The organism is Arthrobacter sp. NEB 688 (assembly GCF_013201035.1).
GTDB lineage: Bacteria > Actinomycetota > Actinomycetes > Actinomycetales > Dermatophilaceae > Phycicoccus.
This window is the reverse complement of the sequence record NZ_CP053707.1, coordinates 3461116-3518786: the sequence shown is the minus strand read 5'-3', so window position 1 is coordinate 3518786 and position 57671 is coordinate 3461116. Positions and strand designations below refer to the sequence as shown.

At 75.7% G+C, this 57671-nt stretch carries 47 protein-coding genes and 2 tRNA genes (2 of these 49 only partly in view); 25 read left to right on the top strand and 24 right to left on the bottom strand.

All coding sequences use genetic code 11. The features are described 5' to 3' along the window. The 6 genes in view from treY to HL663_RS16495 are tightly spaced (at most 56 nt apart) and all read left to right on the top strand, a layout consistent with a single transcriptional unit that may run on beyond the window. Nucleotides 1-2551: the 3' portion of a malto-oligosyltrehalose synthase gene (gene treY, locus HL663_RS16520; RefSeq protein ID WP_216842604.1), read on the top strand. It extends 2 nt beyond the left edge of the window; only the last 2551 of its 2553 coding nucleotides appear in the window; its start codon straddles the left edge of the window (only 1 of its three bases is visible, at nt 1); it ends in the stop codon at nt 2549-2551. After that, on the top strand, nt 2548-4473 hold the full coding sequence (treZ, locus tag HL663_RS16515; protein ID WP_286175736.1) for a malto-oligosyltrehalose trehalohydrolase: 1926 nt from the start codon (nt 2548-2550) through the stop codon (nt 4471-4473). The genes treY and treZ overlap by 4 nt, the downstream gene beginning before the upstream one ends. 56 nt (nt 4474-4529) lie before the next feature. Continuing rightward, on the top strand, nt 4530-7679 hold the full coding sequence (locus tag HL663_RS16510; RefSeq protein ID WP_173029379.1) for an FtsX-like permease family protein: 3150 nt from the start codon (nt 4530-4532) through the stop codon (nt 7677-7679). Next, nucleotides 7676-10525, top strand: a complete 2850-nt coding sequence (locus tag HL663_RS16505) for a hypothetical protein (protein WP_173029378.1) — start codon at nt 7676-7678, stop codon at nt 10523-10525. Before HL663_RS16510 ends, HL663_RS16505 begins: the two co-directional genes overlap by 4 nt. Continuing rightward, nucleotides 10522-11454 (top strand): ABC transporter ATP-binding protein, encoded by a 933-nt coding sequence (locus HL663_RS16500; protein ID WP_173029377.1) that lies wholly within the window; start codon nt 10522-10524, stop codon nt 11452-11454. The genes HL663_RS16505 and HL663_RS16500 overlap by 4 nt, the downstream gene beginning before the upstream one ends. Beyond that, nucleotides 11451-12134, top strand: coding sequence for an ABC transporter ATP-binding protein (locus tag HL663_RS16495; RefSeq protein ID WP_173029376.1), 684 nt, complete (start codon nt 11451-11453; stop codon nt 12132-12134). Before HL663_RS16500 ends, HL663_RS16495 begins: the two co-directional genes overlap by 4 nt. 148 nt (nt 12135-12282) lie before the next feature. Here the strand turns inward: HL663_RS16495 and HL663_RS16490 are convergent, their stop codons facing one another. Together HL663_RS16490 and yczR are read right to left on the bottom strand one after the other, a co-directional pair. Beyond that, entirely contained in the window at nt 12283-13233 is a 951-nt protein-coding gene (locus HL663_RS16490) for an acyl-CoA thioesterase (protein ID WP_286175735.1), read from the bottom strand. Between the two features lie 23 nt (nt 13234-13256). Then, nucleotides 13257-14702, bottom strand: a complete 1446-nt coding sequence (gene yczR, locus HL663_RS16485; RefSeq protein ID WP_286175734.1) for a MocR-like transcription factor YczR — start codon at nt 14700-14702, stop codon at nt 13257-13259. A gap of 62 nt (nt 14703-14764) precedes the next feature. Here yczR and yczE point away from each other — a divergent pair, with 62 nt between their 5' ends. Next, complete coding sequence (gene yczE, locus HL663_RS16480) at nt 14765-15457, top strand: membrane protein YczE (RefSeq protein ID WP_173029375.1); 693 nt, start codon at nt 14765-14767, stop codon at nt 15455-15457. Here the strand turns inward: yczE and HL663_RS16475 are convergent. Together HL663_RS16475 and HL663_RS16470 are read right to left on the bottom strand one after the other, a co-directional pair. Beyond that, entirely contained in the window at nt 15414-15887 is a 474-nt protein-coding gene (locus tag HL663_RS16475) for a hypothetical protein (protein ID WP_173029374.1), read from the bottom strand. The genes yczE and HL663_RS16475 overlap by 44 nt on opposite strands. 28 nt (nt 15888-15915) lie before the next feature. Then, the gene (locus tag HL663_RS16470; RefSeq protein ID WP_286175733.1) at nt 15916-17367 is read right to left on the bottom strand and encodes an MFS transporter; all 1452 of its coding nucleotides are present in this window, start codon (nt 17365-17367) and stop codon (nt 15916-15918) included. A 112-nt stretch (nt 17368-17479) separates the two neighbouring features. Here HL663_RS16470 and HL663_RS19240 point away from each other — a divergent pair, with 112 nt between their 5' ends. Further along, nucleotides 17480-18097: a DJ-1/PfpI family protein gene (locus HL663_RS19240; protein WP_216842603.1), complete on the top strand. Its 618-nt coding sequence runs from the start codon at nt 17480-17482 to the stop codon at nt 18095-18097. Further along, nucleotides 18094-18570 (top strand): MarR family winged helix-turn-helix transcriptional regulator, encoded by a 477-nt coding sequence (locus tag HL663_RS19235; protein WP_286175732.1) that lies wholly within the window; start codon nt 18094-18096, stop codon nt 18568-18570. Before HL663_RS19240 ends, HL663_RS19235 begins: the two co-directional genes overlap by 4 nt. 14 nt (nt 18571-18584) lie before the next feature. On the opposite strand, the gene HL663_RS16460 is transcribed toward HL663_RS19235, so the two are convergent. Continuing rightward, nucleotides 18585-20717, bottom strand: a complete 2133-nt coding sequence (locus tag HL663_RS16460; RefSeq protein WP_173029373.1) for a RecQ family ATP-dependent DNA helicase — start codon at nt 20715-20717, stop codon at nt 18585-18587. Nucleotides 20718-21096: 379 nt separating this feature from the next. Then, complete coding sequence (locus HL663_RS16455) at nt 21097-22452, bottom strand: serine hydrolase domain-containing protein (protein ID WP_173029372.1); 1356 nt, start codon at nt 22450-22452, stop codon at nt 21097-21099. 51 nt (nt 22453-22503) lie between these two features. Between HL663_RS16455 and HL663_RS16450 the strand changes: the two genes are divergently transcribed. After that, nucleotides 22504-22950: an acyl-CoA thioesterase gene (locus tag HL663_RS16450; protein ID WP_173029371.1), complete on the top strand. Its 447-nt coding sequence runs from the start codon at nt 22504-22506 to the stop codon at nt 22948-22950. Next, on the top strand, nt 22947-23561 hold the full coding sequence (locus HL663_RS16445) for a DUF8185 domain-containing protein (RefSeq protein WP_173029370.1): 615 nt from the start codon (nt 22947-22949) through the stop codon (nt 23559-23561). Before HL663_RS16450 ends, HL663_RS16445 begins: the two co-directional genes overlap by 4 nt. Here the strand turns inward: HL663_RS16445 and HL663_RS16440 are convergent. From HL663_RS16440 to pepN, 6 genes are all read right to left on the bottom strand, one after another. After that, a complete protein-coding gene (locus HL663_RS16440) occupies nt 23543-24931 on the bottom strand; it encodes an MFS transporter (protein ID WP_173029369.1) in 1389 nt (462 codons plus the stop codon). The genes HL663_RS16445 and HL663_RS16440 overlap by 19 nt on opposite strands. 5 nt (nt 24932-24936) lie before the next feature. Next, complete coding sequence (locus HL663_RS16435) at nt 24937-25761, bottom strand: glycerophosphodiester phosphodiesterase family protein (protein ID WP_173029368.1); 825 nt, start codon at nt 25759-25761, stop codon at nt 24937-24939. Nucleotides 25762-25763: 2 nt separating this feature from the next. After that, nucleotides 25764-27545, bottom strand: coding sequence for a glycoside hydrolase family 13 protein (locus HL663_RS16430; RefSeq protein ID WP_173029367.1), 1782 nt, complete (start codon nt 27543-27545; stop codon nt 25764-25766). 389 nt (nt 27546-27934) lie between these two features. Next, nucleotides 27935-28333: a globin gene (locus HL663_RS16425; RefSeq protein ID WP_173029366.1), complete on the bottom strand. Its 399-nt coding sequence runs from the start codon at nt 28331-28333 to the stop codon at nt 27935-27937. After that, nucleotides 28330-29283 carry a mechanosensitive ion channel family protein gene (locus HL663_RS16420; RefSeq protein WP_173029365.1) on the bottom strand — a complete coding sequence of 318 codons (954 nt, stop codon included), beginning with the start codon at nt 29281-29283 and terminating at the stop codon, nt 28330-28332. Before HL663_RS16420 ends, HL663_RS16425 begins: the two co-directional genes overlap by 4 nt. After that, entirely contained in the window at nt 29270-31822 is a 2553-nt protein-coding gene (gene pepN / locus HL663_RS16415) for an aminopeptidase N (protein WP_173029364.1), read from the bottom strand. The genes HL663_RS16420 and pepN overlap by 14 nt, the downstream gene beginning before the upstream one ends. Nucleotides 31823-31934: 112 nt before the next feature. Between pepN and HL663_RS16410 the strand changes: the two genes are divergently transcribed. The 4 genes from HL663_RS16410 (at nt 31935) to trmB (ending at nt 34983) form a co-directional block, all read left to right on the top strand. Further along, complete coding sequence (locus HL663_RS16410) at nt 31935-32579, top strand: mycothiol-dependent nitroreductase Rv2466c family protein (RefSeq protein WP_173029363.1); 645 nt, start codon at nt 31935-31937, stop codon at nt 32577-32579. 45 nt (nt 32580-32624) lie between these two features. Then, complete coding sequence (locus HL663_RS16405) at nt 32625-33053, top strand: RpiB/LacA/LacB family sugar-phosphate isomerase (RefSeq protein WP_173030235.1); 429 nt, start codon at nt 32625-32627, stop codon at nt 33051-33053. Nucleotides 33054-33137: 84 nt separating this feature from the next. Beyond that, complete coding sequence (locus tag HL663_RS16400; protein WP_173029362.1) at nt 33138-34250, top strand: PP2C family protein-serine/threonine phosphatase; 1113 nt, start codon at nt 33138-33140, stop codon at nt 34248-34250. 52 nt (nt 34251-34302) lie between these two features. Beyond that, nucleotides 34303-34983: a tRNA (guanine(46)-N(7))-methyltransferase TrmB gene (trmB, locus tag HL663_RS16395; protein ID WP_286175730.1), complete on the top strand. Its 681-nt coding sequence runs from the start codon at nt 34303-34305 to the stop codon at nt 34981-34983. A gap of 127 nt (nt 34984-35110) precedes the next feature. Here trmB and HL663_RS16390 read toward each other — a convergent pair. Then, nucleotides 35111-35184: transfer RNA gene (locus tag HL663_RS16390), tRNA-Pro, on the bottom strand. An 88-nt stretch (nt 35185-35272) separates the two neighbouring features. On the opposite strand from HL663_RS16390, the gene HL663_RS16385 reads away from it, so the two are divergent. Continuing rightward, nucleotides 35273-35346, top strand: a tRNA-Gly gene (locus tag HL663_RS16385). 37 nt (nt 35347-35383) lie between these two features. Here HL663_RS16385 and HL663_RS16380 read toward each other — a convergent pair. Beyond that, the gene (locus HL663_RS16380; RefSeq protein WP_173029360.1) at nt 35384-36358 is read right to left on the bottom strand and encodes a DUF389 domain-containing protein; all 975 of its coding nucleotides are present in this window, start codon (nt 36356-36358) and stop codon (nt 35384-35386) included. Nucleotides 36359-36553: 195 nt separating this feature from the next. On the opposite strand from HL663_RS16380, the gene tig reads away from it, so the two are divergent. Beyond that, the gene (gene tig, locus HL663_RS16375; RefSeq protein ID WP_173029359.1) at nt 36554-37930 is read left to right on the top strand and encodes a trigger factor; all 1377 of its coding nucleotides are present in this window, start codon (nt 36554-36556) and stop codon (nt 37928-37930) included. 86 nt (nt 37931-38016) lie between these two features. On the opposite strand, the gene HL663_RS16370 is transcribed toward tig, so the two are convergent. Then, on the bottom strand, nt 38017-39099 hold the full coding sequence (locus HL663_RS16370; RefSeq protein WP_173029358.1) for a LacI family DNA-binding transcriptional regulator: 1083 nt from the start codon (nt 39097-39099) through the stop codon (nt 38017-38019). A 150-nt stretch (nt 39100-39249) separates the two neighbouring features. On the opposite strand from HL663_RS16370, the gene HL663_RS16365 reads away from it, so the two are divergent. The 6 genes from HL663_RS16365 to clpX all read left to right on the top strand — a co-directional run bounded on the left by HL663_RS16365 (nt 39250) and on the right by clpX (nt 45643). Continuing rightward, nucleotides 39250-40461 carry an MFS transporter gene (locus HL663_RS16365; protein WP_286175728.1) on the top strand — a complete coding sequence of 404 codons (1212 nt, stop codon included), beginning with the start codon at nt 39250-39252 and terminating at the stop codon, nt 40459-40461. A gap of 170 nt (nt 40462-40631) precedes the next feature. Further along, nucleotides 40632-41258: an ATP-dependent Clp protease proteolytic subunit gene (locus HL663_RS16360; RefSeq protein ID WP_286175727.1), complete on the top strand. Its 627-nt coding sequence runs from the start codon at nt 40632-40634 to the stop codon at nt 41256-41258. 28 nt (nt 41259-41286) lie between these two features. Continuing rightward, the gene (locus tag HL663_RS16355; RefSeq protein WP_173029357.1) at nt 41287-41934 is read left to right on the top strand and encodes an ATP-dependent Clp protease proteolytic subunit; all 648 of its coding nucleotides are present in this window, start codon (nt 41287-41289) and stop codon (nt 41932-41934) included. 370 nt (nt 41935-42304) lie between these two features. After that, nucleotides 42305-43264 carry a hypothetical protein gene (locus HL663_RS16350; protein ID WP_173029356.1) on the top strand — a complete coding sequence of 320 codons (960 nt, stop codon included), beginning with the start codon at nt 42305-42307 and terminating at the stop codon, nt 43262-43264. A gap of 216 nt (nt 43265-43480) precedes the next feature. After that, nucleotides 43481-44251 carry a DUF4118 domain-containing protein gene (locus tag HL663_RS16345; RefSeq protein WP_173029355.1) on the top strand — a complete coding sequence of 257 codons (771 nt, stop codon included), beginning with the start codon at nt 43481-43483 and terminating at the stop codon, nt 44249-44251. A 108-nt stretch (nt 44252-44359) separates the two neighbouring features. Beyond that, nucleotides 44360-45643 carry an ATP-dependent Clp protease ATP-binding subunit ClpX gene (clpX, locus tag HL663_RS16340; RefSeq protein WP_173029354.1) on the top strand — a complete coding sequence of 428 codons (1284 nt, stop codon included), beginning with the start codon at nt 44360-44362 and terminating at the stop codon, nt 45641-45643. A 129-nt stretch (nt 45644-45772) separates the two neighbouring features. On the opposite strand, the gene HL663_RS16335 is transcribed toward clpX, so the two are convergent. From HL663_RS16335 to HL663_RS16315, 5 genes are read right to left on the bottom strand one after another with little or no spacing between them, the layout of a single operon-like run. Then, nucleotides 45773-46291, bottom strand: coding sequence for a hypothetical protein (locus HL663_RS16335; RefSeq protein ID WP_173029353.1), 519 nt, complete (start codon nt 46289-46291; stop codon nt 45773-45775). Further along, nucleotides 46288-47637: a DUF58 domain-containing protein gene (locus HL663_RS16330; RefSeq protein ID WP_173029352.1), complete on the bottom strand. Its 1350-nt coding sequence runs from the start codon at nt 47635-47637 to the stop codon at nt 46288-46290. The genes HL663_RS16335 and HL663_RS16330 overlap by 4 nt, the downstream gene beginning before the upstream one ends. After that, a complete protein-coding gene (locus tag HL663_RS16325; RefSeq protein ID WP_173029351.1) occupies nt 47634-48599 on the bottom strand; it encodes an AAA family ATPase in 966 nt (321 codons plus the stop codon). Before HL663_RS16325 ends, HL663_RS16330 begins: the two co-directional genes overlap by 4 nt. Beyond that, entirely contained in the window at nt 48596-49084 is a 489-nt protein-coding gene (locus HL663_RS16320) for a hypothetical protein (RefSeq protein ID WP_173029350.1), read from the bottom strand. Before HL663_RS16320 ends, HL663_RS16325 begins: the two co-directional genes overlap by 4 nt. Continuing rightward, nucleotides 49077-49814: a DUF4129 domain-containing protein gene (locus HL663_RS16315; protein ID WP_173029349.1), complete on the bottom strand. Its 738-nt coding sequence runs from the start codon at nt 49812-49814 to the stop codon at nt 49077-49079. The genes HL663_RS16320 and HL663_RS16315 overlap by 8 nt, the downstream gene beginning before the upstream one ends. 60 nt (nt 49815-49874) lie before the next feature. Here HL663_RS16315 and HL663_RS16310 point away from each other — a divergent pair, with 60 nt between their 5' ends. Together HL663_RS16310 and HL663_RS16305 are read left to right on the top strand one after the other, a co-directional pair. Next, a complete protein-coding gene (locus HL663_RS16310; protein ID WP_286175726.1) occupies nt 49875-50552 on the top strand; it encodes a hypothetical protein in 678 nt (225 codons plus the stop codon). A gap of 43 nt (nt 50553-50595) precedes the next feature. Then, nucleotides 50596-51075 (top strand): hypothetical protein, encoded by a 480-nt coding sequence (locus HL663_RS16305; protein WP_173029348.1) that lies wholly within the window; start codon nt 50596-50598, stop codon nt 51073-51075. An 89-nt stretch (nt 51076-51164) separates the two neighbouring features. Here the strand turns inward: HL663_RS16305 and valS are convergent, their stop codons facing one another. The 4 genes in view from valS to eccD are tightly spaced (at most 43 nt apart) and all read right to left on the bottom strand, a layout consistent with a single transcriptional unit that may run on beyond the window. After that, nucleotides 51165-53795: a valine--tRNA ligase gene (valS, locus tag HL663_RS16300; RefSeq protein WP_173029347.1), complete on the bottom strand. Its 2631-nt coding sequence runs from the start codon at nt 53793-53795 to the stop codon at nt 51165-51167. A 43-nt stretch (nt 53796-53838) separates the two neighbouring features. Further along, nucleotides 53839-55074, bottom strand: a complete 1236-nt coding sequence (locus HL663_RS16295; protein WP_173029346.1) for a S8 family serine peptidase — start codon at nt 55072-55074, stop codon at nt 53839-53841. Further along, the gene (gene eccB / locus HL663_RS16290; RefSeq protein WP_173029345.1) at nt 55071-56402 is read right to left on the bottom strand and encodes a type VII secretion protein EccB; all 1332 of its coding nucleotides are present in this window, start codon (nt 56400-56402) and stop codon (nt 55071-55073) included. Before eccB ends, HL663_RS16295 begins: the two co-directional genes overlap by 4 nt. Nucleotide 56403: 1 nt before the next feature. Next, nucleotides 56404-57671: the 3' portion of a type VII secretion integral membrane protein EccD gene (eccD, locus tag HL663_RS16285; RefSeq protein ID WP_173029344.1), read on the bottom strand. 67 nt of this gene lie beyond the right edge of the window; the window shows 1268 of its 1335 coding nt (coding positions 68-1335); the start codon falls outside the window, past its right edge — the gene reads right to left on this strand; the stop codon is at nt 56404-56406.

Here is a 57671-nt window from a genome sequence, read left to right as displayed (position 1 = left end):
GGTGGCCCACCGCCCCGACCCCTCCCGCGTCGTCCCGACGGCGACCTACCGGCTGCAGGTCCACGGCGGCTTCGGCTTCGACGACGCCGCGGCGCAGGTGCCCTACCTCGCCTCCCTCGGGGTCTCGCACGTCTACCTCTCGCCGGTCCTCCAGGCCGCGCCGGGGTCGATGCACGGCTACGACGTGCTCGACCACACGCGCATCAGCGAGGAGGCGGGCGGCCGCGAGGCGTTCGACCGGCTCGTCGCCGCCTGCCGTGAGGCCGGGCTCGGCGTCGTCGTCGACGTCGTGCCCAACCACATGGCCGTCCCCTCGCCGGAGCACCTCAACGCCCCGTTCTGGTCGCTGCTGCGCGAGGGCCGGCGCTCGCCGTACGCGGGCTGGTTCGACGTCGACTGGGTGGCCGAGGACGACCGCATCCTCATGCCGGTGCTCGGCGCCTCGCTCGAGCAGGTCCTCGAGCGCGGCGAGCTCGTCCTCGCCGCCGACGGCGGCCCGGGCGGGTCCGACCCGGTGCTGCGTTACTACGACCACGAGTTCCCGGTCGCGCCCGGCACCGAGGAGCTGCCCCTCGCGGAGCTCGTCGAGGCGCAGGCGTACCGGCTCTCCAGCTGGCGCGAGGGCGACGCCCTCAACTACCGGCGCTTCTTCGACGTGACGACCCTCGTGGCCGTCCGCGTCGAGGACCCGGTCGTCTTCACCGCCACGCACGCGCTGCTGCTCGCGCTGCACGGCCACGGCCAGGTCGACGGCTTCCGCATCGACCACCCGGACGGCCTCGCCGACCCCGGGGGATACCTCGAGCGGCTCGCCGACGCCACCGGCGACGCGTGGGTCGTCGTCGAGAAGATCCTCGAGGGCGAGGAGCGCCTGCCCGACGCGTGGCGCTGCGCCGGCACCACCGGCTACGACGCGCTGCTGCGGGTGCAGCAGGTGCTCACCGCCGAGGACGACACCGGCACGCTCGACCGCCTGTGGGCGCAGGTCGCGCCGGGGGAGGAGACCCTCGAGGGGGTCGTCCAGGAGAGCAAGCGGCTCGTCGTCGACGACGTGCAGGCCGCCGAGGTCGACCGCCTGATGCGCCTCGCGCGCCGGGTCGTGCCGGGCGCCGACGTCGCGGCCGTCCGCCGCGCGCTCGAGGCGCTGCTCGTCTCGATGGACCGCTACCGCGCCTACGTCGTGCCCGGCCGGGGCGTCGACCCCGAGCAGGCCGCGGTCGTCGACGACGCCGCCGCCCGCGCCCGCGGCATCCTCGCCCCGAGCGACGAGGACGCGCTCGACCTCGTCGTGCGGCTCGTGCTCGACCGCGAGGTCCCCGAGGCGGCGCCCGACACCGGCCGCGTGGCCGACGAGCTGCGCGTGCGCTTCCAGCAGACCTGCGGCCCGGTCATGGCCAAGGGCATCGAGGACACCGCGTTCTACCGCTGGTTCCGGCTCTCCGGCGCCAACGAGGTCGGCGGCCACCCCGAGGAGCTGTCGAGCGACGTCGACGCCTTCCACGCGTGGTGCGCGCGCCAGCAGGCCGAGTGGCCGACGTCGATGACGACGCTGACGACGCACGACACCAAGCGCTCCGAGGACACCCGGGCGCGGCTCATGGTGCTCGCCGAGGACGCCCGCGGCTGGGAGCAGTGGCTGGCCCGCGCCCGCGAGCTCGCGGCGCAGTACCGCACCGAGCGCGTCGACGCCCCGACCGAGTACCTCGTGTGGCAGACGCTCGTCGGCACGTGGCCGGTCAGCGGCGCGCGGCTCGAGGAGTACCTCCTCAAGGCCGTGCGCGAGGCCAAGGTCCACACCGCGTGGGTCGACGGCGACGAGGAGTACGAGTCCGAGGTCGTCGCGTTCGCGCGGGCCGTCGGGCGCGACCTCGCCGTGCACGAGCACGTGGACGCGTGGACCGGCCCGCACGAGGCCTCGGTGCGCGCGAACATCCTCGGGCAGAAGCTCGTCCAGCTGACGATGCCCGGCGTCCCCGACGTCTACCAGGGCTGCGAGATCGGGATGCTCTCGCTCGTCGACCCCGACAACCGCCGGCCCGTCGACTGGGCCGACCGGGCCGAGCGGCTCGCGCGCGTCGACGACGACGAGCCGTGCTTCGACCTCGACGACGACAAGATGCGCCTCACGGCGCTCGCGCTGCGGCTGCGGCGCGAGCACCCGGAGGCCTTCGTCGGGCCGGACGCCACGTACGAGCCGGTCGAGGTCGGCAGCGAGCACGCGCTGGCCTTCGCCCGCGGTGACGCCGACGGCGCCCGCGCGCTCGTCGTCGTCACCCGCACCGCGGGTCGCCTCGCCGACGCCGGAGGGTTCGGCGACGCCGCCCTCGAGGTGCCGGAGGGCGAGTGGGTCGAGGTGCTCTCGGGACGCGAGGTCGCCAGCGGCGCCGCCGCGCTGACCGACCTCCTGGCCGACCGCCCGGTCGCGCTGCTCGTCCGACGGGACCCGTCGAGCGACGACGCGGACGCGACCGACACCGGCGCGACCGACACCGACACCGGCGCCGAGGGTGCCGGGACCGACGACGACACCGTGGAGGGGCACCCGTCGTGACCGAGCACGTCATCGAGGTGTGGGCGCCGGCTGCGGCCCGCGTCGACATCGAGTGGTCCCCGGCCGACGCCGCCGGCGTGCAGGAATCGTCGACAGCGACGATTGATGCACACCCCGACGCCGCCGGCGTGCAGAAATCGTCGAAAGCGACGATTGATGCACACCCCGACGCCGAGCCCCGGCGCGAGCCGATGGAGGCCGCCGCCGACGGCTGGTGGCGCTGGACGCCGCCGACCGGCGCGGGCGAGGTCGACTACGCCTTCGTCCTCGACGGCGCGGAGCCGGCGCTCCCGGACCCGCGCAGCGCGTGGCAGCCGGGCACGGTGCACGGCCCGAGCCGCACGGTCGACCCGGCGTCCTTCCCGTGGACCGACGCCGGCTGGCGCGGCCCGCGCGAGGGCGCCGGCGTCCTCGGTGCGGTCTTCTACGAGCTGCACGTCGGCACCTTCACCCCGGAGGGGACGTTCGACGCAGCCCTGGCGCGCCTGGACCACCTCGTCGCCCTCGGCGTCGACGTCGTCGAGGTGATGCCGGTCGCCGCGTTCCCCACCGACCGCGGCTGGGGCTACGACGGCGTCGGCCTCTACGCCGTCCAGGACGCCTACGGCGGCCCGCACGCCTTCGCCCGCTTCGTCGACGCCTGCCACGCGCGCGGCCTCGGGGTCTGCCTCGACGTCGTGCACAACCACCTCGGCGCGAGCGGCAACTACCTCGCGCGCTTCGGACCGTACTTCACCGAGGCCCACCACACGCCGTGGGGCGCCGCGGTCAACCTCGACCACGAGGGGTCGGCGCAGGTGCGGGCCTTCCTCGTCGGCAACGCGCTGCGCTGGTTCCGCGACCACCACGTCGACGCCCTGCGCCTCGACGCCGTCCACGAGCTCAAGGACGACTCCCCGCGCCACTACCTCGCCGAGCTCTCCGACGCGGTCGCGGCGCTCTCCGAGGAGCTCGGCCGGCCGCTGCACCTCGTCGCCGAGTCCGACCTCAACGACACCTCGATGGTCGCCCCGACCGCCGAGGGCGGGCGCGGGATGACGGCGCAGTGGGACGACGACGTGCACCACGCCCTCCACGTCACCCTGACCGGCGAGACCCAGGGCTACTACGCCGACTTCGGCGGCACCCCGGGCAGCGGGGAGGAGGGCCCGCTCGCCGTCCTCGCCAAGGTCCTCACCCGCGGCTTCCTCCACGACGGCACCTTCTCGTCCTTCCGCGACCGCCCGTGGGGCGCCCCCGTCGACCGCGAGCACCTGGATGCCCGCCGCCTCCTCGGGTACCTCCAGACCCACGACCAGGTCGGCAACCGGGCTGCCGGAGAGCGCATCTCGGCCCTCGTGGCCGACCCGGCCCTGCAGGCGGCCGGCGCGGCGCTGTACCTCCTCGCGCCGACCACGCCGATGCTCTTCATGGGCGAGGAGTGGGCCGCGTCGACCCCGTGGCAGTTCTTCACGAGCTTCGCCGAGGACTGGCTCGCCGACGCGGTGCGCGAGGGCCGGCAGGCCGAGTTCGGCTCGCACGGCTGGGCGGCCGACGCCGTCCCCGACCCCCAGGACCCCGCGACCCGCGACCGCTCGGTGCTGCGCTGGGACGAGCTCGACGACGCCGACCACGCCCGGATGCTGCGCTGGTACACCGACCTCACGGCGCTGCGCCGTCGCCTCCTGCCCGCCGGCCCGACCCGGTTCGCCGACGTCGAGGTGACGGTCGACGAGGACGCGCGCCTGCTCGTCCTGCGGCACGCGCCGGCGCAGGGAGAGGCCTACGCGGTCGTCGTCACTCTCGGTGAGGACGGCGGCGAGGCGCCGCTGGCCGGCGCCGGCGAGGTCCTGCTCGCCTGGGACGGCGACGTCGAGGTCGGCGCCGACCGCGTCGGACATCGTTGCCGAAGCGTGTCCGTCGTGCGCGTGGCCTCCTCCTGACCCGCGGCTAGGGTGCCGCCGGGGCGGAGGGTCCGTCCGGGGGAGGAGCGCTCGGCGTGGGTGGTGCTCGGCTGCTCCGCCGCCGCCTGGGTGCCCACCCGGTGGCGGTCGCGGCCATCACCGTCTCGGTTCTCGCCTCGCTCGTCGTCGTCACCGCCCTCCAGCTGCTCTCGGCGCGGATCACCGACGCGGGCGTGCGCTCGGCGCTCGACGTCCCGCCGGCCGACCGGTCGGTCGTCGTCACCGGCTCACTGCGCCCGGGTGAGCTCGGGCCGACGGACGCCGCCGTCCGCGCCGCGCTGGCCCCCCTGCGCGGGGCCGCCGTCACCCGCGTCGCCACCACGACCTCCCGCGGCATCGCGGGCCGGGCCGCGAGCGACCGCGCGGCCCTCGCGGACGTCGACGGCCTGCGGGCGGCCTCCGAGCTGACCGCCGGGCGCTGGCCCGAGCCGCTCGCCACGTCCTCGGAGCGACGACCGCGCGTCGAGGTCGCCCTGCCGGAGGCCGCGGCACGCGCCCTGTCCGTCGCGCCCGGCGACGACCTCGCGCTGACCGACCTCGTCGACGCCGACGGCCCCCGGCTGAGCGCCGAGGTCGTCGGCACCTTCCGGCCGCGGAACGCCGAGGACGGCCTCTGGAGCGACCTGCCGCTGGCGCTCGACGGCGTGGTGCCGTCCGACTTCACGACCTACGGACCGCTCGTCGTCGCGCCCGGCACGTTCGACGGGCCGCTCGTCGGCACCTCGACGGTCACGTGGCGTGCCGTCCCCGACCTCGCGGCGGTGCGGGCGGGCGACCTCGCCGGCGCCCGGGCACGGGCCGACGACGTCCTGACCCGGCTGCGCACGGTGACCGGCCTCCCGACCGTCGAGGGCGTGCAGGCCAGCGCGAGGCCCGCGACGGTCCCGCTGCGCAGCCCCCGCGTCGCGAGCGACCTCCCCGCGCTCGTCGACTCCGCCGCCGTCGTCGGCGACCGCGTCCGCGTCTCGCTCCTGACCCCGGCCGTCCTCCTCGTCCTGCTCGGCAGCGTGGCGCTCGTCGGCGCCGCGGCCCTGCTCGCCACGCTGCGCGACGCCGAGACGCGCCTGCTGCGGGTCCGTGGTGCCTCGACCCGGCGGCTCGCCGGCCTGGCGGTCGGCGACGCGCTCGTCGTCGCCCTCGTCGGGGTGCTCGGGGCCGTCCTCGGGGCGCCGGTCGTCACCCGGCTCGTGGCGGGCAGCGGGCCGTGGTGGTCGCCGGCGGTCCTGCGCGACGCCACGCTGTGGGGGGCGCTCCTGCCGCTGGCGCTGCTCGCGGTCACCGTCACGGTGGCGACGACGCTGTGGGTCGGCCGCTCGCGCGAGGACGCCCGCAGCCGCCGGGCCGGCCTGCGCCTCGCGGCGGGCTCCGGCCTCGACGTCGTGCTCGTCGTCCTCGGCGCGCTCGCCGTCGTCCAGCTGCGCCGCTACGACGCCGTCGGCCAGCGCGCGGTCGACCCGGTGACGACGCTCGCCCCCGCGCTCGTCGTCGCCGGGCTGTCGGTGCTCGCCCTGCGGCTGCTCCCGCTCCTCGCCCGCCTCGTCGCCCGGTGGGGCGCGCGCCGGCCCGGGCTCGACGCGGCGTGGGGCGGGTGGCAGTTCGCCCGGCGCGCCGCGACCCAGGGCGGCACCCTGCTCCTCGTCCTCCTCGCGGTGGCGATGGGCACGATCGCGCTCGGGCACTCGGCGACGGTCGGGCGCGCCGTGGCCGACCAGTCGGCCTTCGACACCGGCGCGCCGCTGCGCGTCGTCCAGCAGGTCGGGGGCCCGACGTCGGGCTCGACCGGGGCGCTCGTCGACCGTGCGGCCGGGGGCGCCGACCGGGTCACCCCGGTCTGGCGCACCTCGGTCGACCTCGGCAGCGTCGAGGGCGTCACCGTGCTGGGGATGGACGCCCGCGCCGCGACCCGGGTGCTCGACCCGCGGCCCGACACCCTCGACGCTCCGTGGTCCGACGTCACCGGGCGCCTCCTCGCGGGGCGCGACCTCGGCGACGGCCTCGCCCTGCCGGGGTCCCCGCGCGAGGTCACGGTCACCGCGCAGGTCCTCGCCACCGGCAGCTCCAGCGCCCTCGGGCCCGAGGGCTTCGCCGCGTCGCTCGCGGTGCGCGACGCCCGCGGCCTCGTCACGTCGGTGCCGCTGGGGTCCGTGGGGAGCGACCGCCGCACGCTGACCGCCGACCTCTCGCGGCTCGGCCTCCTCGCGCCCCTGAGCGTCGTCGGGGTCTCGGTGCCGCTGCCGGACTTCGTCTCCTTCTTCGTCCCCGAGCCGACCTTCGACCTCGTCGTCACCGCCGTGGCCGCGGACGGCACCGACGTGCCGCTCGGGCGGGTGCTGGGCCCGCACTCCGACCGCAGCGGGCTCTGGCTCGCCGCCCGCGCCGGACGCACCGAGGTGGTCCCGGCGGTCGTGACGCGCGAGGTCGCCGACGCCCTGGGCGCCGGCCGCGGCGGTCGCGTCACGCTGCCGCTCGGCCTGCGCGAGCTGCCCGTCGAGGTCGTCGCCGTCGTCGACTCGCTGCCGACCGCGGAGCAGCCGGGACGCGGCATCCTCCTCGACCTGCCCACCGTCGAGGCCGCGCCGGACCGGGTGGGGGGCGGCTCCGACGTCCGCAGCCGGCTGGTCCTCGACCCCCAGGAGTGGTGGGCCGCCCCCGCCGACCCCGCGCGCGCGGCCGCGGCCGTCCGGGCCGGGCTGCCCTACGGCACGACCCTCGAGGTGGAGGACGAGGCCGTGGCGGAGCGGCTGCGCGACCCGGTCAACGCGGGGATGCGCTCGGCGATGCTCCTCGTGACCCTCGCGTCGGTCCTGCTGGCGGGCGTCGGCTTCGCCGCGAGCACGGCCGCCCTCGGCCGCGCGCGCCGGCACGAGAACGCGGTGCTCCTCGCGCTCGGCAGCCCGCCGGGGCGCATCCGGGCGGTCCTCGTCCTCGAGCGCGTCCTCGTCGTCGTCGTCACCGTGGCCGTCGGGCTGGTGCTCGGCGTCCTCGCGGCGGTCACCGTCGTGCCGCTGCTCGTCGGGGGCGACGGGCACCCGCAGGTGCCCCCGGTCCGGGTCGAGCTGCCCGCCGGGCTCCTCGCCGGGTACGTCCTGCTGCTGGTCCTCGCCCTCTCGGTCGTCGGCGCGTTCGTGCTGCGCAGCACGAGCCGTGACCTCGCGGGGGAGCTGCGTCGGGGGGAGTCGCCGTGAGCGGCCGGCCGGCGACCGCGCGGCACGGGTCCACGCGCGGCACCCGGACGGCGGACGCGTCCGGGCTGACCGCGCGGACCCTCGCGCTCCGGGCCCTCTCCTCGGCGCGCGCCCCGGCCGTCGTCCTCGCGCTGCTCGCCGCCGTCACGGCCGCATACCTCGTCGCGACCCCGCGGGCGGCGTTCGTCGCCACCGACGCCGCCGTCGGCGACACCGTCGCGGCCGCCCGGGCCCAGGCCCGCGAGGTCGGCGTGCGCGCCCCGGCGGCGCCGTCGTTCGACGTCCCCGCGCCGTCCGAGACGCCCGGCGACGGCCCGACGGCGCCGTTCGCCTCGGTCGACGAGGCGGTCCGGTCGGTGCTGGGCCCGGTCGTCGGACGGGTGCTCGCTACGCCCACGTGGGCGGCGCAGAGCGGCTCGACGACGCTGACCCGCACCGACGGGGCGACGCTGCGCCCCGACGGCTCGCGCGCCGTCGTGCGCGTCCAGAGCGCCCTCGGGGCGCACGTGCGCTGGACCTCCGGCGCGGCCCCGGGCGCCCCCACCGGCACGCGCTCGCTGGCCCCCGTCCTGCGCGGCCACGTGACCGCGGAGGTGCCGGTCGCCCTCGCCGACGCCACGGCCCGGTTCTGGGGCGTGCGGGCCGGGGACCGGCTCGTCGTGCAACCGGGGGACCGCCTGCTCCCGCTCGCCGTCGTCGTCACCGGCACCTTCGAGCCGCTCGACCCCACCGACGGCTTCTGGCAGGCCGAGCCGCGGATGACCGGTCTCGCGCGGATCGCGACCGCCCAGGGCGGCGTCGTCACCGAGGGCGCGGTCGTGGCCGACGCGGCGTCCTACGGTGCGGTGTCCGACGGGATGGCGCGCCCCGTCGAGGGGGTGGTCGTCGGCGGCGACTCGACCGTGCTCTCCGCGTCGTGGCGCTACCCCCTGGACGCCGCCCGGCTGCGCGCCGCGGACGTCCGCCCGCTGCGCGAGGCCCTCGTGCGGCTCGACACCGACTCGCGCCTGGACCGCCCTGGCCTCTCGGTCCTCGAGGTCTCGACGGGCCTGGCGTCCGTGCTCGACGACTACGAGGCGTCGGTCCGGGCCACGGGCGTCATGACGACCTTCGCGACCGCCGGCCTCACCGCCCTCACGGTGCTCGTCCTCTCCCTCACCGCCGTCGTGGCCGTCGCCCGCCGCCGCGCCGAGGTCGCCCTCGTCCGGGCCCGGGGTGGCAGCCTGCGCCAGGTGGTCGCCCAGGTCGTCGGCGGGAGCGCCCTGCCCGCGCTCGCGGCGGCGGCGCTCGGTGCGCTCGCCGCGCTGCTCCTCGTCCCCGGGCGCACGGGAGCGACGTCGTGGCTCGAGGTGGTCGTGGTCTCGCTCGTCCCGGCGCTCGCCGGCGCGACGGCCGTCCTCCTGCGCGTCCGCGCGGTCGAGCGCGACGACTCCTCGGAGGAGGCCGTGCGCCGTGGACGGGTCGTGCGGGCCGCCCGCCGCGTCGTCGCCGAGCTCGCGGTCGTCGCCCTCGCCGCGGCCGCGGTCGCCACGGTGCGCGGTCGGGGCCGTGAGATCGCGGCCGGCTCGACCGACTGGTGGGCGGCGCTGGCCCCGGCGCTCGTCGCCGCGGTCGCCGCCCTGCTCGTCCTGCGCCTGCTCCCCGTGCCGGTGCGGGTGCTGGCCCGGCTCGCCTCGCGGCGTCGGGGCCTCGTGGCCTTCGTCGGGCTCGCCCGCGCCGCGCGCACCGGCGCGAGCGCCGCGCTGCCGGTCCTCGCCGTCGTCGTCGGCGCCGCGCTGCTGGGGCTCCTGGCGTCGCTGACCCTCGCGGTCGGCGAGCAACGCGACGTCGCGGCCCACCGGCAGGTCGGAGCCGACGTGCGCGTCGACGCCGTGCGGATGGGCGACGACGACGTGCGGGCCCTCGCCACCCGCCCGGGGGTCCGGGCCGTCGTGCCGGCGTACGTCGCGGACGCGACGGTCTCGTCCGGCAGCCGGGCCGTCCCCGTCGTCCTCGTGGCCGCCGACCCGGCCGCGTACGCCGCCCTCGTCGCGGACACCCCGGTGGCCGTCCGGACGCCTCCGTCGGCGCCCGGGCAGGGTCTCGCCGCGGTCGTCGGCCCCGGCGTCCCCGTCGGTGGAGGGGCGGAGGTCGTGGTGCGGGGTGAGCGGATCAGGTTGGGAGACAGGGTTGTCGATCCGGGCCTGGAGCGGCTGGTCGCCGGCCGTCAGGTCCCGGCCGTCCTGGTCTCGCTCGACCGCCTCCGCGAGCTCGCGCCGGCGACGACCGCCCAGACCGCCTTCGTCGCCGCGGACGCGGGAGCGGCGCGGGCGCTTACCGGCCTGCGCGACCCGGGCGCCGCGACGCCCAGCGGCCGGGTCGGCGCCGTCGACTCCGTGGACGCCGCCCGGGACCGGGTGGGGGAGCGTGCGCTGTCGCGGCTCGTGACCCTCACCTACTCCGTGGGCGCACTGCTCGCCGCGCTGCTGACGCTCCTCGCCGTCGCGCTCCTGCTCGTCGCGACCCGCCCGGACCGTGCGGCGCTCGTCATCCGCCTGCGGACGATGGGGCTCCCGCACGGCCTGGAGCGCCACCTCGCGTGGACCGAGGTGCTCCCGGTCGTCGCCGTCGCCGCGGTCGCCGGGGCCGTGGCCGGTGCTCTCGCGCCGGCGCTCGTGGGGCCGGCCGTCGACCTCGCCCCCTTCACCGGCTCGGCGCCGTTCCCGCCGGTCGCCGCGAGCGTCCCGGCCGCCCTGGGCGCCGCGCTGCTCGTCCTCGTCCTCGGGGCGCTCGCCCTCGTCCTCGATGCCGCGGCGACCCGCCGCGGTCACCTCGCCGACCACCTGCGCACGGGAGACACGGCATGACCACGACCACGACGCCCCGACGCCGACGCGACGCCGGCACCCCCGACGGCCCGGACATCCTCTGCGACAACCTCGTCCGCATCTACCGGGCCGAGGGCATCGAGGTCGTCGCCCTCCAGGGGCTCGACCTGCGCGTGACGCGGGGCGAGCTCGTCGCCCTCGTCGGCGCGTCCGGCTCGGGCAAGTCGACGCTGCTCGGCATCCTCTCGGGGCTGGACCGCCCGAGCGCCGGCACGGCCCGGGTCGCCGGGCACGACCTCGCCGCGATGCAGCGCCGCGAGCGGCTGGAGTACCGCCGCCGGACGGTCGGGTTCCTCTTCCAGCAGGCGGCCGCCAACCTGCTGCCGTACCTGACCGCCGCCGAGAACGTCGAGCTGCCGATGATGCTCGCCGGGGTGCGGGCGGGGGAGCGCGCCCGCCGCGCGCGCGACACGCTGGGGGTGCTCGGCATCCCGGACTGCGCCGACCGGCGGCCGGGCGAGCTGTCGGGCGGCCAGCAGCAGCGGGTCGCGCTCGGGGTCGCCGTGGCGAACCGGCCGAGCGTGCTCCTCGCCGACGAGCCCACCGGCGAGCTCGACACCCGCAGCAGCGACGAGGTGTTCGAGGCGATCCGCCGCGCCAACACCGAGTTCGGCACGACGACGCTCGTCGTGACGCACGATGCGCACGTCAGCGAGCAGGTCGCCCGCACCGTGGGCATCCGCGACGGGCGCACCGCCACGGAGGTGCTGCGGCGCGACGCCGTGGGCGCCGACGGCGAGACCGGCCGGGTCGCCGAGGAGTACGCGGTGCTCGACCGGGCCGGGCGCCTGCAGCTGCCCACCGCGTTCACCAGCGCGCTCGGGATGCGTGACCGGGTGCGGCTCGGGCTCGAGCCCGACCACATCGCGGTGCGGCCGACGCCGACCGAGGGGGAGGAGCAGGGATGAGCGGCGAGCCGCTGCGGGTTCGCGAGGTGCACCGCACGTTCGGGTCGGGCGGGACGGCGGTGCACGCGCTGCGTGGGGTGTCGATCGACGTCGCCCCCGGTGAGCTCGTGGCGCTGCGCGGACGCTCCGGGTCGGGCAAGACGAGCCTGCTCAACGTCATCGGCGGCCTCGACCGGCCGGACGCGGGCACCGTCCACGTCGGGGACCTCGAGGTGACGACGATGACCGACGCCGACCTCCTCGCGCTGCGACGTGGCCCGGTCTCGTACGTCTTCCAGTCCTTCGGGCTCGTGCCCGTGCTCAGCGCCCGTGAGAACGTCGGCGTGCCGCTGCGGCTGCGCTCGGTCGAGCCGGCGGAGCGCGAGCGGCGGGTGGCCGAGGCGCTCGAGCACGTCGGCCTCGGCGGGCACGCCGAGCACCGGCCGGACGAGCTGTCCGGCGGGCAGCAGCAGCGCGTCGGGCTGGCGCGTGCGCTCGTCGCGGAGCCGGGGCTGCTCCTCGCCGACGAGCCGACCGGTCAGCTTGACTCCGAGACCGGGCGCGACATCATGCGGCTCATCGCCCGCCTCGCGAAGGAGCGGACGATGACGACGCTCGTGACGACCCACGACCCGGCGCTGCTCGCCGTGGCCGACCGCGTCGTCGAGATCGCCGACGGGCACCTCGTCGAGCCGGACTGACCCGCGACCACATCCCGACTGATTGCGAGTTCCGCCGCTCGACACGCCGTCCGACAGCGTGTCGAGCGGCGCAACTCGCAACAAGTGGGGTGCCGGGTCGAGGTGAAATTCGACCGCGACAGGGTCTTTCTTCACCTCGACCCGGGGGTCACTCCGGGACGCGGACCATGCCCTCCTGGGCCACCGTCGCGACGAGCGTGCCGTCGGCGGCGAACATCCGGCCCAGCCCGAGGCCGCGCCCACCCTGCGCCGAGGGCGACTCCTGCGAGTAGAGGACCCACTCGTCGGCGCGCGCCGGCCGGTGGAACCACATCGCGTGGTCGAGGCTCGCCATCTTGAGGCCGCGCGTCGTCCAGGGCAGCCCGTGCCGGCGCAGGATCGGCTCGAGGAGGCTGTAGTCGGAGGCGTACGCGAGGACGGCGTCGTGGACCAGCGGGTCGTCCGGCAGCCGGCCGACGGCGCGCATCCACACGTTCTGCTCGGCGACCTGCTCGGCGGGGGGCCCGGCGAAGAGGTTGCCCTCGACGTGCCGCAGCTCGATGGCCCGGCGCGAGATGTGCTGTGCGCGAGGGTCATCGGTCCCCGCGAAGAGCTCGGCGAGGGACGGCACGGACTCGGGGCGCGGCACCGGCGGCGCGGTGTCCTGGTGGTCGAGGCCACCGTCGGGCGCCTGCCACGAGGTGCTCATCGAGAGGATCGGGTGCCCGTGCTGGACGGCGTGCACGCGGCGGGTCGAGAACGAGCGGCCGTCACGCATCCGCTCGACGCTGAAGGTGATCGGCTGCGTGTCGTCGCCGGGGCGCATGAAGTAGGCGTGGAGGGAGTGCAGCCGGCGCGGCACGTCGCCGACCCCGGCCACCGTGCGCCCGGACGCGACGACGCCCTGCGCGAGGACCTGGCCGCCGAACACGCGCCCGTGGGGCTGCTTCTGGCTGGCGCCGCGGAAGAGCGTGACGTCCTCGGCGAAGGTGTCGGGCAGCTCGACGCCCGGCGCGGCGGCGAGGCTGCGCGGCTGGACGCTCACCTGCGCCGAGCCCAGCTCCTCGAGGTCGAGGGTCTGCAGGAGGTCGACGAGCGGGTCCGGATGGGGGTCGGTCACGGGGAAACGATAGCCAGCGCGGCTCAGGCGACGAGCGGGCGCCCGGGGCGGACCCGGGCGGCGCGGCCGGCGCGCACGCGCTCGGCGGCGCGCCCGAGCCGGGCCGCGGCGTCGGCCATCGTCTCCGGGGGCAGCACGTGCGGCAGGCGCAGCCACCGGTCCAGGCCTCCGTCGAGGGAGAACCGCGGACCGGCCGCGACGAGCAGGCCCTCGTCCTCGGCGGCCGCGGCGAGGCTGCTCGAGGGCAGGTCGGCGGGCAGCTCGCACCACAGCGACAGACCGCCGCGCGGCACCCCGAAGGTCGCCTCGGGCAGGTGCTCGCGCAGGCCGGCGGCCAGGGCGTCGCGGGCGGCGACGAGCCCGTCGCGGCGCTCGACGGTGACGCCGGGGGAGCGACGCATCAGCTCGACGAGGACGAGCTGCTCGAGGACGGGGGCGCCGAGGTCGCTCGTGACGCGTGCCTCGACGAGCGCGCGCAGGGCGCCGCGGGGGGCGCGGACCCACCCGGTGCGCAGGCCGCCCCAGTGCGACTTCGAGGAGCTGCCGATGCTCACGGCCGTCGGGGCGTGGGCGGCGAGGGGCAGCGGCATCGGGCCGCCCGCGAGGTCGATCTCGACGATCGTCTCGTCGACGACGGGGACGGTGCCGGCCGCGGTGAGGGCGCGCGCCAGCCGGGCCCGCCCCTCGTCGTCGAGCAGCGCGCCCGTCGGGTTGTGGAAGTCCGGGATGAGCACGGCCGCGCGGGCGCCGGCGGACGCGACCGTGCGCACCGCTTCGTCGACGTCCCAGCCGGTGGGGTCCACCGGCAGGCCGCGCAGGCGCGCGCCGGCGCCGCGGAGGGCGTCGAGGGTGTTGGGGTAGGTGGGGTCCTCGACGAGCACGCGGTCGCCCGGGCGCAGGAGGGCGCGGACGACGACGGCGAGCCCGGCGACGGCGCCGGAGGTGACGAGCACGTCGTCGGCGCTCGTCGGCAGGCCGCGGGCGGTGTACCGCTCGGCGACCGCCTCGCGCAGCTCGGGCACGCCGTAGGTGAGGTACCCGGCGCCGCAGAGGTAGGAGGGCAGCCGCTCGAGCGCCCGCTCGTAGGCCTCGAGCACACCGGCCGGGGCGCGGGTCGCGGCACAGGTGAGGTCGAGGACGTCGTCGCCCACGTCGGCGGGGAAGAGGCCGCCGGTGCCGCGCCGGCGGGCGCCGTCGGGCAGGGTCGCGACGGAGCCGGAGCCCTGCCGCGAGGTGAGGTAGCCGAGCTCGCGCAGGACGTCGTAGGCGCGGGTCACCGTGGTGCGGCTGAGGCCGAGGTGGGTCGTGAGGTCTCGCTCGCTCGGCAGCCGCGTGCCGACGGCGATCCGGCCGTCGGCCACCGCGAGGCGCAGCGCGTCGGCGAGCGCGCGGTAGGCGGGCCGTGCGGCGCCGAGGTCGCCGACGAGGCGGGCGGTGCGGGCGGCGCTGACGGTCGGGGCGGTGCTCACGGGGCCACTGTCGCACGATTGGCCCTCGATTCACAGGCCAATCCCGGGGCAGGATGGTCCCCATGTCACCGCTCCAGCTGGCCCGACGCGGGATCTCCCGTCGGGTCCCCCTCATCCCGATGACCCCCCTCGAGCAGCTCCGCGCCGGCCGCCTGCCGCACCGGCTCGCCCAGCTCCTCGTCGGGCTCGGGCTCTTCGGCGTGACGATGGGCCTCATGCTGCGGGCCGGGCTCGGGGTCGAGCCGTGGGGCGTGCTGACGACGGGGCTCATCCGGTACGTGCCGATCACCTACGGCGAGATGGTCATCGTCAGCTCGTTCGTCGTGCTGCTGCTCTGGATCCCGCTGCGGCAGTGGCCCGGGGTCGGCACCGTCGCCAACGCCGTCGTCATCGGGCTGGCGACGGACGCCACGCTCGCGGTGGTCCCGCCGATCGAGGGCCTGGGCTGGCGCGCCCTCGTCATGCTCCTCGGGGTCGTCGGCAACGGCGTCGCGGGCGCGATGTACATCGGCAGCCAGCTCGGCCCGGGGCCCCGCGACGGCCTGATGACCGGCCTGACCCGGCGCACCGGCCGCTCGGTCCGGCTCGTGCGGACCTCGCTCGAGGTGACCGTCGTCGCCCTCGGCTGGGTGCTCGGCGGGGTCGTCGGGATCGGGACGCTCGTCTACGCCCTGCTCATCGGGCCGGTCGTCCAGCTCTTCCTGCCGCTGCTCACGGTGCGGGTGGACCCGCCGCCCACGCGCGGTACGCCCTGACGAGGGAGCGCGAGAAGGCGCCGGCGTCGTGGGGCCGCAGCGTGAGCGAGCCCCCTGCCGCGAGCGGCACCTCGACGGTGCCGCGCCGGCCGGTCGGCGGGGCGGGCAGGTGCGCGGTGCCCTCGTCCAGCTCCTCGAAGCCGAAGGTCACCTCGTCGACGACGAGGCGGTCGGCGGCCACGGCGAGGCCGGAGGCCTGCGGCCAGTCGCCCCACGCGCCGTCGCCGAGGACGAGCCAGGCCGGGACGGCGGCGAGGGCGAGGACCGCCACGGCCCAGTCGAGCGGGCCGTCGGGGGAGAGGTCGAGGCCCCCGTCGCGGCTGCGCAGCAGCGCTCCGGCGGCGAGGACGCAGAGGGCGAGGACGGCGACGAGCACGGTCAGCGGGCGCCGCGCGTGCTCCTCGACGTAGGTGAAGGCGGGGTGGGCCATGGCTCCATCCTCACCCGGCGCGCCGGGCTCAGCCGACCCGGGCGTCGGGCTCGCGCCGCCACGACCACACCGCGGCGGCCCACGCCGTGAGCAGGAGGACCACCGACGCGCCGAGCGCCCAGCGCAGCGCGGCGCCGGGGTCCTCGGTCCGCGAGGCCGCGACCTGGTAGGTCGTCATGAGCACCGCGGCGCCGATCGCGGCGCCGATGCGCTGGCCGGTCTGGAGCGCCCCGCCCGCGGCGCCGCCCATCTGCGGCGGCACCTCGGCGAGCGACAGGGTGATGTTCGGGGAGACGACGGCGCCGCCGCCGAGCCCGGCGACGAGCAGCGGGAGGGCCAGCACCCACCAGGGCAGGTCGCGGTCCGTGGCGGGCACGACGACAGCGAGGGCGACGAGGCCGAGCATCATCACGGCCAGCGCGACGACGGTGAGCGGGCGGCCGACCCGGCTGACCGCCCGGCCGGCGAGCGGGCTCGCGACGGCCGACCCGACGGCGAACGGGGTGAGCAGGAGCCCGGCGTGCAGCGGCGTGTAGCCCAGGCCGTCCTGGAGGAAGACGCTGAGCACGAGGAAGATGCCGGTGAAGCCGGTGAAGTACAGGCTGCCGATGACGATGCCGCTCGCGTACCCCGGTGTGCTGCGCAGGAGCCCGAGGTCGAGCAGGGGCGGGCGGCCGTCCCGCACGACGCGCCGCTCGTGCCGGACGAAGGCGACGCCGGCCAGCGGCACGAGGACGAGCAGCAGCAGCGGCCAGCGGCTGCCGGACTCGAGGCTGACGACGGGGTAGAGGAGCGCGAGCACGGTGACGCCGAGGAGGGCGGCGCCGGGCAGGTCGAGGTGGGTGTCGCCGGTCGTGTCGGCGGTGCGCCCCGGGACCAGGCGCGCGATGGCGACGAGGAGGACGAGGCCGATGGGGACGTTGACGAGGAAGATCCAGCGCCAGCCGCTCTCCTCGCCGAAGGCGGCGATGAGCAGCCCGCCGAGCACCGGCCCGATCGCCGACGACACCGACACGGTGAACCCGAACAGCCCGAACGCGACCCCGCGCTCGCGGCCCTGGAACATCGACTGGATGAGGCCCGAGCTCTGCGGCGTGAGCAGGCCCGCGGCGAAGCCCTGCGCGAGGCGCGCGGCGACGAGGACACCGACGTTAGGGGCGAAGCCGGCGGCCGCGCTGGAGACGACGAACCCGCCGAGGCCGAGCAGCATGATGGCGCGCCGGCCGTGGGCGTCCCCGAGGCGGCCGCCGATGACGAGCATGAGCCCGAGCGCGAGCGCGTAGCCGGAGACGACCCACTGGACCGCGCCGGCCGAGGTGTCGAGACCGGTGCGGATCGAGGGGATGGCGACGTTGACGATCGTCACGTCGAGCAGGACCATGAAGCCGACGACGAGGGTGACGCCGAGGATGCGCCAGCGCCGGGGGTCGGGCGCGTCGTCGGGGGTGGTCTCGGCGCGTTCCTCGGTCTCCTGGCTCACCGCTCCACGCTAGGGGCGGGGTCTTCCTCGGGGTCGCCTCCGGTACGGAGTTCGCGCTCGGTGCGCGAAGGTGAGTATTGACAATACGCTGTCATGAGCGCAGGATGCTGTCATGTCCTCCACCACCGTGCACCTCGCCGTCCTCGACACCATGGCCGACTGGGAGGTCGGCCACCTCGCCGCCCACCTGGGCCACCTGGGCGGGCAGGGCCCGGCCGGCCGCTTCACCCTCGAGACCGTGGCCGCCCGGCCGGGGCCGGTCCGCACGATGGGTGGCCTCACCGTGCTGCCCGACCGCACCCTCGCCGGCCTCGACCCCGCCTCCTCCGCGATGCTCGTGCTCCCCGGCGGCGAGACCTGGACCGACCCCGAGGTCTCCGCGCCGTTCGTCGCGGCGGCCCGGGCGCACCTCGCGGCCGGAGTGCCCGTCGCGGCCGTCTGCGGCGCGACGTGGGCGCTCGCCGCGGCGGGGCTGCTCGACGACGTGCACCACACGAGCAACGACCCCGGCTTCCTCGCCTCGAGCGGCTACGCCGGCGGCGCGCTCTACGTCCACGAGCCGGCGGTCGTCGACGGCGACGTCGTGACCGCGACGGGCATCGACCCCGTGCACTTCGCGATGGCGGTCTTCCGGCGGCTCGGGGCGCACCCCGCGGGGCGGATCGAGTCCTACGGGCGCCTCTACGCCGACCACGACGCGGCCGGGTTCTTCGAGCTCGCGAGCGCGTGACGCCGGTGGGCGCCCGTCGCGCGGCCCCCAGCCCCGAGCAGCTGCTGCTGTCCGACAGCGCGCTCGCGGTCTTTCGGCTCAACGGCCAGTTCCTCGCCCTGGCCGAGGAGCTGGCCCGCCCGGCCGGCCTGACCGCCGCGTGGTGGCAGGTGCTCGGCGCGGTGCTGCCGGCCCCGATGCCGGTCTCGGGGATCGCGCGCGAGATGGGCCTGACCCGGCAGAGCGTCCAGCGCATCGCCGACCTGCTCGTCGAGCGGGGCTTCGCGGCCTACCGCGACAACCCGGCGCACCGGCGCGCCAAGCTCGTCGAGGCGACCCCGGCCGGGGTCGAGGCCGTCCGGGCCATCGCGCCGCAGCACCGGGCGGCGGCGCGGCGGCTCGTCGAGGAGCTGGGGGAGCAGCGGGCGGTGGAGGTGCGCGACACCCTTCGCGAGCTCGTCACCGCGATGGAGCGGCTGGGCGACGGCGCCTGAGCGCGCCGGGCCGCTCAGCCGTCGACGGCGAGGACGAGCGGCAGGACACCCGGTGCGCCGGCCTGGCGCAGCGACCGCCCGGCCACGGTGAGCGTCCAGCGCGAGGACACGACGTCGTCGACGAGGAGCACCGGCCCGGGGCAGTCGGCGAGCTGCGCGGCGAGCTCGGGCCCGACGACGACCCGGTCCCAGACGCCGGCCAGCCGGTAGGCGCTGTTGCCGCCCATCTCGCCGGTCGGGCCGCCGTGGGCGAGGTCGAGGGTGCCGAGGTCGCGCAGTCTCCCCATCCCGGCGAGACCGGCCGCGAGCGAGCGGACCAGCTGCGGGTGCGAGCGCGAGGGCATCGCGACGACGGCCACCGGCCGCTGCGCCCAGCCCCACTCGGCGAGGACGGGCACGCAGGCCCGCAGGAGCTCGGGGGAGGCGGGGGCGTCCTCGCGCAGGACCTCACGCAGCCGCTGGCCCCAGCCGAGGTCGGACAGGCGCGCCAGCGCCCGGCCGGGCTCGAGCTGCTCGTCGGCGGCAATCCGGCCCTTGACCGGCACACCGAGCCGGTCCATCCCCGACGGCCACTGGGCGCGCGCGTCGACGACGGTGCCGACCTTCTGGAGGCGTTCGCGGGCGGCACCGATCACGGTGTCGGGGACGTCGGTCGGGTACCAGGGCCCGGCGCAGCCGTCGCAGCGGCCGCAGGGGACGGCGCTGTCGTCGTCGAGGCACTCCTGGAGGAAGGCCATCCGGCAGGCGTCGGTGCCCTCGTAGTCGACCATCAGCTGCTGCTCGGCCTGGCGGGCCGCGGCGACCCGGTCGTAGCGCTCGGCGTCGTAGGTCCACGGGACGCCGGTCGAGGTCCAGCCGCCGGAGACGCGCTGGACGGCGCCGTCGACGTCGAGCACCTTGAGGAGCAGCTCGAGCCGGGTGCGCCGGACGTCGACGATCGTCTCGAGGGCGGCGGTCGAGAGGGCGCGACCGGCCTCGGCGAGCGCGGTCAGCACGGCGGCCGCCTGGTCCTCGCGCGGCATCGAGACGCTCGCGAAGTAGCGCCAGATGTCGCGGTCCTCGGGGCCGGGCAGCAGCAGCACGTCGGCGCGGTCGGTGGCGCGGCCGGCGCGGCCGACCTGCTGGTAGTAGGCGACCGGGCTGCTCGGGGCGCCGAGGTGGACGACGAACCCGAGGTCGGGCTTGTCGAAGCCCATCCCGAGCGCCGACGTCGCGACGAGGGCCTTGACCTCGTTGTGCCGCAACGCTTCCTCGAGGCGCTCGCGGTCGGCGGGGTCGGTGCGGCCGGTGTACGACGCGACGGTGTGCCCGGCCTCGCGCAGGGACGCCGCGACGTCCTCGGCCGCCGAGACGGTGAGGGCGTAGACGATGCCCGAGCCGGGCAGGTCGCCGAGGTGCGCCAGCAGCCAGCCGAGCCGCTGCTCGGGCGACATCGAGCGGAGCACCCCGAGCCGCAGCGAGTCGCGGGCGAGCCCCCCGCGCACGGTGAGCACCGGGCGACCGCCGGTGGAGAGCTGCTCCTCGACGTCGTGGACGACGCGGGCGTTGGCGGTGGCGGTGGTCGCGAGCACCGGGACGTCGGCCGGCAGGCCGTCGAGGAGGTCGCGGATGCGGCGGTAGTCCGGCCGGAAGTCGTGGCCCCAGTCGCTGACGCAGTGCGCCTCGTCGACGACGAGCAGGCCGCAGCGCCGGGCGAGGTCGGGCAGCTGCTCGTCACGGAAGCGCGGGTTGTTGAGCCGCTCGGGGCTGACGAGGAGGACGTCGACCGCGTCCTCGGCGAGGGCCGCGCGCACCCCGTCCCAGTCCTGCGCGTTGGCCGAGTTCATCGTCACGGCGCGGATGCCGGCGCGGCCGGCGGCGGCGATCTGGTCGCGCATCAGCGCGAGGAGCGGGCTGATGATGACCGTCGGCCCGGCGCCCTCGGCCCGGCGCAGCGCCGTGGCGACGAAGTAGACGGCCGACTTGCCCCAGCCGGTGCGCTGGACGACGAGGACGCGCGAGCGGTGCTCGACGAGGGCCGAGACGGCCTCGAGCTGTCCGTCGCGAAAGTCGACGTCGTCACGGCCGACGAGCCGCCGCAGCGCCGTGCGGGCGCGCTCGGCGACCTCGGGGGAGGGAGGGGCGAGGACCTGGGCCGGTGTCGTCATGGTCCGCCCACCGTACGCACCCCGGCCGACACCGGGCCGCCCGCCGTCCACAGGCCCGGCACCGCCCGGCGTGGGAGGGCCGGGCGCCGTCCCGGTCCCGCTTCACCCGGGAAGGGTGCGCTTCGCGGGGGGACGGAACCGGGGTGAGGCGCGGCCGTATCGGGTGACCCGATACGCGTGTGGCGCGTGGGATGTGATGCGCGGGCGCGTGGCACCCCGGTCCGGCCTCACCCGGGAAGGGTGCGCTGCGCGGGGGGACGGAACCGGGGTGAGGCGCGGCCGTATCGGGTGACCCGATACGCGTGTGGCGCGTGGGGGTTCGGGGTTGCCGTGGGGTCGGGGGGGGGGGGGGGGGGGGGGGCCTGGTGGGCCCCGTCGGTCAGTGCCAGCCGAGGTCGTCGACGCCGCCGGGCACGTCGCTGTCCGGCGCGTAGGGCGTGCGCGAGAAGCGGAACGAGGCGAGGTCGAGGTGCGAGACGGTGCCGTCGGCCCGGCGGACCACGCGCAGCGGCTCGCCGGTGTGGTAGCCGTCGAGGCCGACCCACGCGTCGGGCCCGACCGGTGCGAACCGCGACCCGCGGCCCGTCCCGGGCTCGCCGAGCACGAGGTGCTCGCCGACGACCTTCGCCGTCGTCGTCGACGCACCCCAGTGCCACGGGCCGACGAGCTCGAGCAGCCCGGGGTCGCCGGCGGCCGCCCACGGCTCGAGGGCCGGCGGCTCCTCGGTGCGCAGCACGTCGAGCAGGTCCTCGCCGAGCCCCTTGAGGCCGGTCGAGGCGGTCGTGTTGGTCAGCGTGACGACGCCGTCGCCGCCGTCGAGCCGCACGCGCAGCCCGGCGAGGAAGCCGGGCATCGAGCCGCCGTGGCCGGCGTAGCGGACGCCGTCGACGTTCCAGACCTGCCAGCCGAGGCCGTGCGCGCCGGTCCACGCCTGCCCCGGCTCGTCGACGACGTGGTGCGGCTCGCACATCTCGGCGAGCGTGTCGGCCGACAGCAGCCCCGCGGTGTCGCCGCCGAGGAAGGCGGCCCAGCGGGCGAGGTCCTCGACCGTCGTCCACAGCTGCCCGGCCGGGGCCATCGCCCCGCCGTCGTGCTCCGGCTCGCGCAGGAGGACGTCGGCGAACGGGTGGACGGCCAGCCCCTGCGCGGCCCGACCGCTCGGGCGGGTCGTCGTGCGGGTCATCCCGAGCGGCTCGAGGAGCTCGGTGCGCACGACGTCGGCCCACCCGGCGCCGTGGGCCACCTCCAGCAGGCGGCCGAGGGCGCCGTAGCCCACGTTGGAGTAGTGGAAGCGGCGCCCGGCCCGGAAGCGCTGCCCGGCCCCGTGGCCGACGAGGTGGTCCCAGTCGCCGCCGGGGGTGCGCTCCCACCACGGGCCGTCGGTCTCGGCCTGGGTGCCCGCGGCGTGGGAGAGCAGCTGCTCGACCGTCACGGCCCCGAGGGACGAGCCGGGCACGTGCTCCTCGAAGCGGTCGGTGAGGTCGAGGCGCCCGGCGTCGCGCAGCCGCAGGACGCAGACGCCGACGAAGGTCTTCGTGATCGAGCCCATCCGGTACTGCGTGTCGGCGTCGGCGGGCTCGCCGCCCGCGCGGCCGTCGAGCGTGCCGACCGCGCCGCTCCACACGAGCGACCCGTCGCGCACCAGCCCGGCCGCGACGGAGGGCAGGCGCCCCTCGCGCTGGGCGGTCGCGAGGCGGTGGTCGAGCAGGGCGGCGGTGCGGTCGGAGACGGTCACCCGGCCACCCTAGGACGGCGCCGCTGTCGCGCGGCTGCGAGGATGGCCCCCATGGCCGACCGCTACGTCGTCGAGGTCCCGCTGCGCTGGTCCGACATGGACGCCTACGGGCACGTCAACAACGTCCAGTACCTCCGGCTGCTCGAGGACGCCCGCGTCATCGGCTTCCGCGAGTGGTTCCCGGACCGCCCGACGCTGCTCGACGAGGGGATCGTCGTGTCGCGGCACGCCATCGAGTACCGCGCCCCGCTGACCTACCGGCCCGAGCCGGTCGAGGTCGACATGTGGGTCACCCGCGTCCACGGGGCGGGGTTCGACCTCGGCTACCTCGTGCGCGACCCCGCCGCGGTCGGCGACGCGGAGTACGCGGTCGCCGAGACCGGGCTGGTCCTCTACGACTTCGCGAGCGCCCGCCCGCGCCGCCTCGAGCCCGCCGCTCGCGCGGCGCTCGCCGTCCACGTCGGCGAGCCGGTGTCCTTCCGGTGGGGTGGCCGGTGAGCGACGTGCTGCACCTCGTCGACGTCGCGGCGCTCGGCGACCTGGGGCGCTTCGCCGGGCGGGCGCGCTCCTTGGACGAGCAGGGGGCGATGCGCCTGCAGGCCTCCGGAGACGTCCTCGCGGCGTGGGTCGGCGTCCTCCAGGGCAGCGGCATCCTCTCGGAGGGGGCCGTACTCGGCCTGCGCACCTTCGCCCTCGCCGAGCCCGCCACGTGCGACGCGGTCGTGCCGCTCGGCGCCGTCACCGACCGCACCGCACGGCCCGGCGACGCCACCTTCCCGCTGCCGCCGACCCGGGCGATCGCCGCGTGGTCGGCCGTCACGCCGCCGCGCGTTGGCTGGGAGCCCGCGGGTGAGCTGCCCGCCGACACGCTGGCCGAGGCCGCGCGCAGCGGCCTCGTCGAGGTCGGCGCGGCCGTCCGCGAGCGCGGGGCGGCCGCGGGCTTCGTCCGCGACCGCGTCTGGGGCCGCGACGTCGAGGGCGTGCGCGCGGGAGGGGCGTTCGCCGCCTTCTCGCTCGGCTTCCTCGCCTCGGGGTCGACCGTGCGGGTGCTGCGGGCGAACCGGTGGACCCGGCTCACCTGCGCCGGCGGTCACGTCCTGATGCGCTGACCCGTCGGGACGACGACCGCGGCCACGAGGGCCAGCCCGAGGAAGATCGCCCCGAACAGGGCGTTGTCCTGCCCCGGGTCGTGGGCGGCGGCGAAGGCGGCCGTGGCCCCGGCGATGCCGAGGACGCTGCCGAGCACGTCGGAGAGCTGGATGGACGACGAGGTCTCGCCGTGCGCCTCGACCGGGCTCAGCTCGAGGGCGAGGATGGTCGTCGTCGTCACGCCGGTGCCCATCGCGAAGCCCGCGAGCAGCAGCGCGAACACGCTGAGCCACGCCGGCAGGTTGACCCACGCGACGAGCGAGAGCCAGCCGAGCCCGACCGCGAGCACGAGCCCACCGACCTCGATGAGCCGGTGCCGGGGGAGGTGCAGCGCGTCGTGCCCCTGGTACAGCGCGCCGAGCGCCCAGCCGACGGCGCCGACGGCGAGCGCGAGCCCGGCGACCTGGAGGCTGGCGCCGCGCTGGCCGGCGAGGAAGAGCGGGACGTAGGTGATGCCGCCGTAGAACGCCGCGCAGAGGAGCGCCCGCGCGAGGACGACGCTCGGGACGCCGCGCCGCAGGACGAAGGTGCCGGCGGGGAGCAGGCGGGGCGCGACGACGACGACGCCGACGAGCCCGAGGAGCGCGACGACGGTCTTCCACGACCACGTGAAGACGAGCTCGTGGGTGCCGACCTGGAGCGCGCCGGCGGCCAGCGCGACGGACAGGCCGGCCCACGCGGTGCGCACGTGCGTGCTGTGATCGCGGCTGGAGGCCGCCTCCTGGAGCCGGCTGACGTCGACCCGCCGCTGCGCCCGCCACAGCGCGATGCCGGTGACGATGACCGGGAGGACGACGATCCAGAACACCCAGCGCCACGAGAGGTTCTCGGTCAGCCAGGCCGACAGCGGCGGGCCGGCGAGCGAGGGCACGACCCACGCGGCCGAGATGTACGTGAACAGCCGCGGGCGGACGGCCTCGGGGTAGACCCGGCCGGCGATGACGTAGAGCATGACGACGAGCAGGCCGCCGCCGAGGCCGGTCAGCGCGCGGCCGACGAGGAAGACGTCGAGCCGGGTCGCGCAGCCGCACGTCGCGGCGCCGACCGCCAGCAGGACCTGCCCGACGAAGGTGCCGGGCAGCGGGCCGGAGCGGTCGGTCCAGACGCCGGCGAGGACGATGCCGAGGAGCTGTGCGGTGAGCATCACCGAGAAGGCGAAACCGTAGGAGCGCACCGCGTTCAGCTCACGGGCGACGTCGGGCATCGCGGTCGAGACGGCCATCGACTCGAACGCGACGATCGTCACGAGGGCGAGGACGGCGAGGGTGACCTGGAGGTAGGACCGGCTGAGGGGCCCGCCCGTCGTCGTGTCGCTCCCCGTCGTGCGCATCGTCGTCACGATAGCCCCCCGTCCGCGGGCGCGAGGGGCGAACCCCGCTGCGCCAGCACGTCGGCGAGGACGTCGATGCGGTCGGCGACGATCCCGTCGACGCCGAGGTCGAGCAGCCGGTGGAACTCGGCGGCGTCCTCGCGCCGACCGTCGTGGAACCACACGTGCACCTGCTTGCCGAGGTCGTGCGCGCGCCGGAGGAGCCCGGGCGTCACGAGCACGAGGGTGCGACCGGCGACGCGGTGCTCGGCCGGGATCTGGAGCACCGGCGCGGGCGTGTGCAGCATCCGGGACAGCAGGGCGGGCGAGAAGCGCAGGGCGGCGGTGCCCACCTGGCCCGCGGCCGTGGCGACGCGCTGGCCGAGGGCGCGGCGCACCGCGCGGATGCGGCGCGGCGAGAACGAGCCGAGGCAGACCCGGTCCAGGGCGTCGTGCTCGCGCAGCACCGCCACGGTCGGGTCGAGCGCGGAGTCGGCCTTGACGTCGATGTTGAAGCGCGTCGTCGGGAAGGCCTCGAGGAGGTCGCCCAGCAGCGGGATCGGCTCGGTGCCGCCGACGCGCGCCTCGCGCACCTGCTCCCAGGGGAGGTCGGCCACGGCGCCGTGCGCGTCCGTCACGCGGTCGAGCACGGTGTCGTGGAACGCGACGACCTGGCCGTCGAGCGTGGCGTGCACGTCGGTCTCGAGGTAGCGGTACCCGAGCGCGACGGCCCGGGCGAAGGCGGCCCGGGTGTTCTCCAGCCCGACGTTCGCGGGCAGGAGCGAGCCCCCGCGGTGCGCCAGTGCCAGGGGCGTCGGGTCCGCGAGGTAGGCGTGGTCGGCGGCCCGCACGGTCAGCCGGCCGCGGGCCGCAGCCAGACGGTGGTGTCGGTCGGCAGGGACGTGGGGTCGGCGAGCGGGCCCGAGGCGACGAGGACCTCGCCGGCCGGCAGCTCGACGGGGGCCTCGCCCGTGTTCGTCACGACGAGGACGGCGTCGGCGCCCTCGCCGGAGCGGTAGGCGACGACGTCGCCGCCGGTCATCGCGTCCCAGGACAGGGCGTGGCCGCCGAGGCCGAGCTCGCGGCGCAGGCGCAGCAGGGTCCGGTAGAGCTCGAGGGTCGAGCCCTCGACGCCCTCCTGGCGGTCGACCGCCAGCGCGGCGTAGGCCTCGGGCTGGGGGAGCCACGGGTGGTCGCCGGGGCCGAAGCCGAGGCTCGGCCCGTCGGCGGTCCACGGCATCGGGACGCGGCAGCCGTCGCGACCGACGACCTCGCCCTTGGTGTGGTGGTAGGTCGGGTCCTGGCGCACGTCGTGGGGCATCGTCGTGTGCTCCGGCAGCCCGAGCTCCTCGCCCTGGTAGAGGTAGGCGCCGCCCGGGAGGCCGAGCATCAGCGCGGTCGCGGCGCGGGCCCGCCGCAGGCCGAGCTCGGCGTCGGGCTGGGGGTCGTCGGCGGCGATGCCGTTGGGGCGCGGGCCGTCCTGGGGGAGGCCGAGGCGCGAGGCGTGGCGGACCACGTCGTGGTTGGAGAGGACCCACGTCGTCGGGGCCCCGACGGCGTCGTTGTTGCGCAGGGAGGACTCGATGACCTCGGCGAGGTCGGTTGCGCGCCAAGGCGACTCGAGGAAGTCGAAGTTGAACGCCTGGTGCATCTCGTCGGGGCGGACGTAGCGGGCGAGGCGCTCCTCGGGCTTGACCCAGGCCTCGGCGCAGAGGATGCGGTCCGGGGTGCCGTAGGAGTCGAGGACCGCACGCCAGGAGCGGTAGATCTCGTGGACGCCGTCCTGGTCCCACATCGGCGCGCGGTCGGCGCCGTTGTGGTCGAGGACCGCCGTGTCGGCGATGTCGTCCGGGCCGTCCTCGGTGACGACCTCGTCATAGAGGCCGACGGCGCCGTGCCAGTCGGGCAGGCCCTCGGCCTTGACGAGGCCGTGGGCGACGTCGACGCGGAAGCCGTCGACACCGCGGTCGCACCAGAAGCGCAGGATCGACTCGAGCTCCTCGCGGACCTCGGGGTTCTGCCAGTTCAGGTCGGGCTGGGTGACGTCGAAGATGTGGAGGTACCACTGGCCGGGGGTGCCATCGGCCTCCGTGACACGGGTCCAGCCCTTGCCGCCGAAGACGCTCGGCCAGTTGTTCGGCGGCTCGTCGCCGTGCGGGCCGCGGCCGTCGCGGAAGACGTAGCGCTCGCGCTCGGGGCTGCCGGGGCCGGCGGCGAGCGCGGCGCGGAACCAGGCGTGCTCGCTGCTCGTGTGGTTCGGCACGAGGTCGACGAGGACCTTGAGGCCGAGGCCGTGCGCGGTGGCGAGAAGGCGGTCGGCGTCCTCGAGCGTGCCGAAGAGCGGGTCGATGTTGCGGTAGTCGGCGACGTCGTAGCCGGCGTCGTTCATCGGCGAGACGTAGAAGGGGCTGAGCCAGACGGCGTCGACGCCGAGGTCGCGCAGGTGGGGGAGACGGGCCGTGATGCCGGGGAGGTCGCCGATGCCGTCGCCGTCGGCGTCGGCCCAGCTGCGCGGGTACACCTGGTAGATGACCGCGTCGCGCCACCACGGGGCGCCGGGGGCGTCGGCCGGGTGGACGGTCGTGCCGGGGGCGGTCAGGGGGCTGCGGGAGGTCTCGAGGCTCACCGTCCCCATGCTTGCAAACACCGGCCGCCCATGCGAAACCGGACGCGCGCTTCTCGGTGGGTGGGCCCGGCTCCGCCCTGGCGACGGTGTGCTCTCCCGGCCTCCACGCGCCGGGGGAGGTTTTCCTGCCGGTCCGGCGCCATCTGCTCCCGCGGCGCAGGGAACAGCTCCCGCGGTGGGAGCAGGTGGTTGCCGGGTGGGAGGAATCGCTCCCGCGGTGGGGGCAGTGGTCCCACCGCGGGAGGGAAACCTCCCGGGGTGGGCGCGGTGGTCGCACGGTGGGAGGTAAACCTCCCGTGGTGGCTGGAGGCCGGGGAGACACACCGCCGGCGGGGCGGGCTCGGCGTCGCACCGGGTCCCAGGGCGCGAGCGGTCGGTGGCCCCCGCCGCTCTGCAGATCAGGGCGTGAGGGGCGGGTGCCCGTGCCCGTCGTCGGTGTTGACGAGCATGTGCGCGGCGCGCAGGAAGTAGTCGCGCATCTGCTCCGCCTGCGGCTCGGGGATGCCGGCCGCGTCGACCGCGCGGAGCATCGCCCGCATCCACCGGTCGCGCATGTCGAGCGTCACCGCGTACGGCACGTGCCTCATCCGCAGCCGCGGGTGGCCCCGCTCCTGGCTGTAGGTCGTCGGCCCGCCGAAGTACTGCTCGAGGAACATCCGCAGCCGCCGCTCGGCCGCCGCGAGGTCCTCCTCGGGGTAGAGCGCGCGCAGCGGCTCGTCCGCGCGCACGTTCTCGTAGAAGGCGTGCACCAGCCGCTCGAACGTCGGTGCGCCGCCGACCTCCTCGTACACGCTCACGAGTGCGCTCCCGTCGCGAAGGGGGGCAGCGGCGGGCCCTGGATGCCGGCCGCGTCGAACGCGTCCTTGAGGCGCAGCCGCAGCTCGCGCTGCACCCCGAAGTTCTCGCCGGGCAGGCACTTGACGAGCACCCGCACGGTCACGGTCTGGCCGGTGATGGCGTCGACGCCGAGCACGGTCGGCGGCTCGGTGATCTTCGGCTCCCACTCGGGGTCGTTGCCGAAGTCCTCCGTCGTGCGGCGCACGACCTCGAGCACCTTCTCGATCGGCTCGAGGTAGGAGACGGGCATGTCGATCCACGCCGCCGCGTACCCCTGCGACAGGTTGCCGATCCGGATGACCTCGCCGTTGCGCACGTACCAGGTGACGCCGTTCGCGTCGCGCAGCCGCGTGACGCGCAGCGTGACCTCCTCGACCGTGCCGATGGCCTCGCCCGTGTCGATGACGTCACCGACCCCGTACTGGTCCTCGAGGATCATGAAGATCCCCGACAGGAAGTCCTTGACCAGGCTCTGCGCCCCGAAGCCGATGGCCACGCCACCGACGCCGGCCGAGGCCAGCAGCGGCCCGAGCGGCAGCCCGAGCAGCGCCATGACCGTCAGCGCCGTGATGATCGCCAGCACGAAGGTCGAGATGCTGCGCAGCAGCGAGCCCATCGTCTCGACGCGCTGCCGGTGCCGCTCGTTGGCGATGCCGGTGGCGTTGGCGAGGACCCGTCCGGCCCCGCCGCTCGTCGCGAGCCGGCTGGCCGTCCGGGAGGTCATCGTCGCGACGACCCGGCCGATGAGCCGGTGCGCCGCCCAGCGGGCGACGAACCCGAGGACGAGGACGAGGACGATCTTCACGCCGTTGGTGAGCGCCCACTCCTGGAGCTTGTCCCAGTAGGTGCTCACCTCCTCGGTGGTCGGGGTGGCGATGTCGAGCAGGGGGAACAGGTCAGTCACGGGCATCGCGCTCCTGCGCGGCGAGGGCACGCGCCACCGGGTCGCGGTTCTCGGCGACGAGGCGGCGCAGCCCGGCGGGGGCGTCGGGGTTGCCGTCGAGCCAGGCCTGTGTGGCCTCCAGCAGGTGGGCGTCGACGAGCGGGTGCGGGTAGAAGCCGGCGACGATCGACTCGACGAGGGCGTGAGAACCCTTCTGCTGCACCGAGTCCAGCATCGCGTGGTAGCGCTCGACGAACGGCGTCAGCAGCTCGGCCGGCGTGCCGGGGCGGGCGAAGCCCATCCCGCTGGCGTCGACGATCGCGTTCGGGCGGCCGGTCTCGTCGACCGCCTCGCGCCAGGCGCGCTCCTTGGCCTCGGACGTCGGGACGGCGGCGAGGGTGCGGGCCGCGCGCTCGCGCGCCGTCGCGGTGTCCTCGCGGCGCAGCTCGGCGGCGACCTCGTCCTCGGAGGAGGCACCCGCCGCGGCCAGCGCGGTGAGGAGCGTCCAGCGCATCTCGAAGTCGACGCCGAGGCCGTCGAGCACCTCGGTGCCCTCGTAGAGGCCACGCAGCGTCGTCGTGTCGTCGCCGGCGGAGGTGAGACCCGCCGCCGCGGTGACCAGCTGCAGCTGCGCGTCGCTGCCCGGGGTGGCCGCGCGGGCGACCTCCCACAGGCGGTCACGGGTCGCCGCGCGGGTCGCGTCGCGGTGCGCGGGAGCGGTGTACGACAGCACCGCGGTGCGCAGCTGCATGAGCAGGGTGCGCAGCAGGGTCGAGTCGCTCTCGCCGGGGAGGCTGGCCAGCACGAGGTCGGCGAAGCGACGCGCGCCCATCTCGCCGTCGCGGGTCATGTCCCACGCCGAGGCGAGGACGAGGGCCCGGGGGAGCGAGGAGGTGAAGCCGCGCGGGTGCGCCAGGGCCGTCGCGAGCGAGCGCTCGTCGAGGCGGATCTTGGCGTAGGCGAGGTCCTCGTCGTTGACGAGCAGCAGGTCCGGCTGCTGCCGGCCGACGAGGGCGGGCACCTCGGTGCGCTCGCCGTCGACGTCGACCTCGAGCAGGTCGGTGCGGTGCAGCTCGCCGTCGCGCTCCTCGTAGAGGCCGATGCCGAGCCGGTGCGGGCGCAGCGTCGCGTAGCCCTCGGCGAACGTCTGCTCGACGGCGGCGGACGTGATGCGGCCGTACTCGTCGACCTCCACGGCCGGGCGCAGCGTGTTGACGCCGGCGGTCTCGAGCCACAGGCGCGACCACGCGCGCAGGTCGCGGCCCGAGGTGGCCTCGAGCTCGGTCAGCAGGTCGTCGAGCGTCGTGTTGCCCCAGGCGTGCTTGCGGAAGTACGTGCGCAGGCCCTCCCGGAAGGCGTCGCGGCCGACGTAGGCGACGAGCTGCTTGAGCACCGACGCGCCCTTGGCGTAGGTGATGCCGTCGAAGTTGACCTCGACGTCCTGCAGGTCGTTGATCTCGGCGACGATCGGGTGCGTCGTCGAGAGCTGGTCCTGGCGGTAGGCCCAGTCCTTCTCGTACGTGCCGAACGTCGTCCACGCGTCGACCCACTCGGTGGCCTCGGCCTGGCACGTCGTCGACGCCCACTCGGCGAAGGACTCGTTGAGCCAGAGGTCGTCCCACCAGCGCATCGTCACGAGGTCGCCGAACCACATGTGGGCCAGCTCGTGCAGGACGGTCAGCGCGCGGCGCTCGACGAGGGCGTCGGGCACCTTGGAGCGGAAGACGTAGACCTCGGCGATGGTGACGCAGCCCGCGTTCTCCATCGCGCCCATGTTGTACTCCGGCGAGAAGAGCTGGTCGTACTTCGCGAACGGGTAGGCGCAGTCGAACTCCTCCTCGAAGAAGGTGAAGCCCCTCTTGGTCAGCGCGAAGAGGTTGTCGGCGTCGAGGTAGGGCGTGAGCGACTTGCGGCAGAAGATGCCGAGGGGCACCTCGCCGTTCCGGGTCGTGGCGCTGTCGCGGACGACGTCGTACGGGCCGGCGACGAGCGCGGTGATGTAGCTGGAGATCCGCGGCGTGCGCTCGAAGGCCCACGTGGCGGTGCCCTCGCCGGCCGGCTGCGGCTGCGGCGTGGGGGAGTTGGAGACGACCTGCCAGTGCGCCGGGGCGGTGACCGTGAAGGCGAACTCCGCCTTGAGGTCGGGCTGCTCGAAGACGGGGTACATCCGGCGGCTGTCCGGCACCTCGAACTGCGTGTAGAGGTAGACCTCGTCGTCGACCGGGTCGACGAAGCGGTGCAGGCCCTCGCCGGTGTTCGTGAAGCGGCCGGTCGCCTCGACGACGACCTCGTTGTGCTCGGCGAGCCCGGTGAGCCGGATGCGGCTGTCGGCGAAGTGCGCGGCGGGGTCGAGCGGGGTGCCGTTGACCGTGATCGACTCGACCGAGGCGCCGACGAAGTCGAGGAAGGTCTCGGCCCCCGGCTGCGTGCACGAGAAGCGGATGGTGCTCCGGGTCGGAAAGGTCGCCTCGCTCGCCGTCACGTCGAGGACGACGTCGTGGGTGTCGACGGAGACGAGGGCCGATCGGGCGGCCGCCTCGTCGCGCGTGAGGTTCGTGCCGGGCACTGGTGCTCCTGTCGTTCGCAAGCGTGGAAGGGCGCCCGTGCACGGGCGCCCCGAGGACCATCCTGTCACGGAGGCCGCACCCCGGGACCTGCGGCGGGGTCGCGGTGGCAGGATGACGCGGGTGAGCACCGAGACCACCCCCGCCACCGCCCGCGCCTCCGCCGAGTTCTGGTTCGACCCCCTGTGCCCCTGGGCCTGGATGACCTCCCGCTGGATGGGCGAGGTCGAGCAGGTCCGTGACGTCGACGTCACCTGGTCGGTCATGAGCCTGTCGGTCCTCAACGAGGGGCGCGACCTGCCCGAGCAGTACCGCGAGATGATGGACAAGGGCTGGGGCCCCGTCCGTGTCGTCGTCGCCGCGCGGGCCGCCCACGGCGACGAGGTCGTCAAGCCCCTCTACGACGCGCTCGGCACCCGCATCCACCACCGCGAGCAGGACTACGACACCGCGATCGCCAGGGCGCTCGAGGACGTCGGCCTGCCGGCCGAGCTCGCGCAGGCCGCGACCTCCGACGCCCACGACACCGAGCTGCGCGCGAGCCACCAGCGCGCCATCGACCTCGTCGGCGACGACGTGGGCACGCCGGTCGTCGCCGTCGACGGCGTCGCGTTCTTCGGCCCGGTCGTCACCCCCGCACCCAAGGGCGAGGCGGCCGGCCTGCTCTGGGACGGCTGCGTCCTCGTCGCGCGCACCCCGGGCTTCTACGAGCTCAAGCGCTCGCGCACGCAGGGCCCGATCTTCGACACGGAGGGCTGAGCCGTGGCGCGCGTCCACCTCGGCGCCGACCACGCCGCCTTCGAGATGCTCGGCGACCTCGCGGCCTTCCTCGAGGCCGAGGGGCACGAGGTCACCAACCACGGCCCGCACGCCTACGACGCCCTCGACGACTACCCCGTCTTCGTCCTGCGCGCGGCGCAGGCCGTCGCGGCCGACCCCGAGGCCCTCGGGGTCGTGCTCGGCGGGTCGGGCAACGGCGAGCAGATGGCCGCCAACAAGGTGCCCGGCCTGCGGGCGGCCCTCTGCTACGACGAGGAGCTCGCCCGGCTCGCGCGCGAGCACAACGACGCCCGCGTCATCTCCATCGGGGCCCGGATGACCGACCCCGAGCTGGCCCGCGCCATGGTGCGGACCTTCGTCGCGACCCCGTTCAGCGGCGAGGAGCGGCACGTGCGCCGGATCCGGATGATCGAGGCGTTCGAGGCCGACGGGACCCTGCCGCCGACCCCCTGACCGGCGCGCCGCCCGCAGCGGTGGCCGCTCGTCGGGGTCGTCCCCTACTGTGACGCTGCCCGGACGACGACGCAGGGGGTGAGCATGGCGACAGGTGTGGAGCTCCCCGGGGTCCCGCGGCACGAGCCCGACGTCCGGCGACGGCGCGTCGTGGCCGGCCGCTTCTCGGGCGTCGACCAGGGGCGGGCGCTCACCGGGGCGCTCGTCGCGGTCGTCATCCTGCTCGGCGTCGGGGTCGTGTTCGACCCCGAGCTCGTCGCGATCTCCTTCGTCTTCCCGATCGTCGTCGTCTCCGGGCTCGCCCTCGAGCCCCGGCGGCACGGGGTCGTCCTCGCGGCGGCCGCCGCGGTCGTCCTGCTCTGGGGGCCGCTCGCGCAGCTGAGCGTCGCCCGCGTCGTCGGGGTCTACGTCGCGGTCGCGCTCGTCATGGCGCAGACGGTCGTCATCTCGCGCTCCCGCGCGCTCGTCGGCACCCGGGGGCTCGGCGCCGACCGGATGTTCGCCGACCTGCGCGACCGCATCGACCAGGTCGGCCGGGTGCCGGTGCTGCCGGCCGGCTGGCGCGCCTCCTCGAGCATCCTGTCGGCCCACGGCGACCGGTTCTCGGGCGACTTCGTCATCGCCAACCTCTCGCCGGCGCACGACCGGCTCCAGGTGGCCCTCGTCGACGTCAGCGGCAAGGGCACCGGGGCCGGGGTCCGCTCGCTCCTCCTCTCGGGCGCGCTCGGCGGCCTGCTCGGGTCGGTCTCGGCCGAGGGGTTCCTGCGCGCCGCCAACGACTACCTCGTGCGGCAGGGCTGGGACGAGGGCTTCGCGACCGCGGTGCACCTCGACCTCGACCTGCGCACCGGGGCCTTCTCGATCGGCAACGCCGGCCACCCCGCCCCGGCCCTGTTCACCTCCGGCCGCGGCCGGTGGACCGTCCTCGAGAGCCAGCACGGCCCGCTGCTCGGGGTCGTCCCGGACGTCGACTTCCCGCGAGCCACCGGCCGGCTCGACCGCGGCGACGCGCTGCTCGTCTACTCCGACGGCGTCGTCGAGGCCCGGGACCGCGACCTCACCGACGGCATCGACCGGATGCTCGGCGTGGCCTCCGCGTCGGTCGTGCGGGGCGGCGACATCGCCCGCGATGTGTGCGCGAGCGCCCGTTCGGGGCAGGATGACGACCGGTCCGCCTTCTCGGTCCACCGCGGCTGAGGCCCGGCGAGCAGGCGGCCGACCCGCCTCCCCGACCCGAAAGGCCCGACCCGTGGCACCCGGCCCGGTCCTCGACCACGAGCCCCGCGAGGGCGTGCGCACCTTCACCCCGCGCTGGCGCAACAGCCCGCTGACCGACGAGCGGATGGCGACGCTGCTGCCCGGTCGCGCGCTGCCCGACGGCCCGCTCGACCCCGAGGCCGCCTTCGGCCGTCGCGGCCCCGTCGTCCTCGAGATCGGCTCCGGCCACGGCGCCGCCGCGGTCGCGTTCTGCCGGTCCCACCCGGAGGCCGACCTCGTCGCCGTCGACGTCCACGTGCCCGGCGTCGCCCGGATGCTCGCCTCCGCCGAGGAGGCCGGCCTGCGCAACCTCTGGGTCCACCCCGGCGACGTCCTGCCGCTGCTCACCGACCGGGTCGCCCCCGGCACCCTCGACGCGGTGCATCTGTTCTTCCCCGACCCGTGGCCCAAGTCGCGCCACGCGAAGCGGCGCTTCGTCCAGCAGCACACGCTCTCGCTCGTCGCCTCGCGGCTGCGGCCCGGCGGGCACCTGCTCGTCGCGACCGACATCGCGTCCTACGCGCAGCACTGCCGCGAGCAGCTCGCCGCCCACGGCGGGTACGACGTCGTCGAGGGGGAGCGGCCCGACTGGCGCCCCGAGGACGGCTTCGAGGCCAAGGGGCGGCGGGCCGGGCGGTCGGTGCACGAGTTCCGCTGCACCCTGCGCTCCTGAGCGGTCCGCGGGCGTGCCTCGAGGGGAGGCGACACGCAGGCGCCGGCGCGCGATCCTCTGCGTGTTCCCTGCTCTCGACGCACGAACAAGAGGCTCGAAGGGCGCTTCGCGCCCGACGAGCCTCGTGTCGGGGTAGCCGGATTCGAACCGGCGGCCTTCCGCTCCCAAAGCGGACGCGCTACCAAGCTGCGCCATACCCCGTGACGCGCGGGCGTCCTCGTCGATTTCCGGATCCCGCGCGAGCCGCCCTAGGCTAGCGGTGCCCTCGCGGTGCACGCCGACGAGGTGCGCGGGCGTAGCTCAATGGTAGAGCCCCAGTCTTCCAAACTGACTACGCGGGTTCGATTCCCGTCGCCCGCTCCACCGGCCCCGCAGGCGCCCCGGCTCACGTGGGGCCGCCTCAGTAGTCCGGGTGGCCGAGGACGCCCCGCCGACGCACGAGCGTCCGGCGCCGCACCGGCACCCGCGACCACACCGCCTGCTGGAGGGCCAGCGTCAGGGCGCCGGCCACCGCCATCCCGGCGAGGTTGAGCCCGAGCTGCGCGAGCGAGCCGGTCACCTCGTGCCACGCGCCGAACGACGCCCCGAGCGAGACGTTCGCGGCGGCCGGCACCGTCGTGACGGAGATGAAGACGCCCGACAGGCCGCCGGTGCGGGCCGAGGTGAGCGACAGGACGCCCGCCGCGGCGGCGATGACCGCGACGACGAAGCTCCAGCGGTCCGGGGTGTAGATGAACGCCGTCGCCGGTCGCTCGCCGACGATGTCCTCGTACGTCACCCAGCCGAGGAGCCGCCCGGCCAGCCCGGCCACCGCCGTGGCCAGCATCCCGGCGAGGAAGCCGAGGACGAGCGTGCGCGCGGCGATGCCGAGCAGCCCCGCCTTGCGGCGCACGATGGCCAGGCCGATCGCCGCCACCGGGCCGAACTCCGGCCCGAGGACCATCGCGCCGATGACGAGGATGGGGGAGTCCAGCACGATCGCGACGCCCGCGATGAGCGTGGCCAGGACCATGAACGAGGTGTAGGTCCAGTTGAGCTCGGCCTCGGAGTAGGCCCGGTGACCGACCTCCGTCCACACGACCGCGTCGGCGCTGGCGCCGGGCGCGAGCCGCTCGGCCTCGAGGCCGTCCCGGGAGAGCCAGGTGTCGACGGTCTCGATCCGGATCGTCCCCTCCTCGTGCACCCCCAGGGCACGCAGCCCGTCGATGACCGGGTTGGCGCCCTCGCGGGCGATGTCGGCGGTGACGACGTCGCCCGGCGGGATGCGCGAGGCGCCCCGGTGCACGGCGAGCCCGGTGACGTAGTCGTCGGACTCCAGCAGCGCGAGGACGTCGTCGGTCAGTGACCCGGGGACGGAGATCCGCAGTGACAGCACCGCGCCAGTGTGCCCCGCCGTCCCGTCGCGCGAAGGCTCCCGGAGGGCGATTCGGCCGCGTCGCGGCGGGCCGCTAGCATGGGCCTTTGGTGTCGTCCCCGGGCGCCGGCGCGACGCGCGGCCCGGGTGCGGCCGGTGCGTCCGGCCCCGCGACCCGTGACCGTCAACCCCGACACCCCAGGTGGAGTGCCCGAAGTGAAGAGTGCCGTCGAGACCCTGAGCCCGACCCGGGTCAAGCTGACCGTTGAGGTCCCGTTCGACGAGCTGAAGCCGCTGCTCGACGACGCGTACCGGACCATCGGTGGCCAGATCCAGGTCCCCGGCTTCCGGAAGGGCAAGGTCCCGGCCCGGATCATCGACCAGCGCGTCGGCCGCGGCGCCGTCGTCCAGGAGGCCGTCAACGAGGCCCTCCCGCGCTTCTTCGCCGAGGCCGCCGAGGCCGAGGACGTGCGCGCCATCGGCCAGCCCGAGGTCGACGTCACCGCCGTGCCCCTCGAGGACGGCCAGGAGCTGACCTTCACCGTCGAGACCGACGTGCGCCCGACCATCGAGCTCCCCGAGCTGACCGGCATCGCCGTGAGCGTCGACGACGTCACCGTCTCCGACGAGGACGTCGAGGAGCGGATGACCTCGCTGCGCGAGCGCTTCGGCACCCTCGTGGGCGTCGACCGCGCCGTCGAGGACGGCGACCACGTGTCCGTCGACCTGCGCGCCGAGATCGGCGGCGAGGAGATCGACTCCGTCACCGGCATCTCCTACGAGGTCGGCAGCGGCAACATGCTCCCGGGCATGGACGAGGCGCTCATCGGCATGGCCGCGGGCGAGACCAAGACCTTCACCGCGCCCCTGGCCGGCGGCGACCACGAGGGCGAGGACGCCGAGTGCACCGTCACCGTCCAGACCGTCAAGGTCCGTGAGCTCCCCGAGCTCGACGACGAGTTCGCCCAGCTCGCCTCCCAGTTCGACACGATGGACGAGCTGCGCGCCGACGTCGTGACCCAGGCCGAGCAGGCCAAGAAGTACGAGCAGGGCATCCAGGCCCGCGACAAGGTGCTCGAGCACCTCCTCGAGACCGTCGAGGTCCCGGTGCCCGAGGGCATCGTCAAGGCCGAGGTCGACGCCCACCTCGAGGGCGAGAACCGGATGGACGACGACGAGCACCGTGCGGAGGTCGACGAGTCGACCCGCAAGGCGCTCAAGGCCCAGTTCCTCCTCGACGCCATCGCCGAGAAGCTCGAGGTCCGCGTCGAGCAGCCCGAGCTCATCGAGTACCTCGTGATGAGCGCGCAGCAGTACGGGATGGACCCGAACCAGTTCGCGCAGGCGCTCGACCAGCAGGGCCAGGTGCCCTCGATGGTCCAGGAGGTCGCCCGCCGCAAGGCGCTCGCGGCCGTCCTCGACGACGCCACCGTCACCGACGCCAGCGGCAACGCCGTCGACCTCGACGAGCTCGTCCCGGACGCCGAGGACGACGAGGCCGTGGCCGACGACGCCGAGGTCGAGACGACCGACGCCGCCGAGGCGACCGACGAGGCCGGCGACGACACCACGGAGGAGTCGGCCAAGGCCTGACGCCCCACCGCAGCACGCCGACGGCGCCGCGACCCCGACCGGGGTGCGGCGCCGTCGGCGTGCGTGGGGGTGGGCGGGATGCGGGGTCAGCCGGCCGGCGGGGGCGCGGTCGTCGTACCGGGGCGCAGCGCCACCGGGAAGTCGACGTCGGGCACGGGCTCACCGTCGAGGGCCGCGCGGACCAGCCGCCCGAGGGCCCGGCCCTTCTCGGCGCCGGGCTGCAGGACGGTGGTCAGCGTCGCGTCGAGCCACGGCAGGTCGACGCCGTCGAACCCGGTGACGGACACCTCGCCCGGGACGTCGAGCCCGAGCGCCTCGGCGGCCCGGACGACCCCGGCGGCGAGCAGGTCGGACTGGGCGACGACGCCGGTGGGGCGCTGCGCGGCCGGGCGGTCGAGCAGGAGGCGGCCGGCGGCCTCGCCGGCCCCCACGGTGAGGTCGGCCGCCTGGACGACGGGGGCGTCCGGGCCGGCGAGCGCCCAGAACCCCCGCAGCCGCCCCTCGGCATCCGGGTAGAGCGCGGCCTCCAGGTCCTCTGCGGTGACGGCGCGGGTGGTGGCCCCGGGGCGCAGGGCCATCGCGACCGAGGCGACGCGGGTGTGCCCGAGGTCCAGCACGTGCCGCGTGGTCAGGCCGATGGCGGCCTCCTCGTCGACCCGCACGTGCGCGACGCCGGGGTCGGCCGGCGCGCCGCTGCCGACGAGGGGGACGCCCCGCGCCACGAGGTGGGCGACGACCGGGTTGTCGCGCAGCCCGCAGAGGGGGAAGACGGCCGCGTCGACGGCCTGGGTCGCGAGCTGCCCCACCGCGCGGACGGGGTCGTCGGCGGGCTGGGCGACGAGGAGCATCGAGCGGCCGGCGGCCTCGAGCTCCTCGGCGAGGCCGTCGAGGACGGCGAGCGCGAAGGGGTCGCGGAAGGCGTCGCGCAGCGGGGCCTCGACGACGACGGCGACGGTGCCGACGCGGCCCTGGCGCAGGGAGGAGGCGAGCGGGTCGGGGCCGGCGAAGTGCAGCTCCTCGGCGGCCGTGCGCACCCGGTCGGCGGTGGCCGGCGAGACCGGACCCTTGCCGCTGAAGACGAGGGAGGCGGTCGAGGTCGAGACGCCGGCCCGTTCGGCCACGTCGCGCAGGGTGGGACGGCGGTCCCCGGCTTGACGTGGCTGGCTCATGCGTCCGACAATATCGAATCGATTCGATCGAATCGATTCGACGCTGGTGTCGACTGCACCACGTTTCCACCACCACCCACAGCCACCCCGACCCGAGAGCGACCCGTGACCTCCGCCATGACCGCCGCCCCGCCCCTGGACCGAGCCCGCGTGGCGACCGCCCGCACGGCCGTCTTCGTCGTGTTCGCGCTCGCGGGGCTCGTCTTCGCCTCGTGGGCGGCCCGGATCGCCGACACCAAGGTCGCCCTGGGCCTGAGCGCCGGCGAGCTCGGCGCGACGCTGCTCGCGGCGAGCGTCGGCTCGGTCACCGGACTGCCCCTCGCCGGGCGGGTCAGCAACCGTCTGGGCGCCGGGCGCACCGTCATGATCGGCATGGCCGTCTCGCTCGTCGGCCTCATCGCCACCGGCGCGGTCGTCGACGCCGGCGCCTCGCGCGGCTACGTGATGGTCGGCCTCTTCCTCGTCGGCCTCGGGGTCGGCCTCTGGGACGTGTCGATGAACCTCGAGGGCGCCGCCGTCGAGCGCGAGCTCGGCACCTCCGTCATGCCCCACTTCCACGCCGCCTTCTCCGGGGGCACGGTCGTGTCCGCCCTCGTCGGGGCGGGGATGTCGGCCGCCGGCGTGCCGCTCAGCCTGCACTTCGCCGGGGCCGTCGTCGTCACGGTCGCCGGGGCGGCCTGGGCGCTGCCGCGCTTCCTCCCGCAGGGCCTGGAGCTCGAGGAGGAGGGCGCGTCCGTGGAGGCCGGCGGGCGCCAGCGCTCGGCGTGGCTCGAGCCGCGCACCCTGCTCATCGGTGTCGTCGTCCTCGCGGCCGCCTTCACCGAGGGCACGGCCAACGACTGGCTCGCCGTCGCGTTCGTCGAGGGCCACGAGCTGCCCGCGTGGGCCGGCGTGCTCGCGTTCGCCACCTTCCTCACGTTCATGACGGTCGGCCGCCTCCTCGGCACCCGCCTGCTCGACACGCACGGCCGCGTCCCGGTCCTGCGGGTCAGCTTCGGCCTGGCCGTCGTCGGCGCGGCGCTCGTCATCTTCGGGGCCGACTGGGTCGCGTTCGTCGGCGCCGCCGTCTGGGGCGTCGGTGCCGCGCTCGGCTTCCCGGTCGGGATGAGCGCCTCGGCCGACGACCCGCGCCGCGCCGCCGCCCGGATGTCGGTCGTCGCGACCATCGGCTACGTCGCGTTCATCGCCGGGCCGCCGCTGCTGGGCTTCCTCGGCGACCGGGTCGGGGTGCTCCACGCCCTGCTCGTCGTCGGCGCGCTGGCCATCCTCGCCCTGTCCGTCGTCACCGCCGTCCGCGAGCCGGACGGCCGACCGCTGGGGGAGCGGCCCCACGACCCCGCCGCGGGCAGCCCGGTCGGCTGACCCGCACACGGGGGAACCCGGGGCGGGCCCGGCGCACCGACGGTGTGCCGGGCCCGCCCTCGCCCGTTGTGCTCACGGCGAACACGGCACCGGGGGTGGAGTGCAGCGGGGGGAGCGCGCGTTAGGGTCACTGACAGGAACGACCCATCACGAGCGAGGAGCATCCCAGCGTGAGCAGCACCGAGATCGTCGCCGCGGGCGAGGGCCAGAGGGCCGGCCTCGACGACTCCATCTACAACCGACTCCTCAAGGAGCGGATCATCTTCCTCGGGTCCGACGTGCGCGACGACAACGCGAACGCGATCTGCGCGCAGATGCTGCTGCTCGCGGCCGAGGACCCCGAGAAGGACATCTGGCTCTACATCAACAGCCCCGGCGGCTCGGTCACCGCGGGCATGGCGATCTTCGACACCATGCAGTGGGTCTCGAACGACGTCGCCACCGTCGCGATGGGCATGGCCGCCTCGATGGGGCAGTTCCTCCTGTCGGCCGGCACCCCGGGCAAGCGCTACGCCACGCCGCACGCGCGCGTCATGATGCACCAGCCCTCGGGCGGCATCGGGGGCACGGCGTCCGACATCAAGATCCAGGCCGAGCAGCTGCTGCACATCAAGAAGCAGATGGCCGAGCTGATCGCCGAGCACACCGGTCAGACCGTCGACCAGATCGAGACCGACTCCGACCGCGACCGCTGGTTCACCGCGGCCGAGGCCAAGGAGTACGGCTTCGTCGACCACGTCATCACCAAGGCCGACATGGCGGGACGCCGTGCCGACAACCCGGTGACCGGCGACTGACCCGGCCGAGACGACGCGAGAGAGAGACATGAACGCAGACCTGACCGGCCGCCTCCACGTGCCCGGCCCGAGCAGCCGCTACATCCTGCCGCAGTTCGAGGAGCGCACCTCCTACGGGATGAAGCGCCTGGACCCGTACACCAAGCTCTTCGAGGACCGCATCATCTTCCTCGGGGTGCAGGTCGACGACGCGTCCGCCGACGACGTCATCGCGCAGCTGATCGTGCTGGAGTCCCAGGACCCCGACCGCGACATCCTCATGTACATCAACAGCCCCGGTGGCTCGTTCACGGCGATGACGGCCATCTACGACACGATGCAGTACATCCGCCCGGACGTGCAGACGTTCGTCATCGGGCAGGCCGCCTCGGCCGCGGCGGTGCTCCTCGGGGCCGGCGCCCCGGGCAAGCGCTTCGCCCTGCCGAACGCCCGCGTACTCATCCACCAGCCGGCGATCGAGGGGACGGGCGGCATGGCCTCCGACCTCGAGATCCACGCCAACGAGATCATCCGCATGCGCGGCTGGCTCGAGGAGACGATCGCCCAGCACTCCGGTCGCGACCTCGAGCTCGTCCGCAAGGACATCGACCGCGACAAGATCCTCTCGGCCGCGCAGGCCAAGGAGTACGGCCTCATCGACGAGGTGCTCGCCTCGCGCAAGGCCTCGACCGTCTGAGGTCCGCCGCACCCGCACCCGCACCACCGACCGCCGCCCGGCTCCGCGAGGACCGGGCGGCGTCGTCGTCCCCGGGACCGGGACGTGGCCTGCCTGGTGCCGTACGCCTCGACCTCGCCCGGCCGCCCTGATCTCGCCTGGCCGCCCTCATCTCGCGGTGCCGGGGTGTCATGGCGCACCGGCGAGGCGATGGGTCAGAGGCAGGACGGGGTCGGGTCGACCTCGCCCCGCCGCCCCGATCTCGTCCGGCCGCCCCGACCTCGCCCCGCCGTCCCGCTTCCGGGGGTGCCGCCGCGGAGGGCTGGCCGGCATGGTCTGAGGCTGTGGAAAACCCGGCGGCCCGTCCCTGCGTCGCTGCCACGCTGAGCGGATGACGACGCCGTCCCCGCTCATCGCCCTCGACCCGGGTCTCCTGCGACTCGGGGCCGACCTGCGGCGCGCGGGCATCGAGCCGGCGCGTGCGCCGGACGACTGGCACCACGTCCGCCACGGCGTGTGGATGCCCAGCGCGCACTGGGTGGGTCTCACGCCCGACCAGCAGCATGCCGCTCTCGTCCACGCGGCCGACCTCGTGCGCCGGCCGGACCGGCCCCGGGTGGTGGCGGCGTGGTCGGCCGCGGCGCTGTGGGGGATGCCCCGAATCGAGGACTGGCCGGACTGCGTCGGGGTCCTGAGCCACTCGCGGCGCGCCAGCCGCTCCGGCGGCACCTGCCCGGTCGTCGGCCCCGGCACCGAGCCGGTGGCGATGCAGGGGCTCGAGGTGACGCCTCCGGCGCGCACGGTCGTCGACCTGGCGCGGACGGGCTCGCTCGTCTCGGCCGTGGCGGCCGCCGACCACGCGCTGCGGCGTGGCCTCTGCACCGCCGCCGAGCTCACGGCCGCGGTGGAAGACCTCCCTCCACGCGTGGCGGGACGCCGGTTGGCGGCTCTCGTGCGCGACCTGGCTGACCCGGGCAGCATGTCGGCGGGCGAGAGCCTGTCCCGCGTCCAGATGTACCTCCTCGGCCTGCCGCGGCCACGACTGCAGGTGGCCCACACCGACGACCAGGGGCTCATCGGGTACACCGACTTCGGCTGGTCGGGCGTCGTGGGCGAGTTCGACGGTCGGGTCAAGTACCGCATCCCCGAGGGCGCCGACGCCGAGGAGGCCGGCCGCGTCCTGTGGGCCGAGAAGAAGCGTGAGGACCGCCTGCGCCGCCAGGTCCGCGTCGCCCGGTGGGTGTGGAGCGTGGCCCTCGATCGTCCGGCCCTGGGGCGGCTGCTCGCCGGTGTGGGAATCCGGCCCGAGCGCCGCAGCACCTGGTTCGACCTCGGTGGACCGACCATCTGAGCCCTCGGCCGATGGCACGCCCTGCCGATGTGATGTCGCGGTGCCGGGGCGTCATGGCGGGGCGGCGAGGCGGGATGAGGGGCGGCAGGGCGGGGCCGGGTCGGCAGGGTGAGGGGGGCCGCGTGGTCGGGGAGGGGGCGTCAAGATGGCGTCAGGGCGCCGTCAACACCGCGTCGACGACCCCGCGGCGGCGCACCCCGGTGGTGCGCTGGAGCCATGCCCGCCCGTCGTGACCTCACCCTCCTGCACGCCGCCGCGGCCTTCGGCCCGGTCCTGCTCGCCGCGCTCCTCGGCCTGGCCCGGGGCTCGCTCACCACGACCGTCGTCGCCCTCGTGCTCGTCCTCACCGTGGTGGCCGTCGCCGCCGCGGGGGACCGGACCTCGGGCGTCGTGGCGGCACTCAGCGCGGCCCTCGGGTACGACGTCTTCTTCACCCGCCCCTTCCTCAGCCCCACCATCGCCTCGCCGGCCGACGTCGAGCTGGTCGTCGTGCTCGTCCTCGTCGGGCTCGCGGTGAGCGAGGTCGCCATCCGCGGGCGGCGGGCGCAGGCCGCGTCCGCCCGCCGCGAGGGATACCTGTCCGGGGTGGCCGCGCTGCTCGACCTCGGGGACGGGACGCCCGCCGCCGAGCGCCGGGCCGCCCTGGCGCGGGCCGTCGGCGAGGTCGTCGGCGTGGAGCGGGCGCGCTGGCACGACGGCCCGCCGGACCGGCGCGACGCCGTCGTCGGGCCGGACGGGGTGCTGCGCCTGGACGGCCGCGTCCGCGACCCGCGGCGCGAGGGGCTGCCCACCGACCGGGTCACCTCGGTCCTCGCCTCGGGGCCGCAGGGCGTGGTCGGCCACGTCTCGCTGACGGCGGCGGCGCGGGTGCGCCGGCCGAGCCCGGAGCAGCTGCGCGTCGCGGCCCTGCTGGTCCGGGTCGCCACTCCCGGCACCTCGCGGCCGGACGGCGGGCCGGGGCCGGCGGACGACCTCGCGTTGCGCTGACAGCGAACCCACGCGACGCGCCGGGCCCGTGGGGGCTTCAATGGGTGCGACGGAAACCGTCGGCGGGTAGCGTCGGGGGCGTTGTCGAGCCGAGGTGGAGGACGTTCCGTGGCACGAGTGGGAGAGACCAGCGACCTGCTGAAGTGCTCCTTCTGCGGCAAGTCGCAGAAGCAGGTCAAGAAGCTGATCGCCGGCCCCGGCGTCTACATCTGTGACGAGTGCATCGATCTGTGCAACGAGATCATCGAGGAGGAGCTCGCCGAGACCGGCGACCTCAGCCTCGAGGAGCTGCCCAAGCCGCGCGAGATCTTCGACTTCCTCGAGAACTACGTCGTCGGCCAGGACGTCGCCAAGCGCGCGCTCGCCGTCGCCGTCTACAACCACTACAAGCGCATCCAGGCGGGGGAGGCCGGCTCCAAGAAGGACGCCGACCACGTCGACATCGCCAAGTCGAACATCCTGCTCATCGGCCCGACGGGCTGCGGCAAGACCTACCTCGCGCAGACCCTCGCGAAGATGCTCAACGTCCCCTTCGCCATCGCCGACGCGACGGCTTTGACCGAGGCCGGCTACGTCGGCGAGGACGTCGAGAACATCCTCCTCAAGCTCATCCAGGCCGCCGACTACGACGTCAAGAAGGCCGAGACGGGCATCATCTACATCGACGAGGTCGACAAGATCGCCCGCAAGTCCGAGAACCCGAGCATCACGCGGGACGTGTCGGGGGAGGGCGTGCAGCAGGCGCTCCTGAAGATCCTCGAGGGCACGACCGCGTCGGTGCCCCCGCAGGGCGGGCGCAAGCACCCGCACCAGGAGTTCATCCAGATCGACACGACGAACGTCCTGTTCATCGTCGGCGGGGCGTTCGCCGGGCTCGAGAAGCTCATCGAGTCCCGCAACGGCAAGAAGGGCCTGGGCTTCGGCTCCGAGCTGCACACGCCGAAGGACCTCATCGAGAGCATCCACGAGGTCATGCCCGAGGACCTCATGAAGTTCGGCCTCATCCCCGAGTTCATCGGCCGCCTGCCGGTCATCACGACCGTCGCGCCGCTCGACGTCGAGGCCCTCGTGCGGATCCTCACCGAGCCGCGCAACGCGCTCGTCAAGCAGTACCAGAAGATGTTCGAGATCGACGGCGTCGTCCTCGAGTTCAGCGAGGACGCGATCGAGGCCGTCGCCGAGCAGGCGCTCGCCCGCGGCACCGGCGCCCGCGGCCTGCGCGCGATCATGGAGGAGGTCCTCCTCCCCGTCATGTTCGACGTGCCGAGCGACGACGAGATCGCCAAGGTCGGCGTCACCCGCGACGTCGTCCTCAAGAACGTCAACCCGACGATCGTGCGCCACGACGACGAGGGCGGCCGCAAGCGCACGCCGCGCAAGCGGTCCGCCTGACGGCGACCCCACGACGCACCCCGCGAGCCCGGACCGTCGGTCCGGGCTCGCGTGCGTCGGGGCACGGGCGGTACGCCTCGGCGGCAGCCGTTGTCCGACGGGGCCTGGCAGGGCCGGACCGGCTCCGCGTCAGCCGGAGCGGGCGGTGCGCCAGGCGAGCGCCGCGGTGGCGGCCAGCCCCGCGAGCGCGAGCGTGACGACGACCGTGCCCCACGCCGACGGGGTGCGCGACCCGAGGAGCCCCACGACCGCGGCCGCGGCCCCCGCCGTGGCGAGCAGGCCGCCCTGCGACGCCCACCGGCGCAGGGTCGCGCGCGGCAGGCCGGCGCCGGGCGGGAAGGCCGCGAGGAGGGCGAGGCACAGGTGCGTCGCCAGGACGAGCGCGGCGGCCAGCACCGCCGCGGCCCAGCCCCCGATGTCCGCGGGCGCGGCCCCGCTCGTCCCGACGACGACCACCTGGGCGACGACGAGGAGGGTGGCGCCCCAGCGGCCGGGGCGGCGCAGCCCCCACCAGGTGAGCCCCGCGAGCGGGAGGGTAAGGACGAGAGCGGTGACCGGGGTCGAGAGCGAGGCCAGGCCGAGGAGGAGCACGTCGGCGAGGACCACGAGGAGCGTGGCGGTGCGGCGCCAACGGCGGGCGGGGGTCATCGGGGCGCCCCCGCCGTGCGAGGCCGGCGGCCGACGCCGCGCAGCACGGTGTCGAGGGCGCTGTCGGCGCCCCAGGGCACGACCGGCACGCCGGCGAGCGCGCACCGGTGGGCCTCGCGCTCGCGCTCGAGCAGGCGCAGGCGCCAGGTGAGCGAGGCGAGCCGGGGGTCCTCGATGCCGGTCGCGGCGACGACGGCGTCGACGTCGGCGTCCGGCGTGGCCAGGTGCGGCGGCAGGGTGTCGACGACGAGGACGACGTGACCGCTGCGGGCCAGGCGCACGGCGTGCGCGAGCGGCTCGGCCGAGACGAGCGCCGAGAGGATGACGACGACGGCCCCGGGCGGCACCGACCGGCGCAGCTGGGCCTGCAGGGCGCGCTCCTCGCCGACCGACCCGCCGGACGGCTCCGCCCGTCCCAGCCCGAGGAGGATGCGGGTCAGCTGGTGGTGCCCGCCGACGGCCGGGACGTCGACGACCCCGCCGCCGCCGAGGACCGACACCCCGACGCGGTCGCCGGTCGAGAGGTAGTGGGCGGCCAGCGCCCCCGCGGCGTCGACCGCGACGTCGAGGCTCGAGCGGCGGCCCTGGTCGACGTCGGGGACGCCGAGGTCGCGCAGGGCGTCGACGAGAAGGCGGACCTCGGCGTCCTGGTCGGCGTGGGTCGTCGTGACGTGGAGGGTGCCCGTGCGCAGCGAGACCGGCCAGCTGATCCGGCGCAGCCGGTCACCGGTGCGGAACGGGCGCAGGTCGGCGAGCTCGGTGCCGGAGCCCTGGCGGTTGGAGCGGTGCTGGCCGACGAGGCCGAAGGGGTGCGGCAGGCCGGCGCGCGAGGTGAACTGCCCCGGCCGCGGGACGGCCGTCACGGCGCCGCGCGGCTGGCCGGGGGAGATCCACACGAGGCCGCCGAGGTCGCCGAAGCCCGCGACCTGCGCGGGCCCGAGACGGCGCGAGCCCCAGCGCAGCGCCTCGACCTCGAGGCCCAACGGCACGAGCTCGTGCGGCCGCAGGCCCTCGGTCGCCGCGGCGACGTGACCGTGCCGGGGCGTCGAGCGTCCCCAGCGGTCCGCCGGCAGGTGGGCGACGACGTCGCGCAGGCCGGGGACGGGGGTGAGGTCCAGGCGCCAGACGAAGGACTCGCCCTCGCGGACGACGAGGGGGTCGACGGACGCCGCGAGCTGCGGCGCCTCGCGCGGTCGGGTGACGAGGGACCACGCGGCCGCCCCGAGGAGCGGCACGCCGAGGACGACGAGGTCACCGCGCCCGAACGCGATGCCCACGACGAGCACCAGCAGCCCGACGAGGAGGGCCCGACCGAGTGCTCGGGTGGGGCGCCACCCGCCGCTCACGCCGTGCGGGCCGTCGTGCGGGGGGTGCGGACGGTGCGCAGGACGTCGGCGACGACGGTGGCGGAGGTGACCTCGCCCATCCACAGCTCGGGGCGGACGACGACGCGGTGCTCGAGCACGGCGGGGGCCACGGCCTTGACGTCGTCGGGTGCGACGTAGTCGCGTCCGCGGACGGCGGCGAGCCCGCGCGCGACGAGCATCAGGCCGAGCGAGCCACGGGGGGAGGAGCCCATGAGGACGTGCTCGTGCTCACGCGTGGCGCGCGCGAGGGCGACGCAGTAGCGACCGACCTCGGGGGAGACCGTGACGTCCTCGAGGGAGGCCTGCAGCTCGAGGAGCTCGGCGGCGTCGACGACGCGTCGGGCCTCCTGCTCCTCGCGGCGGCGCTCGAGCCGGCGGCCGAGGACCTGCCACTCCTCGTCGGCGTCGGGGTAGCCGAAGGCGACGCGGACGAGGAAGCGGTCGAGCTGCGCCTCGGGCAGCGGGTAGGTGCCCTCGTACTCGACGGGGTTGGCCGTCGCGAGCACGTGGAAGGGCCGCGGGAGCCGGAAGGTCTGGCCCTCGACCGTGACCTGGCCCTCCTGCATCGCCTCGAGGAGGGCGGCCTGCGTCTTCGGGGGCGTGCGGTTGATCTCGTCAGCGAGGAGCAGCCCGGTGAAGACCGGGCCCTTGCGGAACTCGAAGCGCCGCTCGCCCTGGTCGTAGACGAAGCTGCCCGTGAGGTCGGAGGGCAGCAGGTCGGGGGTGAACTGCGCGCGGGTGAAGTCCAGGCCGAGCGCCTGCGCCAGGGTGCGTGCGGCGAGGGTCTTGCCGAGCCCGGGGTAGTCCTCGAGGAGGACGTGACCGCCGGCGAGCACCGCCGCGACGACGACCTCGGTGGCCGCGCGCTTGCCGACGACGACCGTGTCGACCTCGTCGAGGACGGCGACGGCGCGTCGGTGGGTCGTGGCGAGGTCGGTCATGCTGTCTCCTTCGTGGGGGGCACGGGCTGCGTCGGGCGGAGCGACTCGAGGTCGGCGATGACCGCCTCGGCGTCCTGGGTCGACAGGCGGCGCGGTGGCGCCGCGAGGTAGCGGGCGAGGGGGCCGTCGGGTGGCGTGACGGGGCGCTCCGGCGTCCCGCCGAGGCGCTCGGCGGCGAGGGTCCGCACGAGGTCCTGGAGCTGCGCCGGGGCGGTCGTGTCGGTGCGGTCCGGTGCCAGCAGCCGCCGCAGGGCGCCGATGCCGGGCTCGGGCGGCACCTCGTCGGCGCGGCGGGGCAGCCAGTCCCAGTCGACGCCGTCGTCGCGCTGGAGCGGGACGAGGAGCCCGATGAGGGCCACGACGAGGACGACGGCGACGGCCGCCGCGAGCACGACGACGCCGCGGGCGAGCGTCAGGGCGACGAGGACGGCGAGGGCCACGGCGAGGCCGACGACCCGTCCGCGGGTCAGGCGCAGGTCACGCACGCGCGTCCGCCTCCCGGGCCGCCGCGGCGGAGCGCACGTCGGCGGCGAGGCGCGTGAGGGCGGCCTCGGCGGTGGCGCGGTGCTCCTCGGTCAGCTCGTGCCGGGACCACGCGGCCTCGCGGTAGAGCCCAGCGAGGGTCTGCAGGGTCGACTCGTCGACGGCGAACCGCCGCAGGACCCCGACCGCGGTCTCGGTGGAGGTGCGCGAGGCGGCGAGGGTGAGGCCGGCGGCGCGCAGCGTGTCCTCGAGCCGGTCCCACGCGGCGACGATGCCCTCGGCGGGCGTGCCGCGCCCCAGCACGGCCAGCCGCTCCTCGGCGTCGTCGGCCAGGGCCGTCCCGATTCGGGTGAGGTCCGGCCCGGCCGTGTCGTCGGCCTCGACGGCGCGTGAGCCCTGGAGCGAGCGCAGCAGCGCGCGCAGGGCGAGGACCAGGGCGACGAGGAGCGCGAGCCCGACGAGGCCGACGGCCACCCAGCCGACGAGGGCCGCGAGCGAGTCGCCGTTGACCGACGCCGACCGGAACGACTGCGCGTCGACCTCGGAGGACGGGCGGAAGACGTCGTCGTCGGCGCCGTACTGCGTCACCGGGCCCATGTGGGGGCCGCTGATGACCCTCGGGATGCCCGGGACCGAGGCCGCCCAGACCGCGAGGAGCGCCGTCGCGGCGGCCGTCGCCGCGAGCGCGACCCGGCTCCACCGGGCGCCGTCGCCCCGTCCCGTGGTCCCCACGCGACACACCCAACCACAGCCGGCTTGGCGAGAGGGGGATCGGGAGGGGACGATGTGGCCGTGGCGACGACCTTCCGGCTGCGGGCCGGCGACACCGGCCCGGTGCAGCAGTCGCCGGTCACCTGCGGCTCGGCCTGCCTCACCGTGGCCCGGATGCTCGTCGACCCGGTCTTCGCCTCCTGGGTCCGCACGGGCACGCCGCACCCGCCCGGGTCGCCGGCGGGCGAGACGCCGGCCGAGCGCTTCGCGGCCTACGAGCGGGTCGTCATGCGCCGCACGAACGGGGCCCTGTCGGGCGGGCGGCGCCCCAACCTGCCGTGGCCCCGCGCGCTCGGCACGCCGCCCTGGGGGGCGCTGCGTGAGCTCGAGTTCGGCGCGTCGCGCATCGGGACCAGGTACACGCTCGACCTCCTGCGCGGTGCGGACGAGTACCGGCTCGTCGAGCGGTTCGACACCCTCGTGGAGGTCGTCGCCGAGGGGGAGCCGGCGCTGCTCTACATCGGCAGCGCCCTGCTGCCGCGCCACGTCGTCCTCGTCCTGCCCGGCGACGGGGACCGGATGCTCGACGTCTACGACCCCGGCACCGGGCGCGTCGGGCACCTGCGCCGCGACGACGTCGTCCAGCACCGGGTGCGGCTGTCCGGCTGGGACGTCCCGTGGGTGGCGGTGCGGCCGACCGGCCTGCGCCGGGTGGAGGCCCGGCAGGCCGCGCGGTCCCTCGGCCCGATGCCCGCCTGACGCGCACGCCCGACCGCGTGGCGCGCGGGCCTACGCTGACCTCGTGCCGCTGCCCACCGACCTCGCCCCGGGACGCGCCGCCGAGCTCGTCGAGGAGCTCGGCCGGGTGGTCGTGGTCAGCCCGGCCGGAGTGGCCTACGCGGTGCGCACCGACTCACGGCACGTGGTCCGCCACGCGGTCCTCGGGGCCGTCGTCGGGTTCTGGCTCGGCCGGCTCCTCGGTGCCGCGGTGCCGGCGCCCCTCGCGCTGGCGCTCGCCCCGCTGTGCCTCGTCCTCGGGGCGGCCGCCTGGGCGCTGCGCTTCCCGCCCGGGGCCCGGTGCTGGGTGCAGGCCGAGCGCTTCGGGGCCGAGGACGAGCTCGGGGGAGCGGTCGCGTGGACCGGCGTCCGTGACGCGGCCGCCCTGCCCGCCGCGGTCGACGACGTGGTCGCGCTCGTGCGCGCGGGGCGGCTCGATGCCCTGCCGGAGCACGACGGCCCGGACCGCATCCGGCTGCGCTGGGGGTCGCGCCGCAGCACCTGACCGGTCGAACGACGAGAACATGCCGCGCGCAGCGGGTGCGTCACGGCATGTTCTCGTCGCTCGACCGGGGGACGCCCCGGCGAGGAGCGTCAGGCGGTCGGCTTCGGGACCGGGACGAGCTCGAGGTCGCGGGTCGCGACCTCCTCGCCCTCGGCCCACTCGAGCGACCCGGTGAGTCGGCCGGCCGCCCGCAGGTCGGCCTCGCCGGCGCGCAGGTGCCCGAGCAGCGCGGCCGGGGCGACGATCGTCGCCGTCGGCACCTCGGCGCGCATCCCGACCTTGGCCTCGGACTTCGCCTTGCGGACGACGGCGAGCGCGGACCCGACGGCCGGCAGCACGGCCGGGTCGCCGCCCGCGGGCACCTCGTCGGCGGTCGGCCACGGGGCGCGGTGCACCGTGCCCGCGTGGGTCCAGCTCCAGACCTCCTCGGTGACGTACGGGAGCACCGGGGCGAGCAGGCGCAGGACGACGTCGAGGACGAGGCGCAGCGTGGCGCGGGCGGAGGCCGCGCCGGCGTCGCCGCGGGAACCGTAGGCGCGGTCCTTGACGAGCTCGAGGTAGTCGTCGCAGAAGGTCCAGAAGAAGGACTCGGTGACCTCGAGGGCGCGCGTGTAGTCCCACGCCTCGAAGCCGGCGGTCGCCTTCTCGACGACCTCGCGCAGCGCGGCGAGCACCGAGAGGTCGAGCGGGTCGGTGACCTGCGCCGCGAGGTCGCCCTCGACGTCGCCGAAGGACAGCGCGAACTTGCTGGCGTTGAGGACCTTGATGGCCAGCCGGCGCCCGACCTTGATCTGGCCCACGTCGTAGGCGGCGTCGGTGCCGAGCCGGCCGCTGGCGGCCCAGTAGCGCACGGCGTCGGCCGAGTGCTCCTTGAGGAGGTCCTCGGGCGTCACGACGTTGCCCTTGGACTTGCTCATCTTCTTGCGGTCGGGGTCGAGGATCCATCCCGAGATCGCGGCGTTCGTCCACGGCACGGTGCCGTGCTCGAGGTGGGCCCGCACGACCGTCGAGAACAGCCAGGTGCGGATGATGTCGTGGCCCTGGGGGCGCACGTCCATCGGGAAGACCTTCTCGAACAACGGGTCCGGGTCGGCGCCGTCACGACCGCGCCAGCCCGCGGCGATCTGCGGGCTGAGCGACGAGGTGGCCCAGGTGTCGAGGATGTCGGGGTCGCCGACGAAGCCGCCGGGCACGCCGCGCTGGTCCTCGGTGTAGCCGGCCGGCGGGTTGGCCGCCGGGTCGACGGGCAGCTCCGACTCCTCGGGGAGGATCGGGTGGTCGTGGTCCGGCTCGCCGTCGGCGTCGACGGGGTACCAGATCGGGATCGGCACGCCGAAGAAGCGCTGGCGCGAGACGAGCCAGTCGCCGTTGAGACCCTGCACCCAGTTGGCGTAGCGGTTGCGCATGAACCCGGGGTGGAAGTCGACCTCGTCGCCCCGCGCGACGAGCGCCGCGTTGAGGTCGGCCTCGCGCCCGCCGTTGCGGATGTACCACTGGCGGGTCGTGACGATCTCGAGCGGCTTCTCGCCGCGCTCGTAGAAGTTGGCCTTGCGCTGGGTGGGCTTCGGCTCGCCGTCGAGGTCGCCCGACTCCCGCAGCGCCCCCACGATGGCCTCGCGCGCGGAGAACGCGGTCTTGCCGGCGACCTGCTGGGCGTACAGCGCCTCGCCGGCGGACCCGACGAGCCACTCGGGCGTCTCGGTCTGCATCCGGCCGCTGCGCGTGACCACCGAGCGGGTCGGGAGCTGCAGCTCGCGCCACCAGAGCACGTCGGTGAGGTCACCGAAGGTGCAGCACATGGCGATTCCCGCACCCTTGTCCATCTCGGCGGCGGGGTGCGCCACGACGGGCACCTCGACGCCGAAGAGCGGCGTGCGGACCGTCGTGCCGAACAGCGGCTGGTAGCGCTCGTCGTCCGGGTGGGCGATGAGGGCGACGCAGCTGGGGATGAGCTCGGGGCGCGTGGTCTCGATGTGCACGGGCCCGTCGGCGCCCTGGAAGGCGACCCGGTGGTAGGCGCCGGGGTAGTCGCGGGCCTCGAGCTCGGCCTGGGCGACGGCGGTCTGGAACGTGACGTCCCAGAGGCCGGGGGCCTCTGACTGGTAGGCCTCGCCGCGACGGACGTTGCGCAGGAAGGCCTGCTGCGAGGTCGCGCGCGAGTGGTCGTCGATCGTCCGGTAGCCGATCGACCAGTCGTAGCTGTGGCCGATCCGGCGGAAGAGGGACTCGAAGGCCTCCTCGTCCTTGACCGTCAGCTCGTCGCAGAGCTCGATGAAGTTCTGCCGCGAGATCGGCATCTCGTCCGCGGCCTTCGTGCTCTTGGCGTCGCCGCGGAAGGGCGGCACGAAGTCGGGGTCGTGGTGCAGCGAGGCGTCACCGCGCACGCCGTAGTAGTTCTGGACGCGCTTCTCGGTCGGGAGGCCGTTGTCGTCCCAGCCGATCGGATAGAAGACGTTGAAGCCGCGCATCCGCTTGTAGCGCGCCATGCAGTCGGTGTGCGTGTAGCTGAAGACGTGGCCCATGTGCAGCGAGCCGCTGGCGGTCGGCGGCGGCGTGTCGATGGAGAACACCTGCGAGCGGTCGCCCGCGAGGGCGGCCTCGCGGTCGAAGGCGTAGGTGTCCTGCTCCTGCCATACCGCGCCCCACTTCTCCTCCAGGCCGTCGAGCGACGGCCGGTCCGGGATGGCGGAGGCGGCGGTGGGGGAGGCGTGCTCGGTCATGGCCGACATCCTCCCAGACCGTGGAGGGTGCCCTCACCCGGGTTCAGGCGGTGCGGCGCCGCCGGGCGAGGCGGACGAGCGCGAGCCCGGCGAGGGCGCTGCCGGCCGCGACCGCGACCCAGAGCACCTGGCGGCGGTCGCCGGCGTGCGGGTCGCGGACCTCGCGCACGGTGAGGCGCGTGGTGGCGGCCTCGGCGCGCGGCGCGGCGGTGGTCCCGGGCAGCGGCGGCCCGGCCATCCCGGCGTCGAGGACCGCCGTCAGCGCCTCGACGGGCTGGATGACGCCCCAGCCGACGGCGTCGTCGCGGGCGTCGCGCCGGTCGCGGGCCGCCGTGACCTCGAGGCGGTGCGCCCAGAGCTGCGGTCCCTCGGACGGGAAGCGCTGCGCGAGAAGGGCGGCGGCCGCGCTGACGTACGCCGTGGCGTAGCTCGTCGAGCCCTCCTCGGAGCCGAGGTAGCAGTCGCCCCAGGCGCCGAACGTCGTGAGCACGTCGGTGCCGGGGGCCGCGACGTCGACGTGCGAGCCGGTGACCGAGCCCTCGGCCGGTCGGTCGTTCGCGTCGCTCGCGCCGACCCCGAGGACGCCGGGGTAGGCGGCGGGGTAGCGGGGCCCGCGCACGGGGGCCTGCTCGGTGGTGGTGCCGGCGGCGGCGACGACCAGGGCGCCCTTGCTGCGGGCGTGGGCGACGGCCGAGCGCAGGCGCGCGTCGTCCCCGGCCGTGCTCAGCGAGACGTTGACGACCTTCGCGCCGCCGTCCACGGCCGCGCGGATGCCCGCGGCGAGCGTGCCGGCGTCGGTGTCCGGGCCCTCCTCGGAGGTGCGCTCGTCGGCGACGACCTTGACCGGGAGGATGCGGGCGTCCGGGGCCAGGCCCTCGACGCCGGACTTCGAGCCGACCGACCGGGCGGCGATGATGCCCGCCACCGCCGTGCCGTGCAGGCGGGTGTCGGTGCGGGCCGAGCCGCCGACGAGGCTCGTGCCGTCGAGCACCGAGGAGCCGGTGAGGTGCTGGTTGCGGGCGACGCCGCTGTCGACGACCGCCACGGTGACGCCCTTGCCGGTGGCCAGGGTCCAGGCCGTGCGCGACCCGAGCCGGACGAGCGCGGCCGGGGTGTCGGTGACCCACTGGGTGCGACCCTCCTCGCACTGCTCGGCGGCCGAGGGGAGCGCGGCGGGTGCGGCGCCGGTGGCACCGGCGGGGGCCGCGGCCGGCAGGAGGGCCGTCGCGGCGAGGAGGACCGGCGCGGCGACGCGGGCCGCGCTGCGCCGCACCGTCACGACGTGCCCGAGACGACCGTGCGGGCGGCGTCCTCGCCGAGGGCGGGCCCGGAGCGGAAGAGCTCGGTCCAGGCGGCGGGCACCGGCACGACGTCGGCCGGGGTGTAGCCGAGCCGGGCGAGCACCTCGGTGTCGGCGCCGACGATCGAGTAGGCCGTCGCGGTCTGGTCGACGGCGAGCACGGGTCCCTTGCCGAGCACCTGCCCGGACACGGCGCGCACGAGCGCCCCGGAGCCGGTGTCGACGACCGTGCGTCCGCGGTCGGCGGCGGGAGGGTCGCTCGTGACGGTGGTGAGCGAGACGACCGGGGCCTTGTTCGCGGCGGCGGCGAGCGTCGCGCAGGGCGTGGTCTCGAGGGCGGTCGGGAGGGCCTCCGGCCAGGCGGTGGGGGCGGTGCGCTGCGGCTGCACCTGGAGGCGGGCGATCTGCGCGGCCTCGACCGGCAGGACGTCGGCGGAGGCGCCCGAGCCGAGGCGGTACATCGCGAGGGCGACGTCGGGCAGCAGCTCGAGGGTGCCGCGCGGGGTCACGAGGTAGTGGCGGCCGTCGTCCTGCAGCTCGAGCACGGACCCGACCGCGGCACCCGGCGGCAGCCCGGGGAGCGGCTTGCCGAGGTCGTCGACGGTGAGCGGGCCGAGCGCCGGTCCCTCGGGGAAGAGGTTGAGCCAGGAGGCCGGCGCGGCCACCGGCGGGAGCCCGTCGAGCCGCAGGGCGACCGAGACGGCGGAGAGGTCCCGCGCGCGGACGGGGTAGCGCATCCCGTCGCCGACGACGAAGACCTGGTCGTCGGTGCGGACGAGGACGGCCGAGCCGTCGGCGGGCTCGGCGCGGCGCCGGGGGCCGATGGCCGTCGAGACCTGCTGCCCCGCACCGAGGCACGAGAGCCAGCCGGTGTTGACGAGGCGGTCGGCGGTGGCGAGCGAGTCGGGGGCGCCGAGGATGCCGAGGGTCGGGCCGCGGTCCTTGTCGGCGAGCTCCTCGTCCGGCACGGCGAGGACCTTGAACTGGGTGCTGGGGATGAGCAGCCGGGCGCTCACGGTGTTGACGACCGGGTGCAGGAGGTCGTCGATGGCCACGTACCGCGCGCCGCTGTCCTCGGCGATGACGAGCCGGTCGTTGCCCCAGTCGTCGGGCAGGGACGAGCGCAGGTACCCGAACGCCATGCTGCCGAGGACGAGCACGACGGTGAGCGCGAGCCCGCCGACGACGGCCCGCAGCGGGCGGTCCGGCTCGACCTCACGGCCACCGGGAGCGCCGCTGACGAACGCGGTGGTCAGGCGGCGGCGGCTGAACGACTGCGCCTCGACGAGGTCCTTCTTGGTCGCCACGTCAGAGGATCCCGACGGTGGCGGCGGCCAGGGGCAGGAGCGACACGAGCGCCACGCCGTCGAGGGCGTCGGCGACGCGTCCCAGACGGACCCGGGTGCGGGGGGCGAGGACGGCCAGCGCGACGACGACCGCACCGGTGGCGCCGAGCAGCACCGCGAGGGCGGGCCGCCAGGTCGGGTGGGTCAGCGCCGCGACGACCGCCACGAGGGCGACGCCGAGGATGCCGGTCGCCATCGCGATGACGACGGTCGTGCGGGTGCGGGCGTGCCGCGTGCGCAGCAGCGTGGCGGCGCAGCCGGCGAGGACGAGGGCCGTCCCGGCGAGCCCGTCGGCGACGAGCTGCGGGGTCACGAGGAGCGCGGCGCCCCCCGTCGACAGCCCGACGGCGACCATCACCTCGTGGCCGAGGGCGACCTGCCCCCGGACGCGCTCACGGTCGACCTCGGGCACGTCGGCCTCGATCTCGGCCTCGGTGCGGGGGGCGTGGGAGGTGAGGCGGCTCGACGAGAGGCCGGCCCACGGCAGGACGTTGCCGACGACGACCGCGAGGACGAGCACGACGGCGCACACGGTCGTGACGTCGACGTCGAGGACGCCCGTGGCCAGCCCGACGGCGGTCGCGACGAGGCCGACGACGGCGCCCGCGGCGAGAACCAGGCGGTGCCGGGCCACGACGAGGGCCGCGGCGAGGCCGACGATCGCGACCGCGGACCCGACCCACACGAGGCCGCGGCCCCAGAGCGCGTCGGCGGGGGCGACCGCGCTGCCGGAGGTCGCGGCGAAGGCGAGGGCGGTGAGCGAGAGGGCCAGCGCCCCGCCGGCCTGCGCCCGCGCGTGCAGCACGGCGGCCGAGCCGACGAGGAGGAGGGCGACGGCGAGCGCGACGGCGGCGACGAGCAGCCCGGTGTCGCGGGCGGTGAACAGGGCCCAGGCGGCGCAGAGGAAGAGGACGACGGAAGCGCCGACCGCCGTGCCCGCGCTGTGTCGCGCGGTCCACGGGGCGAACTGCGTCTCGACGACGTCGGCGACGGCCTCGACGACGTCGTCGTAGACCTTGTCGGTCGAGGGGTCGACGACCTCGAGGCTGAGGACCGACCCGTCGGTCACGCCCTGGGCCGCGAACGAGCGGTCGGGGTCGAGGAGGGTGCCGCCCCCGGCGACGAGGCGGAAGCCGTGCGTCGCCTGCTCGGGGTCGAGGACGCCCAGCTCGCGCGCGAGCTCGGGGACGATCTCGACGACCGGGATGCCCCCCGGCACACCGAGATCCG

What these genes read in the sequence shown, in the direction of transcription:
- HL663_RS16500 (WP_173029377.1), top strand. Translation starts at nt 10,522, where the DNA reads ATGACCACGACCACGACGCCCCGACGCCGACGCGACGCCGGCACCCCC.
- HL663_RS16495 (WP_173029376.1), top strand. Translation starts at nt 11,451, where the DNA reads ATGAGCGGCGAGCCGCTGCGGGTTCGCGAGGTGCACCGCACGTTCGGG.
- yczE (WP_173029375.1), top strand. Translation starts at nt 14,765, where the DNA reads ATGTCACCGCTCCAGCTGGCCCGACGCGGGATCTCCCGTCGGGTCCCC.
- HL663_RS16475 (WP_173029374.1), bottom strand. Translation starts at nt 15,887, where the DNA reads ATGGCCCACCCCGCCTTCACCTACGTCGAGGAGCACGCGCGGCGCCCG.
- HL663_RS19240 (WP_216842603.1), top strand. Translation starts at nt 17,480, where the DNA reads ATGTCCTCCACCACCGTGCACCTCGCCGTCCTCGACACCATGGCCGAC.
- HL663_RS16460 (WP_173029373.1), bottom strand. Translation starts at nt 20,717, where the DNA reads ATGACGACACCGGCCCAGGTCCTCGCCCCTCCCTCCCCCGAGGTCGCC.
- HL663_RS16450 (WP_173029371.1), top strand. Translation starts at nt 22,504, where the DNA reads ATGGCCGACCGCTACGTCGTCGAGGTCCCGCTGCGCTGGTCCGACATG.
- HL663_RS16440 (WP_173029369.1), bottom strand. Translation starts at nt 24,931, where the DNA reads ATGCGCACGACGGGGAGCGACACGACGACGGGCGGGCCCCTCAGCCGG.
- HL663_RS16430 (WP_173029367.1), bottom strand. Translation starts at nt 27,545, where the DNA reads ATGGGGACGGTGAGCCTCGAGACCTCCCGCAGCCCCCTGACCGCCCCC.
- HL663_RS16420 (WP_173029365.1), bottom strand. Translation starts at nt 29,283, where the DNA reads ATGCCCGTGACTGACCTGTTCCCCCTGCTCGACATCGCCACCCCGACC.
- HL663_RS16410 (WP_173029363.1), top strand. Translation starts at nt 31,935, where the DNA reads ATGACGCGGGTGAGCACCGAGACCACCCCCGCCACCGCCCGCGCCTCC.
- HL663_RS16405 (WP_173030235.1), top strand. Translation starts at nt 32,625, where the DNA reads ATGCTCGGCGACCTCGCGGCCTTCCTCGAGGCCGAGGGGCACGAGGTC.
- HL663_RS16400 (WP_173029362.1), top strand. Translation starts at nt 33,138, where the DNA reads ATGGCGACAGGTGTGGAGCTCCCCGGGGTCCCGCGGCACGAGCCCGAC.
- HL663_RS16370 (WP_173029358.1), bottom strand. Translation starts at nt 39,099, where the DNA reads ATGAGCCAGCCACGTCAAGCCGGGGACCGCCGTCCCACCCTGCGCGAC.
- HL663_RS16355 (WP_173029357.1), top strand. Translation starts at nt 41,287, where the DNA reads ATGAACGCAGACCTGACCGGCCGCCTCCACGTGCCCGGCCCGAGCAGC.
- HL663_RS16350 (WP_173029356.1), top strand. Translation starts at nt 42,305, where the DNA reads ATGACGACGCCGTCCCCGCTCATCGCCCTCGACCCGGGTCTCCTGCGA.
- HL663_RS16345 (WP_173029355.1), top strand. Translation starts at nt 43,481, where the DNA reads ATGCCCGCCCGTCGTGACCTCACCCTCCTGCACGCCGCCGCGGCCTTC.
- HL663_RS16335 (WP_173029353.1), bottom strand. Translation starts at nt 46,291, where the DNA reads ATGACCCCCGCCCGCCGTTGGCGCCGCACCGCCACGCTCCTCGTGGTC.
- HL663_RS16325 (WP_173029351.1), bottom strand. Translation starts at nt 48,599, where the DNA reads ATGACCGACCTCGCCACGACCCACCGACGCGCCGTCGCCGTCCTCGAC.
- valS (WP_173029347.1), bottom strand. Translation starts at nt 53,795, where the DNA reads ATGACCGAGCACGCCTCCCCCACCGCCGCCTCCGCCATCCCGGACCGG.